This window comes from Nitrospirillum amazonense, assembly GCF_007828045.1.
In the GTDB taxonomy this organism is placed as follows: Bacteria; Pseudomonadota; Alphaproteobacteria; order Azospirillales; family Azospirillaceae; genus Nitrospirillum; species Nitrospirillum amazonense_C.
The window spans coordinates 1-57671 of the sequence record NZ_VITN01000020.1; the positions used below are offsets into that span (position 1 = coordinate 1).

Here is a 57671-nt window from a genome sequence, read left to right on the forward strand (position 1 = left end):
GCCTATGACGAGCACGACGCGGGCGTGGCCAACATGGCGGTGGGTGCGCTGAAGGTGGACAACCTGACGCAGGAGCTGGGCGCCAAGCTGTCGGGCACCATAGGGACGGCATGGGGCCGGCTGCTGCCGGACCTGCGCCTGGCCTGGGTGCACGACTATCTGAACGGCCCCATCGCCACCACCAGCGTCTTGGCGGGCACCAGCTTCGTCAGCAGCACCGGCCGCACCGCCGCCGATGGCCTGGGCATCGGCGTGGGGGCCACGCTGGACCAGGGCGACGGCTTCAAGTTGCGGCTGGAATACTCCGGTGAGCTACGCCGCGACTACCAGAGCCACGCCGGTGTGTTGCGTGCCACGTTTGACTTCTGAGGGGGCGATTTCCATTGATTCCCTGCCAAGTCCCGCCAGCCGCCAGCGGCGGGGCAGGGGGCCGCCGGCCGGATGTGTGGACGGGCTTATTCCCGCTAGCCCTCGCCACACGTCCGGCCGGGTCTGGCTCGGCCGGACCGCGACGGTTCTCTGCCGACGGTTCTCTGCCAGGGCATGTGCGGCTATAACCTCCCCGCGGGCCCGGGTGGCGCGCATGCAAGAGGGGAGCTTTTCGAATGATCGAACGCATCGGCAAGGCGCAACGTTGGAGCGACGCCGTCGCCGTGAACGGCCTGGTGTTCCTGGCCGGCCACGTCGCGGATAAGACGCGTGGCCAGCCCGTCGCGGCGCAGACCGAGGACGTGCTGGCCCAGATGGACGAGACCTTGGCCAAAGCCGGCATCACCAAGGCCAACCTGGTCAGCGTCACCATCTACCTCGCCGACATGGCCGGCTTCGATGAGATGAATTCGGTTTGGGACCGCTGGGTGGATTCCGACAATCCGCCGGCGCGTGCGACGGTTGAATCGCGACTGGCCTATCCCGATTTCGCCGTCGAGATGACCGCCATCGCGGCGCGGTAACCCCACGGGCACCGGCCGGGACGGCCAAGGATTAGCTGCGGCATTTCCCGGCCGCGCCCGCTACACTCCCGCCCGATTTGGCCCGCCCGACTTGGCTCGTCCGATTTGGGTTGGCGGCAGCGATAGAGGGTGCCTATGGTGTGGGATGAGCGGCGGGGCGATCGGCGGGGGCAGACCAGCGACACGCGCCAGCCGGCGGATATCGACTACGCCCGGGTCATTCATTCGGCCAGCTTCCGGCGGCTGCAGGGCAAGACCCAGATCCTGAATCTGGGCGACAGCGACTTCTACCGCACCCGCCTGACCCACTCGCTGGAGGTGGCGCAGATCGCCGGCGGCATCGTGCGCCAGTTCCAGCACCAGTTCGCTGATCACCCCGCCCACCCCCATCTGCCGGACATCGCCCGCATCCAGGCCATCGGCTGCACCCACGATCTGGGCCATCCGCCCTTCGGCCATGGCGGGGAGGGGGCGCTGAACTACTGCATGCGCGACCACGGCGGTTTCGAAGGCAATGGCCAGACGCTGCGCGTCCTGTCCCGGCTGGAAAAGTTTCCCGAGGGGGCCGGCGCCAACCTGACGCGCCGCACCCTTCTGGGTGTGCTGAAATACCCCGTGGCCTACCGTGAGGCCGCCAATCCCGTGGTGCGGCCCGGGCTGGACGCCAACGCCACCACCATCCGCATCATCGACCGCAAGGCGTCCAAGCCGCCCAAATGCTACATGGACAGCGAGGCGGACGTGGTCGACTGGATCCTGGCGCCCTTGAACACGACGGACCGGGATGCCTTCCGCGCCTATGTCCGCCAGGACGGCAGGCATCACAAGCCCCTGCACAAATCCTTCGACTGCAGCATCATGGACCTGGCAGATGACATCGGTTTCGGCGTGCATGATCTGGAGGACGCGCTGGCCCTGCGGCTGATAGGGCGGGATGACTTCACCACCCGCGTGCCTCGCGAACGGTGTGCCGCCTTCCTGGACACGCTACGCGGCCCCTATGCCGATGAATTCGGCGGCGATGCCTACGCGGCCTTCATCGACAGGCTGTTCGGGGAGGAGGATCAGCGCAAGCTGTTCATCGGCCGCATGGTCCACTACTTGATCGCCAGTTGCCATATCGACACGCGGGAGGCGTTCCAGGAGCCGCTGATCCGCTATCGCGCCGCCATGGATGACCGCGCGCGGGTCTTCCTGGACGCGCTGAAGCAGGCGGTGATGGACATCGTCATCCTCAGCCCGGCCGTGCAGCAACTGGAGTTCAAGGGCCAGAAGATGGTGGTGTCGGTGTTCGAGGCCATGGCGTCGGAGCCCGCGAACTTCCTGCCGCGCGAGGTCTATGCCCGCTATCGGCGGGAGGGGGATAGCCTGCGGGTCATCTGCGACCACATTTCCGGCATGACCGACAACTTCCTGATGAAGACCTACGATCGGCTTTTCAGTCCGCACATGGGTTCCGTCTTTGACCAGTTGTAGGGGACCCTGGGACGGGGGGGTTGCCCCAAGGGCGCGGTGACGGGTCTCGGCGCCGGCTTGGCGCTCAATCGCCGTTGCCGGGCGCTGTTTCCCGCATCCGCGTGAGGACGGGCAGCACCAGCAGGGCGACCAGGGCGATCATGACGCCGGGGGCCAAGGGCCAGCCTGTGCGGGTCACCAGCGCGTGGGCGATGAAAGGCGTCAATCCGCCGAACAAGGCCGTGGCCCCGGTGGCACCCAGCGCCAGGCCCGTCAGCCGCCCTTCGCCGGGAAACTGCTCGGCTGTCGCCACGGCGCCCACCGCGCTGACACCGCCCGCCAAGGCCGCCAGCAGGATGGCCCCGACCAGGGCCCGGCTGGCGGACCCGCTCGCCATCAGCCAGAACAGGGGTGCCGGCAACAGCGCGCTTCCCAAGGTGAGACCGATCAGCACGGGCCTGCGCCCGACGCGGTCCGACAGCGCGCCGACGGCCGGCGTCACGGCGATGACCGCCACGGCGGCGAGGGTGGACAGCCACAGCGACATGTCTTCGCTCAACGACCCTGTGGAGGTGAGGAAGGCCGGAACATAGGTGATGCCGACATAATAAGTGATCGACCCCAGCGCGGAAATGGCGAATGACCGGAAGATGCCCGCGCGATGATGGATGAGGGCGTAGGCCAGGGGCCGGGCCGGCGCCGCCCCGGCCGTGGCCTGCCGCTCGAAGTCCGGCGACTCCTCCATGGCCGACCGCGCGATCCAGATACCACCCGCCAGCCCGGCCCCCACCAGGAAGGGGACGCGCCAGCCCCAGGACGCCATGTCCGTCGAATGCAGCAGATGCACGGTCAACGCGGACACGCCGACGGCCAGCAGGCCGCCCACCTCGCTGGCTGCCGAGGCGCAGGAGGTGACCAGACCCCGCCGCCGCGGCTTGGCCCCCTCCAGCAGATAGGCGACGACACCGGTATATTCTCCGCCCACCGAGAAACTCATGACACAGCGCAGCAACAGCAGCAGCCACCCGGCGGCGGCACCGATGGCCGTATAGGTCGGCAGCAGGGCCGTGGCCAGCATCGCCAGACTCATCATGGCCATGGACAGCAGCATCATGCGCCGGCGCCCGAAGCGATCGCCAACGTGGCCGAACGTCACGGCCCCCAGCGGTCGCAGCAGGTAGGCGATGGCGAATCCCGCCAGCGCGGTGATCAACGACCCCTTGCCGTCCCCGAAAAAGATGCGGGCGATGACGGGCGCGAAATAGAGATACAGCGTGAAATCATACCATTCCACCACCGTGGAGAACGCCGCGATCGCCATCGAGCGCCGGGAAAGGGTTGGATTTGTCCTGGGAAGGGGCTTCAGGTCATCCACCGGGGTTCTCCCTTGTCGCCAATCCGCGCGCGCCAATCCTGTGCCAAGGTAACGGCCTTGGTGTGCGCACTCCAGGATGGAAAGCGCCCCCCGATAACCAAGGAATGTCGCACTTCGGGATTGAATCCGCCGCGCCTACATAGAATGGATGATGATGAAAAGCCGATAATATATATTATGGAAATATTTATACCATACACCCCTCGACGCTCATTCCAACCTCCAACCGTTACCGGATGCCGGCCCGATATCATCTGTATTCGGCCCCCGATGATGGTTAGCGGCCGCCGGACGCCGCTAACCATGCGTGCGGGCGGGAGTTGTTGGTGGGGAGCGAAAGGAACTTGGCGGGGGACGAAAAGATGCCACCGGCGCGTCTCGCGGCGACATTTTCGTCATCACAATTGTTGTGCCATATAATAATCATGGCTATGGTGAGGGCAAGCGGCGTTCCGGTGGGCAAGCGGCCCATTCCGGGGACGTCCGAAACAGGGAGGAAAGAGAGCCATGGGCCTCATGGAGCGCTTTTCCGTGGACACCATCGCGCCGGAACAGCGGCGGGAATGCTGGAACGACATCATCGCCCAGGCCTTTCCAAATGTGGCCGTCGATCCCCGGGACGAGGATTTCACCGCCCATCTCGTCCGTCAGCCCCCGCGCCTACCGCGCAGGCCGCTCGCCGCCTGAACCCACGCCAGACACCCGTATCGAATTAACCCACGAGGGGTCGCGAGGACCCCGTGACAGGAAACAGGACCATGACTGCCGATACCGTTGCTTACCATGTCGCCGATGGCATCGCCTGGGTGCGCTTCAACCGGCCGGACAAGCGCAACTGCATGAACCCCGCCCTGAACCGCCGCATGATGGAGGTGCTGGAGGAGCTGGAGTTCCGCGACGACGTCGGCGTGCTGGTGCTGACGGGTGAGGGCAGCGCCTGGTCGGCCGGCATGGATCTGAAGGAATATTTCCGCGAGACGGAGGCCAAGGGCCTGGGTGCCGTGCGCCAGTCGCAGCGGGAAAGCTATGGCTGGTGGCGGGCCCTGCGCTGGTACCAGAAGCCCACCATCGCCATGGTCAACGGCTGGTGCTTCGGCGGCGGTTATGGCCCCCTCTACGCCTGTGACCTGGCCATCGCCGCCGAGGAGGCCAAGTTCGCCCTGTCGGAGATCAACTGGGGCATCCTGCCCGGCGGCGGCGCGACCAAGGTGGTGGTCGACCTGATCCCCCTGCGCGACGCCATGTATCATGCCCTGACCGGTGAATTGATCGACGGCAAGAAGGCCGCCGAATGGCGCCTGGTGAACGAGGCTGTGCCGCTGGAGCAGTTGCAGGACCGGGTGACGCAGGTGGCCAGGATGCTGCTGGAAAAGAACCCGGCGGCGCTGAAGGCCACGAAGGACGCGGTGCGTCGGGTCAAGGAAATGACCTACGATAATGCCGAGGACTATCTGGTCCGCGCGCAGGAGGCGGCCAATTTCCACGACAACACCGGCCGCAAGGAAGGCATCCGCCAGTTCATCGACGAGAAAAGCTACAAGCCCGGCCTGGGCGCCTACCGGCGGGGATGAGGGCGCCGCCGCCCCTTCCCCATCCCTCCCCTCGGCAACCGTGAAGCCCGCCGCCATGACCGTGCCCCCCTCCTTCCTGCCCGCACCGGACCCGGTCGCCTTCCAGGCGGCGGCGCAGCCGGACACGCTGGCCCTGGCCGACCTTACCAGCGGCCGGCGGTACACTTATGCCGCGCTGGACCAGGCGGTGAACCGCTGCGCCGGCTGGCTGGCGGCGATGCTGGACGCGCCCGCCGGCCAGCGCGTCGCCGTCCTGGGCCGCAACGACGCGGCCATGATCGTGCTGCACCTGGCCGGCGCGCGGCTGGGGTCCATCTTCGCGCCGCTGAACTGGCGCCTCACCGTGCCGGAACTGGCCTTCCAGGTGCAGGACGCCGAACCCGCCCTATTGCTGGCCGATGCCGAGTTTCTGGAGACCGCCCGACGGGCGGCGGATGGCACGGAAACGCGGGTCATGACCCTGGCAGAGGCGGAAGCGGGCTGGGGCGCGACGACATCCCTCCGCCCGACCATCCCGCCCCCCGCCGAGACGCCCAGCACCTTGCTCTACACCTCAGGCACGTCCGGCCGGCCCAAGGGCGCGCTGCTGACGGAAAACAACCTGTTCTTCACCACCGTCAATTTCGGCCTGATGAACAAGATCGGCGCCGGGTCCGTCGTGCTGTGCGACATGCCGCTGTTCCATGTGGTGGGCCTGGTGTCGCTGGCGCGCACGCCGCTGACCCATGGCGGCACGCTGCTGGTGTCCCGGGGGTTCGAGCCGTCGACGACCCTGGCGCGCCTGGCCGACCCGGCGCTGGGCGTCACCCACTACATGTGCGTGCCGCAGATGGCCCAGACGCTGCGCCAGCACCCCGACTACGACGCGGCGCGGCTGCGGCGGCTGGTGGCCCTGTGCACCGGCGGCGCGCCCATGCCGGCCGCCCTGATCCAGCGCTTCTGCGACGATGGCATCACCATCGCCGATGGCTACGGCATGAGCGAGGCGGGGACCGTGCTGGGCATGCCCCTGGGCGACCGGGACCGCATCGCCGCCAAGGCGGGGTCGGCCGGCATCCCCGGCCCCACGGTGCGCCTGCGCCTGGTGGATGACGAAGGACGTGACGTGCCCGACGGCCAGGTGGGGGAGGTCTGGATCAGCGGCCCCAACCTGTCGGCCGGATACTGGCGCCGGCCGGAACTGCCCACGCTGGCCCAGCTGGGCGGGTGGCTGCGCACCGGCGACGCCGCCCGGCGGGACGCCGACGGCTACTACTACCTGGTGGACCGGAAGAAGGACATGTTCATCTCCGGCGGGGAAAACGTCTACCCGGCGGAGGTGGAGGCGGCGGTCATGGAACTGGACTGCGTGGCCGAGGTCGCGGTCATCGGCGTGCCGGACGAGCGCTGGGGGGAAACCGGCTGGGCCTATGTCGTGGTCCGGGCCGGGCAGACCGTGACGCCGGAGCAGGTGCTGGCCCACCTGGACGGCCGCATCGCCCGCTACAAGCGTCCCCAGCGAGTGCTGATCGTTGACAGCCTGCCCCGCACCGGATCCGGCAAGGTGCAGAAGCATGTATTGCGCCAGCAGGCGGCGGCGGATTGACGTCCAAGGAAAAGGCTGGCGGCCCTGTCACGGACTGCCAGCCTGCCCCTTACCTCAGAACTTGGTGTCCAACCGGATGTAGACCTGCCGGCCCAGGGCATCCTCCAGGCTGGGCAGATAGCCGGTGAACTTGGCCCAGGGCGGGTCGCGGTCCAGCAGGTTGACCGCACCCACGCTGACCCGGACGGCATCCGTGGCCTGGAAGGCGTACTGCGCGTCCCACACCACCCAGGCCCCTACCGTGGCGGAACTGGCGGCCCCCAGGTTCACGCCGTAATCGTCCACCACGCCGGAGGTGTAGCGCATGGTCACCGTGGCGGTATGGGGCCCGTGCTCCCAGGTCAGGTAGGTGTTGTCGCGCCAGCGCGGCGTCACGGGGGCGAAGCTGTTGGCGTTGCGATGGCCTACCACCTCATAGATGGGGCCGCCCGGGTTGTTCTGGATCTCATAGCTATGGATGTAGGCCAGCGTGCTGCGCAGGGTCAGTTCATGGTCGTCCAGGTCCCAGGTATAGGCGGCGGAGACGTCGATGCCATCGGTCGTGACCGCACCGGCGTTGAAATAGCCGACATTGACACCCACCAGCGTGCCGCTGGCGTCGCGGATGACGGCCGGCCCCGTCGGGTCGGCGTTGATCACGGCCTGGGCGTTCTGCAGCGCGATCTTCTTCTTGAAGTCATAGTTCCAGTAATCGACCGACACCTCGGCATGGCGGACGGGGTTCCAGGTGATGCCCAGGTCGTAGTTGGTTGAGGTTTCGGGCTGCAGCTTGTTGTTGGGCACCGTGTTGACGTTGCGGAAGGTGCCCTTGTCCCCGGCCACCAGCGGGTCATACAGGTTGGACGTGCCGCTGGTGGCGGCGCTGCCCACCGACTGCGCCAGGGCCGGCGCACGGAAGGCGGTGCTGGCCGCCGCACGCAGGGTCAGCTCAGGCGTCGCGTGCCAGTTGACGCCGATCTTGGGATCGACGCTGTCGAAGGGGCCGTAATCCTCATACCGGATGGCGGTATCGACGTAGAGGTCCTTCAGGATGGGCAGGCCCAGTTCGGCGAAGCCGCTGCCAATCTGGCGGGTGCCCGATCCCGACACGCCCGGCGGCAGGTAGGCGGTGCGGCCGCTGGTGCGGAAGGCGTCATAGAGGATGGAGCGGTATTCATTGCGGAACTGGCCACCCACGGCCAGCGCGCTGGTGCCGCCGGGCAGGTCGAACAGCTTCCCTGTCACCACCCCCTCCGCGATCATGTATTCCGACACGGTGCGTGAGGTGGTGTAGGTGAAGAACTGGTCGATGACCGCCTGGCTGTTGACCTTCTGGTCCTTGCCGAAGGGGCTGAAGTAGGAACAGCCGTTGGTGCCGGGGGCGAAGCTGGCGGTGCCGTTGAAGGACACCGGGCAGCCGGCGCCGCCATAGCCGTTGACGGCGTATTGCAGCGACACCAGATCGGTTTCCTTGACATCGTAGACCTGCTGCTCACGGGAATAGACGCCATCCAGCGAATATTCCCAATCACCCCACAGCTTGCCCTTGGCGCCCAGCACCAGGTGGGTGCCGGTCAAATCCGTCTTGTCGTCGTCATGGGGGCCGTTCACGCCCATGACACGGCCCAGGAAGGTGACCGGCACGCCGAAGGGATTGCCGGGGTTGCTGGCGGGCACGATGATGTTGCCGCGGGTGATGGGCGTGCTGGCCACGCCGTAGCGGTCGGAATCCTGGAAGTAATAACGGCCTTCGAAGAAGATCTGCTGGGTGTCCGTCAGGTCATAGGTACCGCGCACATGCGACAGCACCTGTTTGTAGGCCGGCTGGATGGGGTTCATGGCCTGGTAGCTGAATTGGCAGGCGCCCAGGGGGAAGCTGTTGCCCACGAACACGCCGCCGGTGCCGGGGACGTCACAGCTGGGGTCCGCCACCTGCACGTTCCTGGTGGCCGCCGCCGTCGGGTTGGCCCCGGCGGCGACGCGGGCCGCCACGGTGCTGTTGTACAGCTGGGTGTAATCGATGGCGCCGTTGACGCCGTTGTTGATGACGACATCGCCGCCGCTGGCCGTGTGCGGGGCCGAGGAGAGGATGAAGTTGCCCGGCTGCGACGTGCCCGAGGGGCTGTAGAAGTTCGTCACCCGGCGCTGGGAATTCTGCAGGTTCTTCTGGTGTTCGTAGCTGAACGACCCCACGACGTGGAAGCGGTCGCCGCCGCCGCCGAACATGCCTTCCGCCAAATACTTGGGCGCGCCGTCGATGAAGGTGTACTGCCCACCCGCGGCCACGCCGTTGAACTTGTCATCGGTGATGAAGTTCATGACACCGGCGATGGCATCGGAGCCGTACAGGGCCGACGCGCCGTCCAGCACCGTCTCCACCCGCTGGATTTCGATCAGCGGCACCAGGGTGTTCAGGTTGACGTAGGGGTTGAGGTTGCTGTCGGTGTCCGTGGCCGCCGTGCGGTGGCCGTTCAGCAGCACCAGGGTGGACGACGGCCCCAGGCCGCGCAGGTTGGCGGAGCGGGAGCCGTGGTTTTCCGGCCCGCCCTTGGACAGATCCTGCGCGCCGCCCATGCTGCCGATGTTGGCCGGGGTCAGGTTGGTCAGCTGGCTGAGGTTGCTGACGCCCGAGCGGTTGATGGCGTCGCGGTCCAGTGTCTGGGTGGGGTCGGGAATATCAGCCTGGCTTTTCACCTTAAGGTAGGTGCCGGTGACGACGATCTCCGCGATGCCGTCGTCGGCCGAATCCGCGTCCTTCTGCTGAGCCATGGCAGGAAAGGCCGCAGCGCACAAAGAAATGAGCGCCGCGACCGAAGCGGTCGCCCGCAGATTAGCTGCAAATCCAGACGCGGATACACTTCCAATGTTCATTATTTTCCCTCCCCGATTGGCGTTTTATGCCGACCCACGACGGCATCGCCTTCTCTATTCATGGGGAGTATTGTGGGGGTCGTTAGATTTGTAAAATTTGTTTTTTACATGCATTAATAAATTGCACTTATTAATGCAACCATCACAAAACCGCCACCCCGGGCATGGCGCCGCCGGACATCGCAGTGATTGTGATGAATGGGGTTACTGTGATAAGGGATTTATATGGATGTCAATCTACGGCAGATCCGCGCCTTCCTGGCGGTGGTCGGGCTCGGCGGCTTTACCCGGGCTGCCGGCGCGCTGAACATTTCCCAGCCGGCCCTGACCATCCGCATTCGCCAGCTGGAAGACCAGATCGGCCTGCGCCTGTTCGACCGCAACACGCGATCGGTGCAGCTGACCCGCGTGGGCCAGGAACTGCTGCCCGTGTTCCAGCGGCTGATGAAGGATTTCGACAGCGCCATGGCCGATATCCGGGAATTCTCGGAAGAGCCGCGCGGCACCATCCGGGTGGCCGTCCTGCCCAGCTTCGCCGCCGGCCCCCTGCCCGCCCTGATCGCGGACTTCCGCGCCCGCAACCCCCGCGTCTCCTTCGTGCTGAAGGACGCGGTGGGCAAGCGTGTACTGGCCATGGTGCGCAATGAGGAGGTGGACTTCGGCATCGGCGTCGGCGGCGTGGATGAGCCGGACCTGGACACCATCGACATCTTCGAGGACCGGCTGGTGCTGGTCTATCCCCGGGGCCATGCGGCGGGTGAGCTGCCCTTGGCCTCCGTGCCCGTCATTTCCCAATTCCCGCTGGTGCTGATGGACAAGGACACCAGCGTGCGCCGACTGGTGGATGAGGCCTTCGCCGCCGCCGGCTCCATCGCCACCCCGGCGTGCGAGGCGACGTACATGTCCACCGCGGTCAGCATGGTGCGCGCTGGCCTCGGCCTGGCCATCCTGCCCGCCTCCGCTATCGAGATCCGGGGCTTCGCCGACATCGCCACGCGGCCGATCGACGATGCCGGCTTCGTCCGCCGCATCGTCATCATCAAGCGCCGGGGGAGTTCGCTGCTGCCGGCGGTGGAGGAATTCACCAAGGTGCTGTTGGCGGCGGCCAACTCCTGCGCCGCGACGCCGGGGGCTTGCCTAAACGTCGAGGTCCAGGATGGCGGAGCTGAGGCACTTGCCGTGGGCGTCCAGGGCCAGTGACCGCGTGACGCCGCCGCCCAGCGTGCGCGTCAGGACGAAGTTCAGCGCCCCCAGCCCCGGCAGGGCATAGCGCACCACCTCCCCCTGGATCAGGGCGCCCAGGTGATGGCGCACCCGCTCCACCGTCACCGCCGCCTCCAGCCGGGCGTAATCCTCCGCCCGGTAGGCGATGACGGAGATGTTGGAGGTATTGCCCTTGTCCCCCGTGCGGGAATGGGCCAGCTCGCGCAGTTTCATGGCTGAACCTCCATCATGTGGACTTGCGGGGTGACCAGCTCGCGCGGGATCAGGGTCGACTGCACGGCGATGACCTCCTTGGCCATTTTGGTGGCGCCGCCGCCGCCGGCCGGGCCGTTGGTGTACAGCCCCTCCACCTCGTTGCCGATGCGCTCGGCTTCCTTCAGGGTATGGGTGCGGCCGGCGACGCGCAGGCGGACCTCGTAGGGTTCGGGGGCCGCCGCCGACAACTCGGGCCCATGGATGGCGTCCACGCCGATCAGGTCCAGCCGCAGCTCGCGCAGGGGCAGGCCGATGATGCGCAGGCGTTCCGCCACGATATCGCGGGCCAGGCGCGCCCGCGCCAGGGCGCCCGGCCCGGCGTAGGAGATCTGGCCCTCGCCGATGTAACCATCACCGTACCCCAGCGAGACCTTGAGACTGCCGGGCCGCGCGGCCCCGCCGCCGCCATCCACCCGCACTTGGTCAGGGCCCGCCTCGGTGATCGACACGCCGCTGAAATCGGCCGCCACGTCCGGCGTCAGATAGCGCGCGGGATCGTGCACCTCATACAGCAACTGCTCCCGGCAGGTGGCGCCGGTGATTAGGCCGCCGCTGCCCGCCACCTTGGTGATGGTGGCGGCGCCGTCGGCCGCCACCTCGGCGATGGGGAAGCCCAGGCGCGCCAGGTTGGGCACGTCCTTGTAGCCGGGATCGGCGAAATAGCCGCCGCTGACCTGGCCGGCGCATTCCATGAGGTGGCCGACCAGCGTGCCCTTGCCCATGAGCGTCCAATCATCCGCCGCCCAGCCGAATTCATGAACCAGCGGCGCCAGGAACAGCGACGGGTCGGCCACCCGGCCGGTGACGACCACGTCGGCCCCATCCTTCAACGCCCGCACGATGGGCTCCGCCCCCAGATAGGCGTTGGCCGATACCAGGCTGTCCGCCAGGCTGGACACCGGGGCGCCCGTTTCCTCGATCGTCAGGTCCTGGCGGGCGCGGATAATCTCCGTCACGTCATCGCCGGTGACGATGGCGATGCGCAACGGCCCCAGGCCCAAGGACCGGGCGACGGCCGCCACGGCGGCGCCCGCGGCATGGGGGTTGGCGGCCCCCATATTGGTGATGATGGTGATGCCATTGCGCCGGCAGGCGGGCAAAACGGCCGCCATGCGATCGGCCAGCAGGGGGTCGAAGCCGGCGGACGGATCCCGCCGCTTGGCCAATTGGGCCAGGGCGATGGTCCGTTCGGCCAGGCATTCGAAGACCAGATAGCGGATATTCCCCGCCTCGGCCAGTTCCACCGCCGGCTCGATACGGTCGCCGGAATAGCCGGCGCCGGTGCCTAGTCTGACGCGTTTCAACGCGGATGCCTCCTGGTCGCGGGTCCCTACAGGGGCAGCACGCCGATGACGACGGCGACCACCGTCATCAACAGCGTGGCGCCGAACAGGTAGGGGATGCTGAATTTCTGATGCTCCCCCAGCCCGATGCCGGTCAGCCCGATCACCAGGAAGGTGGCGGGCGTCAGGGGGCTAACGGGGAAGCCGGTGGTCATCTGGCCCAGCACGGCGGCCTGCGCCACATGCACGGGCTGGCCGCCCAGGCTGCCGTGTACCGAGGCGATGACCGGCAGGATGCCGAAGTAGAAGGAGTCGGGATCGAACAGCAGGCTCAGCGGCATGGACAACACGCCCAGGATGACGGGGATGTGCCCCGCCATGCCGGACGGCATTACGGATACCGCCGCACCGGCCATGGCCTTCAGCATGCCGCTGCCCTGCATGATGCCGGTGAAGGCGCCGGCGGCCAGCAGGATGCCAGCCATCATCAGCGCCGCCTTGGCGTGGGCGTCCACCCGCCGGCGCTGTTCCGCCACGTCGGGATAGTTCAGCATCAGGGCCGCCACCGTGCCCAGCATGAACATGACCACGGGATCCACCCAGCCGCCCACCATGACCGTCATGACGGCGACCGTCAGGGCCAGGTTCAGCCAGAACAACCGGGGGCGGCGCAAGGCCCGCTCCTCCGCCGTCAGTGGCCGTTCGGCGGCCGGGACGGGCCCGGATCCGGCCACCGTTCCGGCCAAGGCCAGGCGGCGTTCCTCCCGGTGGCCCAGCCACCAGGCGGCGGCGAAGACGAAGGCCAGGCCCGCCACCTGTACCGGCACCAGCGGCCGGAAGATATCGGACACCGGCAGGTGCAGGGCGGCGGCGGCGCGGATCATGGGGCCCGTCCAGGGCAGGAAGTTCACCCCCGCCGCCAGCGACGTGACGCAGGCCAGGATGCGTCGGTCCATGCCCAGCCGATCGAACAGCGGCAGCATGGCGGGAATGGTCACCAGGAAGGTCACCGCCCCCGACCCGTCCAGATGGATCAGCAATGCCAAAAAGGCGGCACCCACGGTGATGCGCCAGGGCCGATGTCCCACCAGGCGCAGGATGCGGCTGATGATGGGGTCCAGCATGCCGGCGTCGGTGACCACACCGAAATAGAGGATGGCGAAGACGAACATGCCGGCCACCGGGGCGATGGCCTTGATGCCGTCCAGGATGAAACGGCTGGTCTCCAGCCCGAAGCCGCCCAGCAGCGCCCCGGCGATGGGCACGGCGATCAGGGCCACCAGGGGCGACAGCCGGTTGCTGAGGATGGCCAGGAACAGGACGGTGACCGTGCCGAAACCCAGTACCGCGATCATACCTCTCCCCCTTCTCCCGCGTCCGGTTCAGCCCGGACGTCGTGGCCCTTGGCGCCTGATGGTTCGTTCCCTAGGGTTAAGGAGGAGGACCCGATAAGGGAAATAGATTTGTTCTATATTTGCGATAGTAAAGTTTAATGAATTGCGCACCAACCCCTGGGGGCGGGCGGCAGCGATAATCAAAATCTATCAATCGCATAAAGTTAATCTAATTCCTTCCGCCCTTCCGCCATGGCATTCCCGGGGACAGAACACGAAACAGGCTGGGGAGGTTGACCATGCGCGTGATGACCTGGATGGCGGCGGCGGCCGGTGCCTTGCTGGCGTGGGCCGCGACGGCACCTGCGGCCCAGGCGGCAGCCCCAGCCATAGACTGCGCCAGCCTGGCCGGGCGTACCTTGCCCGAGGCACGCATCCTGTCGGCCGGGCCCGTGGCCGCCGGCCCCTACAAGGCTCCCGACGGTACCGTCACCTTTCCCGACCTGCCCGCCTTCTGCCGCGTGGTGGCCATGGCCGAGACGGAGGTGAAGGTGGAGGTCTGGCTGCCCGAGGCCGGGTGGAACGGCCGTTTCCAGGGCGTGGGCAACGGCGGCTTCGCCGGCAACTTCAGCTATTACGCCATGGGTCCGGCCCTGCGCGCCGGTTATGCCGTGGCCGGTACCGACACGGGCCACGGCCCGGCGGAGGGCAAGCCCGGCACCCGCCTGGACTGGATGCACGACCCCGTCCAGCTGGCCAACTGGGGCCACAATTCCATCCATCGCATGACCGTGGCCGCCAAGGCCATCGTCGCCGCCCGCTATGGCAAGCCGGCGGCCAAGGCCTATTTCGAAGGCTGCTCCACCGGTGGCGCCCAGGCCATGGCGGAGGCGGAGTATTTTCCCGGCGACTATGACGGCATCCATGCCGGCGCGCCGGGCATGAACTACACCCGCCTGATGATGAGCTTCCTGTGGAGTTCACGGGCCACCCTGCTGGACCCGGCCAGCACCCTGCCGGCGGAGAAGCTGACCCTGCTGCATCAGGCGGTGCTGGACGCCTGCGACGCCGCCGATGGTGTCAAGGACGGGCTGATCGAGAACCCGCAGGCCTGCCGGTTCGACCCGGCCGTGTTGGAATGCGCGTCCGGCGCCGCAGACACCGCCGCCTGCCTGACGGCGCCGCAGGTGGCCGCCGTGCGCGCGCTCTATGCCGGCCCGCGCAACCCGCGCACGGGCGAGGCGATCTATCCTGGCCTGGTGCCGGGCAGCGAATGGGGCTGGGACCTGCAGCAGGGCAAGCTGCTGGAGGCCTATGTCATCCCCCTGTTCCAGAACATGGTCTACGACAACCTATCCTGGCGCTGGCAGGACTTCGACTTCGACCGCGACGTGACGCTGACGGACGACAAGGTCGGCGCCACCATCACCGCCGTGTCGCCGAACCTGTCCGCGTTCAAGGCGCGCGGTGGCAAGCTGATCATGAGCCAGGGCTGGGCCGACCAGCTGAACGCCCAGACCTATCCCATCCAGTATTACCAGGCCGTGGCGGGCACATCCGACCCGGCCCAGGCGCGGGCGCGGCTGGGGGGATATTTCCGTCTGTTCATGGCGCCGGGCATGGGACACTGCTACGGCGGCCCCGGGCCCAACCGTTTCGATGCCGTAACCGCCCTGCGCGCCTGGGTGGAACAGGGCAAGGCGCCCGACCGGCTGGTTGCGGCCAAGCACGAGAAGGATCTGGACCCCACCTCCGCCGTGCTGCGCACACGGCCCCTGTGCCCCTACCCCGCCGTCGCCCATTGGACCGGCAAGGGCTCCAGCGACCAGGCCGCGAACTTCACCTGCCAGTGAAGCCTCAGGCCAGCATCATGGGGTGACAACATAGAACGGGCAGAAAACCACGCTAAGCGGACAAATGGAGAACATCATGCCGCTATGGCTTCGACAGGCCCCTTGAGCAGACGGAACCCATCATTGTCGAGGTGTGGCGCCTCGGTCCAGATGTAGTCGCCGGTGAGATTGATGTGTTGCCAGCCGAGGGGCGCCAGGTAGGGCAACAAATCATCGGGTATGTCTTCACCGCCGGTGCGCAGGCGCTGGATGGCTCGCTCCATGTAGACGGTGTTCCACAGGATGATGGCGGCGACGACCAGGTTGAGGCCGCAGGCGCGATGCTGCTGGCTTTCGAGGGTCCGGTCACGCAACCGGCCGAGGCGATGGAAGCACACGGCGCGGGCCAGGGCATTTCGGGACTCTCCCTTGTTCAACTCCGCTGTCGCTTGTCGGCGTAGCGCCGGGTCATCCAGCCAGTCGAGGGTGAACAAAGTGCGCTCGATGCGGCCGACTTCACGTAGCGCCAGGGCGAGACCGTTCTGGCGGGGATAGGAGCCGAGCCGGCGCAGCATCGAGGACGCCGGCACCGTGCCCAGCCGAACGGAGGTAGCCAGGCGCAATAGGTCGTCCCAATACGTTGTGATCAGCGCTTCGTCGATCCTTCCGGCAATGAAGGGCTCCAGCGCCGGCCAAGTCGCCGCGGGACCAAAGGTGTGGAGCCGCCGGTCGGCCAGATTGGGGTTGCGCGGAGCGAACCGGAAACCCAGCAGGTGGCAGAGGGCGAACACATGGTCCGACTCGCCCCCGCCGTCGGTGTGGTGGACGGCGATGTCGACGGCGCCGCCATGATAGAGCAGCCCGTCGATGACATGGGCGGCCTCCCCCCTCCGACACTGAGATCACCTTGGTGTGGAAGGGCGCATAGCGGCCGGATACCCAGGTATAGAAGGAGATGGCCAGGCCGGAACCCTTGTGCGGGTTGACGGCGCCCACCACCTCGGCTTGGCCTCCCAAGAGGAAGTGCTGGCCGTCGGAACTGGACACGGCGGCGTCGCCGAAGCGCGCTGACAGGGGATGCGCCTGTTGCGCGACGACGATGCGGGCAAGCGCGCGACCGTAGCCCTCCTCATTCAGGTGCCAACCGGCGATCCAGGTGAGTTGGCGGTAGCTGGCCACGTCGCATGCTTCCGCCATGCGGGTAAGGCCCAGGTTAGTGGCATCCGCCAGCGCCGCCGTCAGGATGACCCGTTGGTCCGGCGCCGGCATGCCGGTTCGGATGTGCGTGAAGCAGTCCGCCAACCCGGTCCAGTGTGCGACTTCCGCCAGCAATTCGGTGATACGGACTCGCGGCATCAACGATTGGACACGGTCTGCCCAATGCTCGGCCGCCTCGGGCGTCATCGCCTGGAGCGGCGTGATTTTAAGGGATGACCCGCTGATCCGCACATCCGTGAGCGACTGGCGGCCGGCGCGTTCGTTCACGTCCCGCAGGCGTTCGTCCAACCGGATACGCCGCTCCTGCAAATAGGCCATGGCGTCGCCGGGAACAGCCACGGGAAGCGGGCCCGCCACCTTCATGGTGGCGAACAGGGTCTTGGGAACCAGTTGATCTTCCACGGCCCGGTACTGTCGGCTGCCCAGCACCCACACATCGCCCGCCCTCAGCCGGTCGCGCAGTTCGGCGAAGAGGCACAATTCATAAGCTGCGGCATCAATGACATCACCGCGCAGCACTGCCGCTCGCCAGCCGCGGCGAATGAAGCCGGTGGGCAGATCCTTGGGCAGGGTCCGGCGCGAACCGGCATAGAATACGCGCATGATGTCGAGTGCGCGTAGCAAGCCGCTCGCACCCGCGATCCCCTGGAATTCGAAACTGTCCAGGAACAGAGGGCCAACGCGGCGTAGCAGGGCATGGCTTGATGTTGCCAGGGGGGCGTAGTCGGGGCCATCGTCATGCGACAGCGCCTTCGCTTCCTCTGTGGCCGCGACGAACCGGTCCCAAGGGACCACGGCACCGGTGGCCTTGGCTTCAAGCAAGGCTTCGCCCAGCTTGGCCAGCAACCGCAGTTTCTCATTGATGACGCGCGCGTTGACCTGCAGCGCTTCGGCCGCCCGCCGCTCGGCTCGCCGGAAAAGCCCACCGATCAGACGGTCGAACATGCCTACGGTATCGTCGGTGAGTCGGGTGATCGCTTCCAGCACCGTCACCACGAGAATGGCCCGGCGCCGCGTGGGTGCCAATGCCTTGAGGTGTTGCGCCGAAAGGTACCTTCCCGAACCAAGGCTCGTAACCGGTCGGCGTGGACGCCATCGGCGAGCGCCGGATTGATCGAAAGGGACCGGAGATGCGCAAAGAGCTACGCCGCTGGTGGTGGCCAGGGCCACCGGCAGCAGCCACTTGGCCATCTCGCGCTGATCGGGCTGGGTGAAGGTCCGGAACCCATAAACGGCATAGAGGGCTTCAAGTTGATCGTAGCGGGTTTGGGACCGGATCGCATACTCGGACAGGACGTCAGGCGAAAGGTCGAGCTGGTCGGCGATGAAGACCAGAACTTCTCGCGGCACCATCTCACCGGGCCGAAGCAAGCGCCCTGGAAAGCGCAGGGCGCAAAGCTGGATGGCGAACCCGAGCTGGTTGTGAGGACGCCGGCGCCGGAAGATGATAGCCAGGTCGGCGGGGCTCAGGTGTAATGGCGGATCAGATCAGGCTCCGCCGTTGGTAGCGCCAGCAGCACTTCGATCTGGGCATCGGTGAGAGCACGGCGACGGAGCATGGCGGTGGTCCTGAAGGGATCGTCACACCCCGGGAGTGGTCCGCTATGAGCCGCCCGCCGTCAACGCCGTCTGGTATTCCGCGACGATGCGCGACACGGTCGGGGGGCTGACGTCATAGACCCTGGCCATCTCGGCACCGGTTTTACGGCCGGACAGCACGCTCTCGGCAATCTCACGCCGCTTGGCGGCATCGAGTTTTTTTCGCCGGCCGCCGATGCGTCCTTCCGCCCGGGCACTGGCCAGACCGGCGGTTGTGCGTTCCTGGATCATGGCGCGCTCGAACTCCGCGAAGGAGCCGATCATGTGCATCAGCATCCGGCCGGCGGGGCTGGTCGTCTCGATCGCCTCGGTCAAGCTGCGGAACCCCGCCTCGGCGCGGGTGATGCGGTCGATCAGGTGCAGAAGGTCTTTCAATGACCGGGACAGCCGATCAAGTTTCCACACCATCACCACATCGCCGGGACGCAACTGGTCGATGAGCCGGTGAAGCTCCGGGCGGTCCCAACGTCCACCAGACATCGCCTCGGTGAAGATCCGGTCGCAGCCAGCCTCCTTGAGCGCCCGCAGCTGGAGGGCGTCACTCTGGTCGTCGCCCTTGGAAACCCGGGCGTAGCCGATCAGCATGCCGCCTCCACGTCCGTCGCGGGGAAATCATTCCCCTTGAACAGCAAGGGCTCGCCGGTATCCATCGCCAAGGCGTAGGAGAACCCGTCGCCGTAGTTCAGGCTGGCGGGGTGGCCGGTTCCCTTGCCGAACCGGTCGAGGGCCTCCAGCGCGATCCGCGCCTGCCGTTCGCTGACGGGCTCAATACGGATCGCGTAGTCCAAGATCAACTGATCCAGCGCCCGCCGGCATGCGCCGGTCGGGTCGCGCCGCGTGATCAGGCCGGCTTCGATGAAGGTGGCGGCGGAGAGCCGGCAGACGCTCGCGGCCGCCATCTTGGCGACGAAGGTGCGCGCTTCGGGCTCAGCATTCAGGATGGCGATAATCGCCGAGGTGTCGATGACCATGGCTCTGCTGGGGGCTCAGCGAGGCAAGCCGTGTTCGTCATACAGGAACGCCGATGGGTCATCGCCGCCGCCCGTCAGACGCGGTAGACCGGCGACCATCGCCATGGTCTGTTCGACCTTGGCCCGTTGTACCGGCGTCAGCGTGTCGCCGCTCGTCCGTTCTGCACGGGCCAATTCGGCTCGCACCGCAGCGCCCACCGCCTGTTCCACCGAAACCCCGCGCAGCCTGGCCAGCCGGACGGCAGACCGCTCCGTGTCCGCATCCACCGCGAGGTTCATGGTCTTCTCCTCGATTACACAAACGAATGTTTTTGAAAGCCTGCCAAACAGCACCGGTCCGCTTGGCGAAAGCGCTTTCAAAATCCTATTGCAGAATCGGCATGAAAGGCAATTGGTTTATGCAACACCCTGCGCGACCCTGCGCGGGGAACTGCACGGGAGTGACCATATTGTCCGGCTCGGTAGAACAGACGGGAAACTGCGCAATAGGAACAGATCACAGCGTACCCGTTCCTGGTTTATCTCCCTAGCGTGGTTTTCTGCCCGTTCTATGTCGTCACCCCATCATGCCGCGCGCGGCGGCGATGCGGTCGGCGATGTGCTCGCGCACGGCGGCGATGCGCCGGGTGTGGTGGCTGTCCGGATGGCTGAGCAGCCAATAGGTGCGGGTGAAGCGGATGTCCGGCAGAACCCGCACCAGTTCCGGAAATCCCGCCGCCGCATAGTCGTGCAGCACGCCGATGCCATGGCCGGACCGCACCGCCTCGATCTGCGCGACGACGCTGCCGCATTCGTAATGGCGGTCGGTGTGGCGGCCGACCTCCCCGGCGTAATCAAGGGCCCGGCTGTAGGCGAAGTCCTCCACATGGGTGACGAACAGCCGCCCGGCCAGATCCGCCGTCGTGCCCAGGGGGCCATGGCGGTCCAGATGCCTCTGGCTGGCGTAAAGGCTCAAGGAATAGTCCGTCAGCTTGCGCACCATCAGCCGGCCGTGGTCCGGCTGTTCCAGGGTGATGACCAGGTCCGCCTCGCGCCGGGAGAGGGAGAAGGTGCGCGGCAGGGGCACCAGCTGAATGGTCAGGCCGGGATGCCGTTCCGCCAGGGCACCCAGTTCCCGCGCCAGGAAATAGGTGCCGATGCCGTCCGGCGCGCCCACCCGCACCGTGCCGGTCAGCCGGTCGGCGCTGCCGGACAGGATGGACCCCGCCTGCAGCAACTCGGATTCCATGCGCTCGGCCGCCGCCATCAGCGTCTCGCCCGCCGGCGTCAGGGTGCAGCCCTGGGGCCGCCGCTCCACCAGCAGCACGCCCAGGGATGTTTCCAGCGCCGTCAGGTGCCGGGCCACCGTGGCGTGGTTCAGGCCCAGGCGCTGACCAGCCCCCAGGATTTGTCCGGCACGGGCGACGGCCAGGAAGACGCGGACCTGATCCCATTCCATCGGCACATCCAGGCCATAAAATCCGCACAACAAAGCCGCGACATTGCGCGTTGATGCGCAGTTCTGCAAGCCGGATAAGCGAGGGGATAAAATCCGGCGGAGGAACCAGAGTCATGACCAAGTCCATCCCCCATCACATCGCGGGCCGCCCTCAGGCTGGCCGGTCCGGCCGCACCGCGCCCGTCTACAACCCGGCCACGGGTGAGGAGACGGCCCGCGTCGATCTCGCCTCCGTCGATGAGGTGGCTGCGGCCGTGGCGGCGGCATCGGCCGCCTTCCCCGCCTGGGCCGCCACCCCGCCCCTGCGCCGCGCCCGTATCCTGAACCGCTTCCTGCGCATCCTGGAGGAGCGGGCGGACGAACTGGCCGCCATCATCGTGTCGGAACACGGCAAAGTGCATTCCGACGCGCTGGGCGAAATCCAGCGGGGCATGGAGGTGGTGGAGTTCGCCACGGCCGCCCCCACCCTGCTGAAGGGCGAGGTGACGGAGAATGTGGGCACGCGGGTGGACAGCCATTCCCTGCGCCAGCCCCTGGGCGTGGTCGCCGGCATCACCCCGTTCAACTTCCCGGCCATGGTGCCCATGTGGATGTTCCCGGTGGCGCTGGCGGCCGGCAATACCTTCGTCCTGAAACCGTCGGAGCGGGACCCGTCGGCCGCCCTGGTCATCGCCCGCTGGCTGGAGGAGGCGGGCCTGCCCGCCGGCGTCTTCAACGTGGTGAACGGGGACAAGATCGCGGTCGATGCGCTGCTCACCGCCCCCCAAGTGCAGGCCATCAGCTTCGTCGGCTCCACCCCCATCGCCCAGTACATCTATGAGACGGCCGCGCGCCACGGCAAGCGCTGCCAGGCCCTGGGCGGGGCCAAGAACCACATGGTGATCCTGCCCGACGCCGACCTGGACCAGGCGGTGGACGCGTTGATGGGGGCCGCCTACGGTTCGGCGGGTGAGCGGTGCATGGCCATTTCCGTCGCCGTGCCCGTGGGCCAGGTCACGGCCGACGCCCTGGTGGGCCGCCTGGCCGACCGGCTGCGCACCCTGAAGGTGGGGCCAGGCACCGACCCGCAGTCGGAAATGGGCCCCCTCGTCACCCGCCAGCATCTGGACAAGGTGCTGGGATATATCGACGCCGGCGTGCGCGAGGGCGCCAAACTGGTGGTGGACGGCCGCGACATCCGCCTTCAGGGCTACGAGAACGGCCATTTCCTGGGCGGCACGTTGTTCGACCACGTGACCCCAGACATGAGTATCTACCGGGAGGAGATCTTCGGCCCTGTCCTGTCGGTGGTGCGGGCAGACAGCTACGACCAGGCGGCCCAACTGATCAACGACCACCCCTATGGCAACGGCACCGCCATCTTCACCCGCGATGGCGACGCCGCCCGCGAGTTCGCCCATCAGATCCAGGTGGGCATGGTGGGCATCAACGTGCCCATCCCCGTGCCCATGGCCTTCCATTCCTTTGGCGGCTGGAAGCAGTCGCTGTTCGGTGACCACCACATGCATGGGCCCGAGGGCATCCGCTTCTACACCCGGCTGAAGACCATCACCACCCGCTGGCCCACCGGCATTCGCGCGGGTGCCGAGTTCGTGATGCCGACGATGAAGTAAGGGTTGGGTGCTTACTGCTCGGCCAGGCTGAAGATACGCTCCGCCGGCACCCATTTCTCCCCCAGCTTGGCCCAGGGCAAGGGGCGCTGAAAGGTATCCATCAGCGCCTCCCAAGCCTGGACGTCAACGTCGGCGGCGTCTGCCTCGGCCTTGGCCTCGGGGTCGTAGTCATCCGCCACCTCCACGATCATCGCCAGCCGGTCGCCACAAAGATGGATTTCCATCTCCAGGATGCCGGCCTGGCGGATGGCGCGCACCACGGCTGGCGGCACCTTCCCCGGCCCGTGCCACTGGCGATAACGCTCGATCAGGGCGGGGTCGGACTTCAGGTCCAACATCAGGACATGACGGTTCATCATTGTCTTTCTTGTGATAGTCACACCTTCACCGGTGCGAAGGACGGCGGCCGATCGGCGGGATCCGCACCGAAGCGGGGGTTGGGCTTGGGCCCCATCTGGAAAGTTAGCCGCCCGCCCGCCGCCAGGCTGGCATGGCTGATCCAGCTCTTGGTATAGGCCGCGCCATTCCAGGAAACGGATTGGATGTAGGGGCTGTCGGGCCCATTGCCCGGCGCCTCCACCACCAGCCGGCGATCCTGGCCCACCGCCAGCTCCGCCCGCCGGAACAGGGGCGAGCCGAAGACGTAGATGGGGGTGACGGGATCGACGGCATAGAGACCCAGGGCGCTCATCAGGTACCAGGCGCTCATCTGGCCGCAATCCTCATTGCCCGCCAACCCGTCCGGCCGGTCCTGGTGCATGGTGCGCAACAGCATGCGCACCCGCGCCTGGGTCTTATGAGGGGCGCCGGCATAGGCGTAGAGATAGGCCACGTGATGGCTGGGCTCATTGCCGTGGGCGTATTGGCCGACCAGCCCCGCAATGTCCGGCGGCGCGTCCGCCGGCATCTCCGAACTGGTGGTGAACAACTCATCCAGCTTGCGCTCGAACGCGCCGGCCCCACCGAACATCTCCATATAGCCGTAGAGGTCATGCTGGTTCAGGAAGGTGGCCTGCCAAGCGTTGCTCTCCGTGAAATCCCGCCACTTCTTCATGTGGCCCATGGCGCGGGGATCGAACGGCTCGATCCACTTGCCGGTGCTGTCGCGGGCGCGCACGAAGGTCAGCGCCGGGTCGAAGACATGGCGGCAGTTGCGGGAGCGTTCGGCCAGGGCGCGGGCGTCGTCGCGGGCGCCGGCCCCCGCCGCCAGATGGGCCATGGCCCAATCGTCGTAGGCGTATTCCAGCGTGCGGCTGACCGCCTCGTCCACCGTGTCGCTGGGGATGTAGCCCAGGCGGCGGTACTCCCCCATGCCCAGGGTCGTGTCCTCGAACGCCCGCTTGCGGAACACCGGCCAGGCGGCCTTGTAGTCGATGCCCTTGAAGCCTTTGGCCTGCGCCTCCGCCAACACGACGGCGGAATGCCAGCCGATCATGCAGCCCGTCTCCCGCCCCTGCAGCGGCCAGACGGGCGGGCCGGCCGGGCTTTCCACCGCCATGCGCACCAGCCCGTCCACCAGGTCGGGCACGCGATCCGGCTGTACCAGGGTGAACAGGGGGTGCAGGGCGCGATAGGTGTCCCACAGCGAATAGGTGGAATAGGTGTGGCGCCCCGCCGGCATCTGGTGGACGGCGTCGTCCATGCCGCGATAACGCCCGTCGCCGTCACTGAACAGCGTGGGCGCCAGCAGGGCGTGATACAGGGCGGTATAGAAGATGCGGCGGTCGGTGTCGCTGTCCGCGTCGATACGGATGCGGGACAGCTCCGCCTGCCAGGCGTCGCGCGCTGCCCCGCGAACCCGCTCGAAATCCCAGCCGGGAATGTCGGCCTGCAGGTTGCGCAGCGCGCCCGCCTCGTCCACGGCGGACAGGCCGACCTTGACCAGCAGGGGCGCCTGGGCGGCGTCGGGATAGTGCAGCGCGCATTTGAGGTTGGTGCCGGCCGCCTGGCCGCCCGCCACCGGCTGGTCGTCGGAATAGAGCTGGGCCGTGGTGAAGGGCCGCGACAGCTTCAGGGCGAAGTAGATGTGGCGCCCATCCGCCCACTGATGCACCCGCCGGCCGCCCACCAGAGTGTCGTTGCCCACCAGCCTCAGGCTGGCGTCGGTCACCCGCGTGGGCACGCCGTGCTTGTCCTGCATGCCATGGTGGAAGTCGATCAGCAGATGAGCCCCGTCCTTTCCTTGCGGAAAGGTATAGCGGTGCAGGCCGGCGCGCGCCGTAGCCGTCAGTTCTGCCGTGATGCCGCTATCCTTCAGCCGCACGCGGTAATAGCCGGGGGTGGCCTGTTCATCGGTATGGTCGAAGGGGGCGCGATAGCCGCCCTCGGGCTTCTCCAGGCTGCCGGGCTGCAGCACTACGGGGCCGACCCTGGGCACCACCAGCACGTCCAGCATGTCGCCCACGCCCGTGCCGCTGAGATGGGTATGGGAAAAGCCCATCAGGGTGCGGTCGTCCTGGTGATAGCCGGAGCAAGAGTCCCAGCGGCCGTTGTCCGTGTCCGGGCTCAGCTGCACCATGCCGAAGGGTACGGTGGCGCCGGGATAGGTGTGGCCATGACCACCGGTGCCGATGAAGGGATCGACCCAACGGGTAAGGTCTTCCCCTTCCCCCGCCCGGGCCGCTGCCAGCGGCAGCCCACTTCCACCCAGCAAGGCCAGGCCGGCGGTGCCCCCCAGCAACGTCCGACGTGTCAGCATGATCTTCTCCTTCCCCATCGCGTCCTCTCGCCTCTTGGCTCGCCTTTTGGCGGGACGCCCACGGCGCCGCCGGCCTTCACTGAGGACCGCGGGCCGATTGTGTGGATACCTATTCCTTGACCTGCCCCGGCAGATCCCAAATCTGCGCGTGGCCGCCAGCCAGGCTGGCGGCCTGGACCGGATGAAGGTCGAAAACGACGACCTCGTTCATCCCGACCTTGAGAAAGCTTTCCGGCACGAACAGGGTGCGTTGCGGCCCGACCGACCAATGGCGGCCGAGGTTGTGGCCATTGACCCAGGCATAGCCTTTGCCCCAGCCACGCATGTCGAGGAAGGTGTAGCCGGCCTCCTTGACCTCGAACATGCCGCGGTGGAAGGCAGGGCCGTCGCCCATGCCGGCCTGGAACGCCAGGCCGCCAAGGTCGTCCAGTGGCAGCCCCTCATGGGTCCAGCCCTGCAAGGGCTGGCCGTCCAACGTCACCCCGCCGATAAGGCCCTTCTGGTCCCGACCGATGCGCTCGCCATAATTGACGTGCCCCATGGTGTCGATCAGGATCTCAAGGCTGTCCCCCGCCCGGGCGGACAGGGCGATTTCGCGTTCGTTCAGGCGCCGGTCCAGCACCCCCACGCGGCGCCCGTTGACCGACACCACGGCGTAATCGCGGACCTCGCCAATGCGCAGAGTGCCTTTGGCGGCCTTGGCGAACCGGTGGCGATAGCGCATGAGGCCATGGCTCTGGCCCAGCGATTCCAGTGTCCGGGGGGCCGGCGCCACCACCGGCTTGCCCAACAGGGGCGTGACGGCCGCCGTCTCGGTCAGCCGGAAGCGGGGGATCTCCAGGGCCTTTTGCGGCGCCGGCAGGGGGGCGAACCGCTCCGCCGGCAGATAGCGCTTCATCACCTCCAGCACGGCGCTGAACTTCGGCGTGGGGCGCCCGGCCTCATCGAACAGGGCGTCATAATCGTAGCTGGAGATGTCGGGCTGATAGGTTTCGGTCTTGCGGTCGAAGTTGGCGCCGGCGTCGAACCCGAACGACGTGCCGCCATGCGCCATGTAGAAGCTGACCGAGATCTGGTGGTCCAGCATCCATTTAAGGCTGTCCAGCAAGGGCGGCGCCGGCATCGCGGAATGCACCTCGCCGAAATGATCGAACCATCCGCCCCAGAGTTCGGTGCAGATGCGCGGACCGGACGGCTTGAACGCGGCGTAGCGCTTGAACTCTTCCTCCGCCTTGTCCGTGGTGCCGAAATTGATGCCGTTGATCAGCGACGGCAGGGCGCCCTTCTCAATGACCGACGCGCCGTCGACCGTGTACAGCGCGCCGTCGAAGCCCGCCGATCGGATCTGGTCGCGCACGGCCTCCATATAGGCCCGGTCCCCCCCGTAGGAGCCGTATTCATTCTCCACCTGGGTCACCAGGACCGGCCCGCCCTTGTCGATCTCCAGATGGGCGACCTCCTGGCCCAGGCGCTTCAGCCAGCGGCCGGACAGGTCCATATAGGTGGTGTCCAGCGACCGGGCCTTGACGCTCTCGTCCGCGAAAACCCAGGCCGGCAGCGCGCCGCCGTCCCATTCCGCGCAGGCGTAGGGCCCGACGCGCAGCAGGACATGCAGGCCCTCTTCCTGCGCCAGGGTAAGCCAGGCGGACAGATCCAGGTTGCCGGTGAAGTCGTACCGCCCCGGCGCCTTTTCATGGGCGTTCCAGAAGACATAGGCGCTGAGCGTGTTCAGCCCCAGGCTCTTCAGCTTGCGCAGGCGGTCACGCCAGTCCGCGCGGGCGATGCGGGGGTAGTGCAGCTCGCCGGCCAGGATCTGCAAGGGCTGGCCATCCAACAGGAAGTGGTCGCCCGCGGTGGTGAAGCGGCTGGTGCCGGCCCGCGCGGCGGTGAAGGGGGCCATGGCGCCGGCGGTGAGACCGGCGGCGCCGGCCAGGAAGGTTCTGCGGGGGATCATGGCGGTCCGGTTCATATGGGCGTGCGCAACAGCGCCGGCTTGCGGGCCAGCAGGTCGATCATCAATTCGCCGAACAGGGTGTTGGCCCAGGCGAACCAGGATCGGGTGAAATGGGTGGGATCGTCCTGGTCGAACGCCTCGTGCATGAAGCCGGTGCCGGCATGCGTCGTCTTCAGCCAGCCCAGGCACTGGCGGATTTCGGCGTCGTCGTCGCTGGTCAGGGCACGCACGATGATGGCCATGGGCCAGATCATGCGCAGGCCTTCATGCGGGCCGCCGATGCCCTCGGCCGCCTTGCCCCGGAAGAAATAGGGGTTGTCGTCGCTCCACACCCGTGCCCGGGTGCGGCGGTACAGGGGGTCGTCGGTGGCACAGCAGCCCAGGTAGGGCAGGCCCAGCAGGCTGGGCACGTTGGCATCGTCCATGAACAGGCGGTTGCCGAAGCCATCGGCCTCATAGGCCCAGATGTCCTGGCCGGCCGCGTCTGTCATGCGACCATGGGCCCGCACCGCCGTCTCCACCTCCGCCGCCAGGGCCAGCGCGTCCTGGGCCAACGCCTCCTCCCCGCCCGCCGCCCGCCACAGCGGCGCCAGCTGGCGCACGGCGGTGACCGCGAACAGGTTGCCGGGGATGTTGAAGGCGTAGAGGCAGGCGTCATCCGACGGGCGGAACATGGCGTGGATCAGGCCTACCTTGCGGGTGGGGAAGCCGTAGCCGTCCAGCGCCAATGTCTCCGTCGGCGTTTCCGCCTTGCGCTGGAAGCGATAGGGGCCGGGACCATCCTTGCGCTGTTGCTGGCGCAAGGTGGCCACCACCAGGCGCATCGCCGCCCGCCATTCCTCATCGAACGGCGCCAGATCGCCGGTGGCCCGCCAATAGCCGTGGGCCAGGCGGATGGGATAGCACAGGCTGTCGATCTCCCACTTCCGCTCCGCCACGCCGGGCTTCATGTCCGTCAGGTCGCCCACCGCCCACTTGTTGGGCGTGGTGCCCTTGGGATCCCGCAGGAAGGCGTTGGCGTAGGGGTCGATCAGGATGCAGCGCGCCTGACGATGGATCAGACCCTGGAACACCTGGCGCAGCACGGCATCGTTCCTGGCCAACGGCAGGTAGGGCCAGACCTGGGCGGAACTGTCGCGCAGCCACAGGCATTCGATGTCGCCGGTGATGACGAAGCTGTCGGCCTTGCCGTCCAACCGCCCCAGTTCCACCGTCGTGTCCAGGGTGTTGGGGAAGCAGTTCTCGAACAGCCAAGCCAGCTCTGGGTCCGCGATGGCGGCTTTCACCCGCGCCAGCTCACGCTCCACCGCCGGGCTGGACACCTTGCGGCGCGCCGGGGGCGGACGCCGGCTGGCAAGGCTGACGGCACGGGCACGCCCTGCCGGGAAGGCCCCGGCCAGGGCGCCGCCCACCAGGCCCCGTAGCGTGTCACGGCGGCTGATCATCGCGTCTTCCTCATTTCGGCCCTTTTCATTTGGGCAGGGCTTGGCGGCCCTGGATATCGACCGTCTTCTCCACCCCCGGGGTGAAATCCGGTTGACCGCCCCCCACGAAGACCTGATAGCGCCCCGCCTCCACCGCGCGGTTGCCGGCGGCGTCCACGCCGCTGATGTCACGGGGCTGCACCTGGAAGGTCACGCGCTTGCTCTCCCCTGGCTCCAGATGCACCCGCTGGAACCCGGCCAGCAGGCGGCGTGGCGCCAGGGGGCCGGACGGCGGCGTGACGTACAGCTGCGCCACCTCCTCACCCGGGTGGTCGCCCACGTTCCTGACGGTGGCGCTGGCGGTCAGCACCTGGCCGGCCGGCAGCTCGGTCGCGGACATCGCCAGGTCGTCATAGGCATAGCGGGTATAGCTGAGGCCGAAGCCGAAGGGGTACAGCGGCGTGCCCTCGAAATAACGATAGGTGCGCCCGGCCATGGCGTAGTCGATGAACGGCGGCAGGTCGCGGACGGAGCGGTAGAAGGTCACCGGCAGGCGGCCGGACGGGTTGTTGCTGCCCGTCAGCGTCTCGGCGAGCGCCCGGCCGCCGCGCTCCCCCGGGTACCAGGCGGCCAGCACCGCGTCGGCATGGTCCTGCGCCCAGGTCAGGGCCACGGCGCTGCCGGACATCAGCACCACCACCAGGGGCTTGCCGGTCGCGGCCAGGGCCTCCAGCAATTGGCGCTGCGGCGGGGGCAGGCCGATGTCGGTGCGGTCGCCGCCGTCGAAGCCCGGCACGGCAATACTCAGTTCCTCCCCCTCCACGTCCGGCGACAGGCCAATGAAGGCGATGATGGCGTCCGCGCCCTTGGCAGCGGCCACGGCTTCCGCCCGCTGCACCTCCGCCGGGGCCAGCCACATCAGGCGCACCCCCTGGTCCTGACCGCTGTGCACCAGTTCCAGGCGCAGCCGGTGGGGGCTGGTGCCATCGACATGCAGGGGCACCACAAGGTCGCCATCCTTGCCCGTGCCGGGGTCGTTCAGCACCAGCCGGCCGTCCAGGTACAGGCGCACGGGGTCATGCCCATGGCAATCAAAGCAACGGTCCACCCGCACCGCCAGGGTGTAGTCGCCCGGGCCCGGCGGCACCAGCAGGCCGGTCCAGCGCACGGCGTAGCGGCGCGCATCCATGCCGGGGACCGGCGGTACCTTGTCCCAGTCGAAATCGATGGTGCGGTCGGTACGGGTCAGGCGCGGTTCGCCACTGAAATCCAGGCTGTCGAAATAGTCGCCGGTCAGGCCGGCCTCCGCCCCGCTGCCCGCCCCGGTCTTCATCGCCGTTTCGGGCACCAGCACGGGCACGCCCTCCGCCAGGGTCGACCCCTGGGCGTAGCGGACGGTGCCCACACCCGGGGCCATGCGCAGCGCCGCCAGGGGCGTGTAGGCCTGCACCGCGGTGCCGTGATAATTGGCCTCCAGCACGCCCAGCGCGTCGGCGTTGGGGCCGACCACAGCCAAGTTGGATCCGGGGGCCAGCGGTAGCGCGTTATTGCGGTTCTTCAGCAGTACGATGGACTTGCGCGCGGCCTCCAGCGCCAGGGCGCGGGCGTTCACGTCGTCGATACGCTCCGCCCCGATGTCGGCGTAAGGGTCGGCGGCGGTGAAGGCGCCCAGCCGCGCACGGGCGGCCATGACGCGCCGCGCCGCCTGGTCCACCGCACCCTCCGTCACCAGGTGCTGGCTGACGACAGCGCCCAGGTCGGCATACGCGTAGCGGCCGCCGCCGCCACAGTTCAGGTCGGTGCCCGCCAGCAGGGCGGCGGCGGCCGAGCCGGCGTTGTCGGCGCGGTAGTGGTGGAAGCGGGTCATGTCGTCCACCGCGTCGCAGTCGGACACGACATAGCCCTTGAACCCCCAATCCCGCCGCAGCCGGCCGTTCAGCAATTCCGGATCCGCGCACACCGGTGTGCCGTGCAGGGCGTTGTAGGCGCACATGATGGACCCCACCTGCCCTTCCGTGACGGTGGCACGGAAGGCCGGCAGGTAGGTCGCTTCCAAATCATGCGGCGAGACATCGACGTCGAAGGCGTGGCGCCCGGCCTCCGGCCCGCTGTGCACGACGAAATGCTTGGCGGTGGCGATGGCCTTGGGATGGGCCGGATCCGGCCCCTGAATGCCCTGGATGAAGGCCACGGCCAGACGGCCGGTCAGATAAGGATCCTCGCCATAAGTTTCCTGCCCCCGGCCCCAGCGCGGATCGCGGAAAATGTTGATGTTGGGCGACCAGATGGTCAGGCCCTGGTAGCGGTCATGGTCGGCCTTGGGCCCGGCGGCGTTGTATTTGGCCCGCGCCTCGGTGGAAACGGTGTCGCCCACGCGGCGCAGCAGGTCCGTATCCCAGGTGGCGGCCAGGCCGATGGCCTGGGGGAAAACGGTGGCGTAACCGGCACGGGCGGTGCCGTGCAGCCCTTCATTCCACCATTCGTAGGCCGGCAGATCCAGGCGCGGGATGGCCGGGGCCGCGCTCTGGATCTGGCCGATCTTCTCCGCCAGGGTCATGCGGTTGACCAGCGCATCGCTGTCCGTCTGCGACCAAGCCCCGGTGGGCAGGACCAGGGACAGCAGCGCCGCCCCCAGCGCAAGAACCCGCCTCACGACCGTGTCCCCTTGGTGGCGCCGGCCAGTGAGCGCACGGACAGGGCTTGGCGCAGGGCGGCGATGTCGGCGGCACTGCGCACGGCCAGCGTCACCGTCTGGCCCGGCAACAGGTCGAAGGCGTTGTCCGACAGGCTGACGTCCCTGTCACCGAACTCCACCCAGACGCCACGGGCCAGGCGCTGAGCCTTGATCGTCAGGGTATAGCCGTCGGCGGCGGGCTGCAGGTCGGCGGTCAGCCCCGGATCCGTCAGGGCCAGGTCGATGGCGTCGGCGAAATAAACGATCTCGCGCGACACCGGCTGACCACCCTGCAGCAGTTCCACCACCGCGACGGTACGGGCCGGATCAGCCCCCTTCAACAGGGCGGCATCCTCGAAGGATCCCGCGTCGGTGCTGGACAGCGGCGCCAGGGTGACCGGCGTCGTGCGTTCCTGCCGGACGGTGCCGTCCATGTCCATCACCCGCAGGCGCCACTGCGCCGCCCTCGGGGCGGTCAGGTCCGACACCAGGTGAATATTGGTCTTGCCGTTATGCCGCTGGGCCGCCGCCAGCAATGGGGCGTAGAAGCGGCGGGCATGGAACTGCAGCGCCTTCCAACGGCCGAAATAGTCGATGCTGGACCAGGAGGCGCCGGGCCAAACGTCGTTCAGCTGCCAATACAGCGACCCCATGCTGTGGGGGCGGGAGGCGCGCAGATGTTCCGCCGCCATCTGTATGCCCTCCGCCTGCATCACCTGGCTGAGATAGACGAAGGCGGCGAAGTCCTTGGGCTCGCCATAATATTTACGGATATAGAACAGCAGGCGGTCGTTACCGTTGCCATTGGCGAATTTCTGGTGCGCCCGCATGACCGGCGAATTCGGGCTGGTCAGGTCCTCGGCATTGGCGAACGCGCGCACGGTGCGCATCACCGGGAAGGATTGCAGGCCGTATTCGGACTGGAAACGCGGCGTGGTGTCCAGGTAATCCTCTAGCGGGGCGGAGCCGGACCACACCTTCCAGTAATGCTTGTCGCCGTCGTCCATGACATCGGCGGGGCCGTCGAAATCGGTGCTGGGGGTGCTGGCCCAATAGGGGACGCCGCCGGCGTACTTGGCCACCACGCCGCGCAGCACGTCGCCGAACAGCACGGTCATGCCGGTGACGATGCGCTCCCGCTCCGCAGGCGGAATGCTGTCCTTGAACGTCTGGCGGTCGGGCCAGGATTCCCAGCCGGTCTGCACCTCGTTGTTGCCGCACCACAGGACGATGCTGGGGTGGTCGCGCAGGCGCTTCACCTGGTCCACCGCCTCGGCCCGGCTGCTCTCGCGGAAGGCCACGTCATAGGGGGTGATGGCGCCGCCGAACATGAAGTCCTGCCACACCATGACGCCCATCTCGTCCGCCAGGTCGTAGAAGGCGTCGTCCTGGTAGTGGCCGCCGCCCCACATACGCAGCATGTTCATGTTGGCGTCGCGGGCGGATTGCAGCAGGGCGCGCGCGGTATCCGCCGGCACCCGGCTGGGGAAGCTGTCCATGGGGATGAGGTTGGCGCCCTTGGCGAAAACGGGGATGCCGTTCACCACGAACTCAAAGCTCTTGCCCCACTGGTCGGGCGCGCGGCGCAGTTCCACCTGGCGCAGGCCGGTACGCCGCGCCGCGGTGGCCACGACGGCGGCACCGTCATTGATGGTCGCCTTGAAGGTGTAAAGGTCGGGCGCGCCGTAGCCCACGGGATACCACAGGCGGGGATGGTCGATGCGCACCGGCAGGCTGACCTGGTTGGTCCCGGCGTCCAGTGCCACGTCCTGGGTGACGGCGGGCAGCGCCGTGCCGTCCGGGGCGGTGGGGGTGACCGTCACGCGCACGGTGCCCGGCCGGTCGGCGGTGATCTCGAACTCCGCCCGCACCGCCGCCGCCTCGGTTCCCACCTTCTGCTGCTCGATGTGGAAATCGGCCAGGCGGGGGCCGTCCCAGGCCTCCAGCCGCACGGGCCGCCAGATGCCCAGGGTGACGTAGCGGGGACCCCAGTCCCAGCCGTACTGGTAGTTGGCCTTGCGCACGTAGTTGGAGGTCTGCTTGCCTGCGGGTTCATCCCCAAAGGCGCTGTCGAACTCACCCGGCAAGGCATAAGGCTGCTTCAGCAGCCAGGGTTGCAGCTTGGCGATGGGGGAGTGCAGCGCCACCGACAGGGTGTTGGCGCCGGGGCTCAGCGCCTGCTTCACCGGCACACGCCAGCGGCGGAACATGTTGTCGGCCGACAGCAGCGGTTTGCCGTTCACGCTGACGTCGGCGAAGGTGTCCAGCCCCTCGAACACCAGATCGACATGGTCATGGCGCAGCGTCGCCTCGTCCACCGCCAGGGTGGTGCGGTAGTCCCAGTCGGCCAGGCCGATCCATTGCAGGCCCGCCTCGGCGTTGCGGTAGAACGGGTCGGCGATGCGGCCCAGGGCCAGCAGGTCGGTTTGCACCGCGCCGGGCACCGTGGCCGCCCGCCAGTGCGTATCTTCACCATGGGCCTTGGCGGCGGGATCCTGCGGCGCCAGGCGGAAGGTCCAGCCCTGGTCCAGGTCCCGCACCACGGGTGCCGCGTCAGCCAGGCCAGGCGCCATCAGCGCCAAGGCGAACGCCAGGGGCAAGGAACGGTTCAGGGCGCGCGGCATGGGAAATTTCCTCTGGTGCGGCATCAGCTTAGTCATGGTTCGGCCTGCAGGCTGACACTTCCGATGGCATATAGCGGACCATGGATAGACGCCGTGTACGTCAGGCATAGATCATGCTCCCCCGTCGCCACCGGCAAAGGGGCGGTCAGGGGGAACTGCACGGGCGCCTTGGCCGGCGACGGCAGAGGCACGGTGGCTGCCACCGGCCCGTCGCAACCGTCCACCCGCACCACCAACTCGCCATTGGGCTTGGTCGCGGGGTGGCTGCGGACCTTGACGGCGTCGTGGGCCAGGCCGTAGTTGCGCGGCAGGCGCGCGGCCTGCACCGTCAGCGCGGTGACGCCGTTCAGCCGGGCCTTGGGATAGACCCAGCAGGCGTCAAACAGATTGACGTTGAACACCGGGCTGCGGGTGGCCGCATCCGGCGTCAGGGGAATGCGCAGGCCCATTTCGCCCTGGGGGCAGGCCGCCAGCTCCCCGCTCTGCCGCGTGCGCAGCGCTTCGGCGGCCAGATCGTACCGGCGGGGGGCGGCCAGCATCTGGCCGGCGTCGCTGAACACGGCCGCGTTCAGGATGGCCGGCAGGGTCAGGCGCAGCGGCGCCTCGTACCGGGGGGACGCCGGGGTCGGCGCGCTGCCATCGGTGGTGTAGCGGATGGTGCCGAAGCCGGCCTGGTTGGACAAGGCCACCGTGGCGGCGCCGGCGGCGAGGGCCGCGTTGGGCCCACCCTCCACCGTGAAATCGACGGCGAAGGCGCTGTCGGCCGCGTCCACGCCCAGGTGACGGTAGCGGGCCAGCTGCGCCGGCAGGCGCCCCAGGAAACCACGCCAGTCACGCCGGTCCTTGGGCGACCACAGCCCCTCCGCCAGGGCGTCGATGCGGGGATAGATGGCATGGGTCACATGCCACGGTGTCATCATGTATTCCGTCCAGAGATTGCCCTGGCCGCCCAGCACATGGCGCGCCTGCTCCGCATCCAATTCTGCCGGCAGGGCGTCGTAGGCGTAGATGTCCGCTAGGGTGACGATGGCCAGGCGGCCGGACGGCTCATCATTCCGGCGGCTTTGCAGGCTGTCAAGGTACAGCGTCGGTGCCGGGGACAGGATCACGTCGTGGTTCATGCGCGCGGCGTCCACGGCACCCTTGGTGCCGCGCCAGGACATGATGGTGGCCGTGGGCGGGATGCCGCCTTCCAGAATCTCATCCCAGCCGATCATGCGCCGCCCGTGGGCCGCCAGGTATTGTCCCACGCGTTCGATGAACCAGGTCTGCAGCGCGTTCTCATCCTTCAGGCCCAGGGCCCGCATGCGCGCCTGCACCTGGGGGGACGCCTTCCATTCGTCCTTCAGCGCCTCATCCCCGCCGACGTGGATGTAGGTGGAGGGGAACAGGGCCATCACCTCATCCAGCACGGTCTGGATGAAGGTGAAGCTGGCCTCATCGACATTGAAAAGATAGGGGTTCACGCCCCAATCCACCGCCACCGGCGGCCGGGTGCCGGTGACGCCGATCTTGGGATAGGCCGCCATGACCGCCTGGCCGTGGCCGGGCATGTCGATCTCCGGCACGATGGTGACATGCCGGGCGGCGGCATAGGCCACCAGGTCGCGGATCTGGTCCTGGGTGTAAAAGCCGCCGTAGCGCTGGCTCGGTGCGTCCTTCCCGCCCGCGCCGGGCGGCGTGCGCCAGGCGCCCACCTTGGTCAGGCCGGGATAGTGCTCGATCTCCAACCGCCAGCCCTGGTCGTCCGTCAGGTGCAGGTGCAGACGGTTCAGCTTGTGCGCCGCCATCTGGTCGACCAGGGCCTTGACGCTGTCCATGGGCTGGAAGTGGCGGGCCACGTCCAGCATCAGGCCGCGCCAGGAAAAGCGCGGCCAGTCCCGTATCTCTTGCACCGGCACCGTAACCGGGCCCCGCCCCTCCCCCTCCGGTGTCAACAGCTGGACAAGGCTCATCGCGCCATAGAACAGGCCGGCCTCATCCCGTGCCACGACCCGGATGCCCTGCGGCGTCACCGCCAGGGTATAGCCTTCGGCCTGGGCCACCGGGGCGGCGGCATCCAGGGCCAGGGTGATGGCGGCGGCACCGCCGTCCCGCACCTCCAAGCCCAGGCCCCGTACCCGCCCCACCATATCGGCCAGCAGCGTGGCCGCCTGGCGTGCCTGGGCGTCACCGGCCGGCACGGCGATGCCGGCGCCGGCGTTCAGGGTAAAGGTTCCTTGTCCTGTCCGGAACTCGGCCGGCACGGGAATGAGGGCTGGCGCCACCCCAGGAGTTGGGGGCACCGGATCCGACCCGGCGGCGGCACTGCCCGCCACCACGATCGCCATGGCCAAAGCCGCCAAAACGGTCCTCATTCCCATTGGCCCCATCCCCTCAACCTCGTTCCCGTTCTCAGCGCTGCGCCTTGGGCAACTCATCCCAAACCTTGGGATCTTCCGAGCCCAGGACCCAGGAGCAGAAGCCCTCCAGGCCGTATTCCTTCACCAGGGCGTAACGGTCATGGAAGCTGCGGGCCTCGGGCATGAACACCCACTCGCGCATCTGGTCGCGGTAGAAGAAGTAAAAGGCCTCATGCTCCACCGGATCCCACTGAATCTGCGCGCCATACTGCTTGGCCTGCGGGATGGACTCGTCGGCATCGAAATAGGCGCCGGCGATGTTGGACGCCTCGGTCCCGTCCGGCTTTACCGGATTATCGGTGTACCAGCGGTAGCCATAGAGCGGGATGCCCAGGGACAGCTTTTCCTTGGGGATGAACTGCAGGGCGTACTTCAGATGCTCCATCACCCACGGCATGCCGGCCACGGGGCCGGGCACGGTCCAGCGCGTGTGCTCGTCATAGGTCATCAGACAGAACAGATCGACCGCGTCGGCGATGGCCTTATAGTCGAAGGCGCCGCGCCAGAATTCCCACATCCACTTGGAGAAGGGGCCGCGGCCGGCGTGGCCCGGCGCGTTGGGCACGACGGCGATGGACAGCTTCAGGCCGGCGCCATGCAGGGCGGTCGCCGTCTGCTTGATCAGCAAGGAGAAGGCGTCGCGGTCGGTCCAGGCAATATTCTCGAAGTCGAACTGATAGCCGATCAGGCCATGCTCCTTGGCCTGCTGCACCAGCGAGGCGATCATGGCCTTCTTGGCCGTCTCGTTCGTGATCAGCTCATGGAACTTCTGCTTGTCCACCGGCGAGACGATGGGCATGACCGGCACCTTGTTCTCGTGCGCCAGCTTCAGCACATAGGGGTTGGGCTGCCCATACACCAGGCCGTTCTGGTCGACGCCATACCAGGTGGGCACCAGCAGGTCGATCTTGTCGATGTGCTGCTCGAACGAGTTAATCGATTTCTGGGTTTCCATCATATAGAACAAGGCGGTAGGCGCCTTAGCCCCAGGGGCGGCCCCGGCGGTGGACGCGGATCCGGCGGCCACCAGCATCGACAGGCCGGCGGCCAGCGTTCCCAACAGTCGTTTCATGACATCTCCTTCAAGGCGGCTTTGGCGCCGCTCACTGCATCTCTATGCGGTAGACGTAGGCGGCGATGGCGCCCGCCGGCCGCTGGGGCAGGGTCAGGTGCAGGCCATCGGCGTCCTGGCGGAAGGTCAGCGTGCCGCCCCCGGTGCCCAGCAGGGTCACGGCCTTCACCTTGTCCTCCGCCTTCAGGCTGTGGATCACGGCCTCCCCCTCCGCCGGCCAGCCCAGTTCGATGGCGTAGAGGGCCGCGCGCTTGGTCGTGAAGCGAAAATCCTGGGCCGTGTAGGGCTTGGTCTTGGTTTCCTGGAAGGAGCCGCTGGCCACCTCGGTCGGGCCTTCACCGAACTGGCGCCAGGGCCGGGTGCCGTAGATGGCCTCGCCATTCACCGTCAGCCAGCCGCCCATGGCCATCAGCGTGTCCTGCGCCCCTTGGGGAATGCTGCCATCGGCGCGCGGGCCGATGTTCAGCAGCAGATTGCCGTTCTTGGACACCACGTCGGCCAACAGATGGATCAGCGCCTGCGGCGATTTGTAGGTGTCGTTCTCGACATAGCCCCAGCTGTCGTTGCTGATGGAGGTGCAGGTCTGCCACACGCGCGGCTGGATGCCCGGCAACTGGCCACGCTCGATGTCCAGCACGCCGGCGCCCTCGGGGAAGGCGCCGATCTTGTAGTTGACGATGGCGGATCCACCCAGCTTGGCTTGGCTGTTGTAATAGTAGGCCAGGAACTTGGGCAACGTGCTTCGGAACGTCGGGTGGCCGATCCACCAGTCAAAGTAGATCAGGTCGGGGTGGTAGAGATCCACCAGCTCCGCCGACCGGGCCAGCCAGTCGCTCAGCCAGGCCTGCGACACCGGCGTGAAGTCGCCGAACACGTCGGCGTCGTCCGACCTCTTCTCCTTCACCCGCAGCTGGGCGGGGCCGTAGAAGTCCGCGTAGCGTGGATCATTGACGTCTGAGGGGATCTTGCGTCCCTCATCGAAGAACCAGTCATGCTCCGCCCGGTGGGACGACAGGCCAAGATGCAGGCCTTGCGCCCGCACCGCCCGCGCCAGATCGCCGATCAGGTCGCGCTTGGGCCCCATGCGCACCGCCGACCACTCCGACAGCTTGGTGTCGTACAGGGCGAAGCCGTCGTGATGTTCCGCCACCGGCACCACATACTGGGCACCGGCCGCTCGGAACAGGGCGGCCCAGGCGCGGGGGTCGTACTTCTCCGCCTTGAACAGGGGGATGAAGTCCTTGTAGCCGAACTTGTCCTGGGGGCCGAAGGTCCTGATGTGGTGGTCGTATTCCTTGGTGCCCTTGGTGTACATGAGGCGCGAGTACCACTCGCTGCCAAAGGCGGGGACGGAATACAGGCCCCAGTGGATGAAGATACCGAACTTGGCGTCCGCATACCATTGCGGCACCTGGTAGTTCTTCAGCGAGGCCCAGTCCGGCCGGAACGGGCCCTGCCCATCCCCCTGCTCCACTTGCTTCAGCTCGGCGGCGACGTCGGACACATGCTTGGCGCCGCGCTTTTCCCACTGCAGGTCGATTTGCGCCGGCGACAGGGTGTCGGCGGTGGGGTCTGCGGCGGGCGCGGGCGCCTGCTTGGCGGCAACAGCCGCCCCTGCCGGAACGGACAGCGCCGTCGCCAGCAGGCAGGCCCGGATCAGGCGCCCCCCGGTCAAGCGTGAAGAGCGGCGGATCATGGCTTGGCCTCCGGTTCGGACAAGTTGAGTCGGATCGGCGGGCGGTGGCGCTGCCCAGCCGTAGGGGGCGGATCTGTCAACCGCCCCATTCTGCCAAATCTTTTCTTTAATTTAAAAAAGAATGGGCCGCCGCCAAAGCGCGAGGCGACGGCCCAGGGGAGGGAGGCTTACATCTTGTAGGACATGCTGACGGAGTAGACGCTGCCGTTGCGGTAGTAACCGATCGGCGCCGCCTTCGTGCCGCTGTAGGAATAGTACAGCTCATCCAGCAGGTTCGTGGCGTTCACCGTCGCCTGCAGGTTCTCCGTGATGCTGTAGGTGGCGGAGAAGTCCAACTGCATGTACGAGTCGGTCATATTGTTCGAATTCAAACGACCGATGCTGGTGAAGTAAGACGACCGCCAGCCAAGGCTCACGCGCGCCTGCAGCGGCCCCTGCTCATAATAGGGGATGAAGTTCACCGTATGCCGCGACAGGTACGGCATGTTCAGGCCCGCAGCGGTATCGGCAATCGCGTAGGTGTAGTTGGTCTGAATACCGAAACCGTAAGCGATATTCGTCTGATAAAGAGCGGAGAAGCCCTTCACATTCGCGTCAGAGAAGTTCTCAGGCGTTGTGATGGAGTAATCATGGACCAAGCCGTCGCGCTGGCTGACAAGCGGCACGTTATCCTTCGTGACACTCACGATGTACGACGAAATCTGGCGAAAGAAGAATTCGCCAGAAACCAGCGAGTCCTTATTGAAGTACCACTCGGCGGAAACGTCGTAGTTGTTCGACTCGTACGGCTTCAGGTTGGGGTTGCCGCCACTGCCGTTGAAGCTGGTGTCGTCCTTCGAGAAGGCGCCGGCGTAGTCGGCATAACGCGGACGGGCGATAACCTTGGCGGCGCCGAAACGAACCACCACATCGTCCGTGGCATCATAAGCGATATTGAAGGACGGCAGGAAGCGGCCATACCGGTTATTTGTGGTCACCGACTGATAGCTGTTGCCGTTATCGCTGGTGTCCCAGAACTTTATATCGTCGTCACTGTGGACGTAGCGCACACCCAAATTACCGCGGTAATTGGTGCCGGCAAAGTTGGCCTGGACGTACGCGTTCCCGTTCTTCTCGGTCACCTTATATTCGGAACCGTAGTCCCGATAATAAGTAGTGTTCAGCCCATCCAGATAGTTGACCACCGCCTCTTTGCTGATGGTGGAGAAGTGGATGAGGTCGCCGCTCGCATTCAGGTCGTCGAACACGCTGCTCGGCACCGGCGAGGCGCCCAGACTGGTCAGGGAAACCGCGCCATTGGACATGGTCCGGCTGCCGTAGGCGCGAACCGTGTTCATATGGTCGGTATATTTCACACCGGCCTGGACGCTGGTGATCGGACCCAGATTGAAATCATGGGTCACGTCCATCTGGCCGTAGGCCTCGGAGTCGGCATTCAGCTGAGCCGCAATACCGCCCGCTTGCCCACCCGCGGCCCGGGTCGACAGCGCATTGCCGGACGCGGAGCCATTGGTATAGGTGACGTTCGTGTTGGTACCGTCATAAGCGAAGCTGTACGGCGCCGACGAATAGAACGAGAGCAGGTATTCGGGGTCCTTGCCACCGAAAGCGCGGGTGTAGCCGACGTCGGTGTAGACCTTCCAATCCTTGGTCGGCGTCCAGGTGCCGGCCAAATTCAGGCGCGCGGTCTGCACCGTGGTCTCGCGATAATTCGTGTCCAATTCGGTGTAGGCGCCATTCCCCAACGTCGCGTTGGTGATCAGCCCATCCTTCACCGTGGCCGTCTGAAACGCGCTCGTGCTGCCAGCCGGATAAATAAAGCGGGACTGGCTGAAGTTGTTATAGTCGCCGTGAATGTAGATGCCCGACAGATTGAAATCGAGCGTATCGGTCGGCTGGTACTGAATGGCGGCCTGCACACCCTCACGTTCGCGGGTCTGCTGGAAGTAGGCGGCATTGATGCCGGCCGGGTACTTGGCGGAATTGATATCGCCGCCCGTTACGGCCACATTCGGATTGGCGGCCGTGAGGTCCTTGCCGCTGCCGTAGCCGAAGAATTCAATACCCGCACGCGACAGGTCTTCCTTGTCGTAGGTGCCGGCGACCATCACACCGAAGTTGCTGGCGGCGTTCTTCCAGCTGTAGAGCAGAGACCCGCGCGGATTTCCTTGCTCAGACCGCGTGTTGTACGAATAGCCGACCGAGCCGCGTAGCGTGTTGGCGTCCAGGTCCAGCGGCTTGCGCGTGTGGATGATGACGGTGCCGCCCAGGCTGCCTTCGTCGATGCGGGCTTCCGTCGACTTGTACACCTCGGCCTGGTCAATGATTTCCGGCGACAGCAGGCTGTAGTTGAACGTGCGGCTGTTCGGGTCGTTGGGGTTGCCGCCCCAGTCGGCCGAGGCGATGCTCTGGCCGTCGACCAGGATACGGTTCAGCGCCGGATCCGTGCCCAGGATGCTGATCTTCTCGCCTTCACCGAATTGGTGGTCGACGCTGATGCCGGGCAGGTGCGACAGCGATTCCGCGACGTTGGTGTCGGGGAACTTGCCCACGCCTTCGGCCGAAATGACATCGACGATAGCATTCGCCTCGCGCTTCACCTCGATGGAGCGCTCCAAACTCTTGCGGATACTTGTAACAACGATCTCTTGCAGCTCGTCGTCAGCATTGGCATCCGCCGCGTACGCCTGGACGGATATGAACGATGTCGCCTCCATGCCCATCAGCATGGTGGTAACCAAGGCATACTTCTTAATTCCCATGATATGGTTTCCCCTGCTGCGCTTTATTTTTCTGCGTTCTGCCGATGTCTTTGATTTCGATCCGAACCGTATCGGCATTACTGAGTCGGTGTTAGCGGTAACCAAAGTGCCGCAGAGCCCCGCGCTCGTCAATTTTTTTTTAATTTGCTTTCATAATTCCCCTTTTACCCTGATGATGGGTGCAACGGGCGATGGCGGAAGTGAGGAATACCAGCAGGATGCGGGCCGGCCGGCCCACCCCGTCAGGGAGTGGCGACAACGCCCCCGACGCTGCCCCGCCCACCCGTTCCATTCACGATCACGGACAAGGATGGCGCCCATGGCCCCTGTGAAACCGTCCCCCTCCCCCCATCAGAACCGCGCGTCCATGGTCGTCATCGGGGTTCTGTTCTTCATCTTCGGCTTCGTCACCTGGCTGAACGGGCCGCTGATCACGTTCGTGAAACTGGCGTTCACGCTGGACGACGTGAACGCCTTCCTGATCCCCATGGTCTTCTACTTGTCCTACCTGTTCCTTTCCCTGCCCTCCTCCTGGGTGCTGCGGCGGACGGGCATGAAGAAGGGGATGGGGGCTGGGCTGTTCGTCATGGCCGTCGGTGCCGCGCTTTTCGGCGAATGCGCCACGATTCGGGTCTATCCCGGCGCGTTGGCCGGCCTGTTCGTCATCGGCGCCGGCCTGTCGCTGCTGCAGACGGCGGCCAATCCCTACATCAGCATCCTGGGGCCCATCGACAGCGCCGCCCAGCGCATCGCCGTCATGGGCATCTGCAACAAGGTGGCGGGCATGCTGGCGCCGGTGGCCATCGGCGCGCTGGTGCTGAGCGGCATCGACACCCTGGACCAGCAGGTCAAGGCCGCCCCCACGCCCGAGGCGCGGGAGGCGCTGCTGTCCGCCTTCGCCGCCAAGATTCATCTGCCCTACCTGGCCATGGCGGCGCTGCTGGCCCTGCTGGCCGTTTGGGTGGTCCGCTCCCCCCTGCCGGAAATCTCGGCCGACTCCAATGCCGGGGGCGAATCGCGGGACGGGGACGCCCCGCCCCTGAGCCGCATTCCCCACCTATGGCTGGGCGTGTTGTGCCTGTTCCTTTATGTGGGGGTGGAGGTCATGGCCGGCGACGCCATCGGCACCTACGGCCATGGGTTCGACCTGCCGCTGGACGAAACCAAGTTCTTCACCTCCTTCACCCTGGCCGCCATGCTTGCGGGCTATCTGGGCGGCCTGGTGCTGATTCCCCGCGTGCTGTCGCAGGAACGGTATCTGGCCCTGTCCGCGGCCCTGGGCGTAGTGCTGACCATCGCGGCCTATGCCACCCATGGCTACGCCTCCGTCGCCTGCGTGGCGGCGCTGGGCTTCGCCAACGCCATGATGTGGCCCGCCATCTTCCCGCTGGGCATACGCGGCCTGGGCCGGCACACGGAGATCGGCTCCGCCTTCATGGTCATGGGTATCGCCGGCGGCGCCGTCCTGCCCCAGCTGTTCGTGCAGTTGAAGCAGCACTTCCCTTTCCAGACCGTGTTCCTGGCCCTGATGGCGCCGGCCTATCTCTACATTCTGTTCTTCGCCCTCTACGGCCATCGCGTCGGCCGCAAGGCCGCCATCGCGGCTCCCTCCCTCGCCTGATCCTTATCGCTTCTTTTCGAAAAAGCTCATGACATCCGATTGCTACTATCTGGGCGTCGATGGCGGCGGCACCAAATGCCGTGCCCGCCTGCGCGCCGCCGACGGCACGCTGCTGGGTGAAGGCCTGGGCGGTCCCGCCAACATCCGTCTCGGCCTTGACCGGGCCTGGGCCAGCATCATGGAGGCCATCCAGGCGGCCCTGGCACAGGCTGGCCTGGACGCCGCCGCCTTTCCCCGGTTGCACGTCGGCCTGGGCTTGGCCGGCATCGTCACGGCAGCGGACGGCGTCCGCACCCGCGCCGCGGCCCCCAGATTCGCCAGCGTTTCCGCCGAGACGGATGCCCACGCCGCCTGCCTGGGCGCCTTTTCCGGCCGGGACGGCGCCATCCTGATCGCCGGCACCGGCAGCGCCGGCTATGCCTTGATCAACGGCCAGGGCCACGCCGTCGGCGGCTGGGGGTTCGAGGTCTCCGATGAAGGCAGCGGCGCCAGCATCGGCCGCGAAGCCATCCGCGTCACCCTCCGTGCCCATGACAGCCTGGCCCCGGAAACCGGCCTGACCCGGCAAATCCGGCAGCGGCTGGGCGGCTCACCCGCCGCCATCGTCGCCTGGGTCAACGATGCCGGCCCCGCCGACTATGGCCGCCTGGCCCCGGATGTCCTGGCGCACGCCGCCAAGGGCGACGTGGTCGCCTGCACCATCATCGCCAAGGCCGCCAAGGAGCTGGAGACCTACATCCGCCACCTGCACGCCCTGGGGGCCCCGCACCTGTGCCTGATGGGCGGGCTGTCCGCCCCGCTGACCCCATGGCTCAGTCCCTGGGCACGGTCCCTGCTGGCCGCACCCGAGGGCGACGCCCTGGAAGGGGCCTTGCTGATGGCCCGCCTGAACATCCCCTCCCCCATTGCCAAGAGCGCCCTGCCATGACCCTTGACACCCTGATGGCCCCCCTTATGGCAAGCGAGGCCGCTGAAACCCCGGACGCCCTGCGCCGGCAAATCGATCGTTGCGGACCCCTGTTCCAGGATTTGGGTGAGCGCCTGCGCCGCCTGGCGCCACGCTTCGTCGTGACCGGCGCCCGGGGCAGCAGCGACCACGCCGCGACCTACGGCAAGTACCTGATCGAAACGCAACTGGGACTGCCCGTCGCCTCCATCGGCCCGTCCGTGGTGTCGCTGTACCAGACGCCCCTACACCTGAAAGACGGACTTTACGTCGCGGTGTCGCAATCGGGACGCAGCCCCGACCTGTTGCGCCTGACGGAGACGGCCAAGGCCGGCGGCGCCTTGACCGTAGCCTTCGTGAATGACGAGACCTCACCCTTGTTCCAGATGGTGGACGTGGCCATCCCGCTGTGCGCCGGCCCGGAAAAGAGTGTCGCGGCGACCAAATCCTATCTGACCTCGCTGTTCGCCTTCCTGCAGATGGTGGCGCACTGGAAGGCGGACCCGGCCCTGCTTGCCACGGTGGCCGACGCCCCCCGTTGGCTGGAAAAGGCCGTGGCGCTGGATTGGTACCCCGGCTTATCGCACCTGGCGGCCGTCCGGGGGCTCTACATCATCGGCCGGGGGCTGGGCGCCGCCGCCGCCCAGGAAATGGCCCTGAAGTGCAAGGAAACCAGCCGCCTGCATGCCGACGCCTTCAGCGCGGCCGAGGTCATTCACGGCCCCCTGGCCCTGGTGGGTCCGGACTTCCCCGTCCTGGCGCTGACGCAGGATGACGCGACCCTGGCCCCCACCAGCGACGCCATCCGCCGCATGGTCGGCCTGGGCGCCACCGTGCTGTCCACGGCAGGCGACATTCCGGGCGTGGTGGCGCTGCCCGCGGTGGCCGGCGTGCCGGCGGAACTGGCCCCGCTGACGGCGGTGCAAAGCTTTTACATGGGCATCCACCGCATCGCCACCGACCGGGGCCTGAACCCCGACGTTCCCCCCAACCTGGCCAAGGTGACGGAGACGGTCTGACATGCGCCATCTTCTGACGGGGGCCCGGCTGTTCACCGGCGACGTGCTGCTGGATGACCACGCGCTGCTGCTGGCGGGGGCCGAAATCCTGGACATCGTGCCAGCCGTCGCCAGTGTGGCGGGCGCGGCGCGGGTGCCCCTGCCCGAGGGCAGCCTGCTGGCCCCGGGCTTCATCGACACCCAGGTCAACGGTGGTGGCGGCGTGCTGTTCAACGACGCGCCCACCGCCGCCGGCGCGCTGGCCATTGCCGCCGCCCACCGCCGGTTCGGCACCACGGCGCTGCTGCCCACCGTCATCACCGACGACTTGAACACCATGATGGCCGCGGCGGAAGCCGCCGCCGAAGCGGCCGCCGTACCCGGCGGCGGCGTTATCGGCGTCCACCTGGAAGGTCCGTTCCTGAACCCGGAACGTCGGGGCGTGCACAAGGCGGCCCACATCCGCCGGCCCAACGGCATCGACCTGGACCGGCTGTCCGCCCTGCCCCGCCACTTCGGCGACCTGGGCCGCGTGTTGCTGACCCTGGCGCCGGAACAGGTGGACGATGGCGACATCGCGCGGCTGGTGCGCGCCGGGATGGTGCTGGCCGGGGGGCATTCCGCCGCCAGCCATGAACGCACGCAAGCGGCCTTGCGCGCCGGCCTGCGCGGTTTCACCCACCTGTTCAACGCCATGCCGCCCATCAGCAACCGGACGCCGGGCATAGCCCTGGCGGCCATGACCGCCAAGGACGCCTGGTGCGGCCTGATCGTTGACGGCGTGCATGTGCATCCCGATCTGCTGGCGCTGGCCCTGGCCGCCAAGCCCCGGGGCAAGATGATGCTGGTCACGGACGCCATGCCGCCCACCGGCACCGACGCGACCACCTTCACGCTGTATGGCGAGCGCATCCACCGCCGTGACGGCCGGCTGGTGACCGATGACGGGGTGCTGGCCGGCGCCGACATCGACATGGCGCAGGCGGTGCGCAACGCCATGCGCCTGCTGGGCGTGGAACTGGAGGAGGCGTTGCGCATGGCGTCGCTTTACCCCGCGCGCTTCCTGGGCATGGACGGGCGTCTGGGACAACTGGCCGCCGGGTTCCAAGCCGACCTGGTGCTGCTGGACGCGCAGCAGCGGGTGCTGGGCACCTGGGTCGCCGGCCAGCGGGACGGAGCGGCCTCGCCCGCCTGAGTGATCGGGAACCCGGACAGGCGGTGGATTATATTTTATATGCTATCCCACTGTACAAATGTGCAGCGAACTTTCTTCGCCCGTCCGCAATTGCGTCATTGTGTCTCTGACAGCGGTGTCTCATCATGAGGTGGAATAAAGAAATTAAATTGCATAAGGGAACCCGGCCGCATGCAGCCGCCCCTCGCCCACCAACAGCCTGAGCTCCACCCCACCCTGGGGGCCAGCCTTTCCGGCACGAATCTGGAACGCGCCGGCGACCATAACCAGCGGGTCATGCTGCAGGCCATTCGCGTCAGCGGTCCCTTGACCCGGGCCGACCTGGGACGCATCACCGGCCTCACGCCACCGGCCATTGCCAACATCACGCGGCGCCTGCTGAACGAGAGTCTCATCCTCGAGGTCGGCCGGTTGCAGGGCACACGCGGGCAGCCCGCCATGCGCTTGGCCATCAACCCGGACGGCTGTTTCGCCATCGGCGTCAATGTCGACCGTGACCATGTGACCCTGGTGGTCCTGGACCTGCTGGGCCAGGTGCGGCACCGCGCCGTGCTGGAGGTGGACTTCCCCCTGCCCGACGCGGTCGCTGCCTTCTTCAAGGCGCAGGTGGGGGAATTGGTGGAAAGCCAGACCTTCCCGCGCAACCGCCTCATCGGCATCGGGGTGGCGCTGCCCGATGATCTGGGCCGGGTGAACCAGCCCAACCGGCCAAAGAGCTTTGAGGCGTGGAGCACGACGGACATCCCCGACCTGTTCACGGCCACCCTGCCCCTGCCGGTGTTCATGGAAAACGACGCGGCGGCGGCGGCGCTGGGGGAACTGCAGTTCGGCCATGGCTTGCGCGACCCCAGCTTCTTCTACGTGCTGATCAACCAGGGCCTGGGCGGCGGAATCGTCATCGACGGCCAGTACTTCAGGGGGGCCCAGGGCCGTAGCGGCGAATTGGGATTCCTGCCCATCACCTCCCCCCGCACGCCGGCGCGGACGTTGGAAGAGGCGGTGTCGCTCTCGGCCCTGTGCGCCTATCTGGCCGCCCGGGGCCGCGCCGTCACGCAACCGGAACAACTGCTGGATCTCGACACCGTGGGCCAGCAGCTGCTGAACGATTGGCTGGACCTGGCCGCCGAATTGCTGACCACGCCCATTGTGGCGGTCAGTTGCCTGGTGAACCCGGAGGCGGTGTTCTTCGGCGGCCGTTTGCCGGCCCCGCTGATCGACCGACTGGCCCAGATGATCAACGACCGGCTGTGGGCGCACCCAGGTGCCATCCCCGTCATCGTTCCCGTCCGCCGTGCAGCCATGGCCATCGACGCGCCGGCGGTGGGGGCGGCCTTGTTGCCCTTCAATGACCGTCTGCTGCCCTCCCGGACCACGCTCATGAAAACGGCGGCCGACTGACCGTATTAATTATTTCATTTTTCCTTTTTAATGAGTATGGTTTTTTAGGGAGATATCCGAAGGCCTCAAAGCAAGGGAGGGGGCCCGGACAACGCCATCACAGCACCATTCCCATCCGTTACCAGACGGCCTGCGAGAGGGCTTACGTATGATTCAAATCGGGGTCGATTTCGGCGGCACGAAGATCGAGGCCGCTGCCCTGGATCTCAACGGCCGCTTCCTGTCGCGGCTGCGCGAACCCAATCCGGGCAGCTATGACGCCGCCATCGCCACCATCTGCCGCCTGATCCATAGGGTGGAGGCGGAAGCGGGCACGCAGGGCACCGTGGGGATCGGCGTGCCAGGCTCGATTTCCCCACAGACCGGCCTCATGCGCAACGCCAATTCGGTTTGGTTGAACGGCCGCGTCTTTCACAGCGATGTCGCCTCCGCCCTGGGCCGTGAGGTCAGGGTCGCCAATGACGCCAACTGCCTGGCCTTGTCCGAGGCCGTGGACGGCGCCGCCGCCGGCGCGCGCATCGCCTTCGCCGTCATCCTCGGCACCGGGTGCGGCAGCGGCCTCGTGATCGATGGCCGCCTGATCGAGGGCGCCAACGGACTGGCCGGGGAATTGGGCCACATCTCTTTGCCTTGGCCCAAGGCGGATGAGGTGCCGGCGCCCGACTGCTGGTGCGGCAACAAGGGCTGCCTGGAAACCTGGGTGTCCGGCACCGGTTTGAGCCGGGAGTTCCGGGCCGTAACCGGCCGCAAGATGGATGCCGAGGCCATCATCCAGAGCATGCGCCGCAACGAGCCGGACGCCGTCGCCGCCTTTGGCCGCTTCATCGACCGGCTAGGCCGCGGCTTGGCCCTGGTCAGCAATATCGTCGATCCGGACGTCTTCGTCTTCGGCGGCGGGCTGTCCAACGTCACCGAAATCTACGACCGGCTGGCCGGCGCCATTCGGCCCTATCTCTTCACCGATGTCTGGGAAGCGAAGCTGGTCCCGGCCCGCTGGGGTGATTCCTCCGGCGTGCGCGGCGCCGCCCGCCTGTGGGAACGCACGCTGTAATGCTGCCCCCTCGGCTCTGGGCCGCGGTGGTCATGGCCACCGCGACCGCCGCCGTGTCACTCAGCGCGCGGGCCGCCTCCCCCCTGGACCTGTCGGCGGCCGTGGTTGTGACCCCTGGGGTCGAAGGGCCAGAAGCCGCCGCCGTGGGCATGCTGGTGGACGAGGTACGCAAGCGCACTGGTATTGCCTGGCCCCAGGTGTCGGTGGCGCCGGACGCGCCGGCCCGCATCGTCATCACCCATGCGGTTGGCAAACCGGAAGGTTATCGCCTCACAACCGAACGACGCGGCCAGGAAACCGTTTTGGTGGTCGCCGGCAACGACGGCCGGGGCGTGCTGTTCGGCATCGGGCACCTGCTGCGCACGCTGACCATGACGCCTGGGCACATCGTCCTGGATCATCCCTTGAACCTGGCCACCAGCCCGGCCCAGCCGGTGCGCGGCCACCAGATCGGCTACCGCTACAAGAACAACACTTACGACGCCTGGACACTGGCGCAGTTCGAGCAGCAAATCCGCGACCTGGCGGTGTTCGGTGCCAACGCCGTCCAGTTGATCGCCCCGGCATCGGACGATGCGCCCAACAGCCCCCTATTCCCGGCCCCGGCCCTGGAAACCACCCTGGGCATCGCCCGTCTGCTGGACAAATACGGACTGGATTGCGACCTGTTTTACCCGGAGATGCGCCAGGACTATGCCGATCCGGCCACGGCGGCGGCGGAGCTGGCGGCGTTCGAGGATCTGGTGCGGCGCTTCCCCCACCTCCACGCCGTCTACGTCCCGGGCGGCGACCCGGGCCACACACCGCCGGACCTGCTGTTCCCCCTGCTGGAGCGGCAGGCGCGCATCCTGCGGCGGTATCACCCCGGGGCCCAACTATGGGTATCGGGCCAAGGATTCGACCAGGCGCACTATGAAGCCTTCTACCACCTGCTGGCCCGACGCCCGGCCTGGCTGACCGGGGTGTTCTTCGGCCCACAGTCGCGCGACCCGCTGTCCGTGCAGCGCGCCCGCATTCCCCGGCGCTATCCTATTCAGTTTTATCCCGACATCGGCCACACCCTGCACGCCCAATTCCCCGTGCCGCACTGGGATCCGGCCTTCGCCCTGCTGGAGGGGCGGGAGCCCATCAACCCCCGCCCCCGGGACGAAACAGTCATCTTCCGCCACTTCGCCAGCCTGACGGCCGGGTTCGTGACCTATTCGGAAGGGGTGAACGACGATGTCAACAAGGTGCTGTGGACGCGCCTGGGCTGGAACGCCGCCACCCCACCCGAAGAGACGCTGCGCGACTACGCCCGCTATTTCCTGGGCGGGGCGGAGGGGGAGCAACTGGCCGCCCTGATCCCGGCACTGGAGCGCAACTGGACAGGCCTCATCAAGGACAACAGGGGTATCGCCGCCACGCTGCAGGGCTTCCAGGGACTGAAGGACCGTCCCGGCCTGCAGGACAACTGGCGCTTTGAATCCCTGCTCTACCGTGCCACCTACGATGCCTACGCCCAGGCGCGGGCCGGGGCGGAGGCACGGCGCGAGGCCCAGGCCCTGGACGCCCTGGCCCAGGCCCCGGCCCGGGGCAGCCGCGACGCCATGGCGGCGGCGGCCGCCGCCCTCGCCCAGCCCGACGATGCCGAAACCGGCCGCCTGCGCGACCAGTTGTTCGACCTGGCCGGCCGCCTTTACGCGCATGTGGGATTGCAGTTGAGCGTCCCACGCTACGGCGCCTCGGGCGTCGAGCGGGGCGCCAATCTGGACCGGGTGGACACCAGCCTGAACGACCGCGTCTGGCTGACGCGGCGCTTCGCCGACATCGCCCAGCTGCCGGACGAGGCGGCGCGCCAGGCGCGCCTGGCCGAGATCGTCACCTGGCGGCAACCGGTGCCGGGCAGCCTGTACGACGATCTGGGGGACCCGGGGCATGAGCCGCACCTGGTGGCGGGCAAGGCCTATGGCCGGGATCCGGAACTGTACGACAGTGCCATCGATGGCATCGCCGACCGGACACCGGATGACGGCTGGCGCCTGTCCTGGATCACCTATGCCGAGACGCTGTATGAGCGGCCCATCCACCTGCGGTACCGGCATCTGGACCCCGAGCGCCATTACACCCTGCGCGTTACCTATGCGGGCGAGGATTACGCCCTGCCCATGCGCCTGACGGCCAACGGCGGCATCGAGATCCATACGGCCCTGCCCCGGCCGGCGAACCCGGCGACCCTGGATTTCGACATCCCCCAACGGGCCATCCGCGACGGCCGGCTGGATCTGGAATGGACGCGACCACCAGGCCTGGGTGGCAGCGGGCGGGGGCATCAGGTGGCCGAGGCCTGGCTGATCCCCCGGCCCTGAGCCCATCAGCGGGTCACGATACCCAGTTCGGCGAAGGCCACCTGGCCCTCGCCCCCCGCGGCGCGGGTAATTTCCAACCGCAGGAAGCGACCGGTGCGCACCTCGGGCAACATCACGCGCTGCTCACCCGTGTTGGCGGCGATGTTGGCGAACTCCCCAACCGCCGCCGGCCCCCAGGTCTTGCCGTCGGCGCTGACCTGGAAGCGGTAGTCGCCCGGCGCGCCCACCCCCGGGGGACGTTGGCCCGCCGGCAGCAGGGTGAGGCCCTTCAGCGGGCGCATGGCCCCCAAATCCACCACGACCTCATGGGGCAAGGCCCGCCCGGCGGTGACCCACAGGCTGCCGGGGTCCTCATCGATGAGCGCCTCTGCCCCCGGCGCCGTGGCCGACACCACCCGCCAGTCCGCCTTGGATACGTCGAACCGGCGCATGGCCACGCCACTGCTGGCACCGGTGCGTGGCAGGTGGCAGATGGCCTGGACGACACCCCCGTCCGGCAAGGGGAAGGGGTCCTGGTAGAGGGGGGAGCGCAGGGTCGGAACCTCGCCATCGGTGGTGTAGTGCAGGGTGGCGCCCGGAATGTCGCTGGATAGCACGACCAGGCCGCGGCGGTCGCGGCGGATGCCCGGCTCCTCCACCAGGTCGGGCAGGCGGAACAACGCCACCTCGCGAAGGGCCGGGCAAGCGTCCGCGTCCAGGATGCGCAGGCGCAGGCGGGTGGTGGCGACCGGGGCGGTCAGACGCACCAGGCGCTGGCTGCCGATGGCGGTGTGGCGGGCGAGTTCCACCCAGCTGCCCGGACCGTCGTCCCAAACCTCCAGCGTGAAGGCCCCAATCCGCTGGCCCAACGGCAAATATTCGCGCAGGCGCACGACGTTGAAGCTACGCGCCTGGGGCCATTCCAGTGTCAGGTCGGCAACGTGGGCCGCATCCGGCGGCGCCCAATAGCTGTCCGGCCGCCCGTCCAGGACGTTGCCGGGGTCGAAGCCGGGCCCGCGCACGGCGTTGGCCTGGACCGTGGCTCCCTGGGCCAGATCGGTGCCAAAGGTCTCGCGCAGCACGTCGCCCCAGCCCTTCAGCACAGCCGCGTCATGGTCCGGGATGCGGCCGCGCCGGTCCGGGGGCAGGTTCAGGATCAGGTTGGCGCCCCGGCCGACGGACTCAAAATAGATCCGCGTCAGGCGCCCCACCGACTTCACGTCGGCATCCTCGCGCGCATGCCAGAACCAGCCGGGCCGCAGGGAAACGTCCACTTCCGCCGGGCGCCAGTGCGTCCCCCCGCGCACGCCACGCTCCCCAATCTCCTGGGTGTAGGGGGCGTCGCCCACCGTGGCGCGGCAGGGGTCGCCAGCGTACCCTTCCTCATTGCCAACCCAGCGCGCATCGGCGCCCCAAGGCCCATGGGCGTCGCGGCCCCAATTGCCCCAGATGACGGCGTCCGGTTGGTATTGCCGTACCAGGGCCCAGGTGTTGGTCCAGTCGTAATAGCTTTCGGCGTCGATGGAGCGCTTCTCCCGCGCCCCGCCGTAAAAGCCGTCGCCCCCGTTGGCGCCGTCGAACCACATCTCGAACAGGGGACCGTAGCCCGTCAGCAGCTCCCGCAGCTGGTTGCGGTAATAGGTGATGTAGGCGGGCCGGCCATAGTCCGCGTGGTTGCGATCCCAGGGGGAAAGGTAGAGGCCGAACCGCAGGCCGGCCCGGCGGCAGGCGGCCGCCATCTCCCCCACGATGTCGCCCTGCCCGTTCTTGTAGGGGCTGTTGCGGATGCAGTGCTCGGTATACCGCGTGCGCCAGAGGCAGAAGCCGTCATGGTGCTTGGCGGTCAGGATCAGGCCCGTCAAGCCCGCCGCCTTGGCGGCCCCGGCGATCTGATCGGCGCTGAAGTCCGTGGGGTTGAACAGGGCCGGCGATTCATCGCCATAGCCCCATTCCCGGTCGGTGAAGGTGTTGATGCTGAAATGGACGAAGGCGTAGGCCGCCATTTCATGCCAGGCCAACTGCCGTGCCGTCGGCACCGCCCCCCAGGGTTGAGGCGCCGGCACCTGCCCCGCCGAGGCGCCCAGCAGGGAAAGCGCGCTGGAGGCGGCACCGGTCGCCAGGACAGCACGGCGCGACGGCAGGAACGGGCGGGACATCGGCAGGCTCCCCGGCATGGCTTATCATTAATGAAACTGAATTAAATTAATGATGCCATGCCTGCGGAAGCGTTTAAAGACCTAAACCCGCGTGGCGGTGAAGGACGGCGGCCGGTCCTCCGCCGCGGCACCGAAGCCGGGGTTGGGCTTGGGTCCCATGGTGAAGATCAGGCGGCCGCCCTGCACCAGATCGGCATGGCGGATCCAGGTGCGGCTGTAAGGCTTGCCCTGCCAGGTGACCGACTGGATGTAGGGACTGTCCGGGGCGTTGCCGGCGGCCTCGATGGTCAGGGTCCGCCCCTCGCCCACCGTCACCTCCACCCGGTCGAACAGGGGGGAGCCGAAGACGTAGAGGGGGGTAACGGGATCGACGGCGTACAGGCCCAGCGCGCTCATCAGGTACCAGGCGCTCATCTGACCGCAATCCTCATTGCCGGCCAGGCCGTCGGGATCCGCCCGGTACATGGTCTTCAGCAGGCTACGCACACGCGCCTGGGTCTTATGGTGGGCACCGGCGTAGGCGTAGAGATAGGCGATGTGGTGGCTGGGCTCATTGCCATGGGCGTACTGGCCCACCAGGCCCGCGATGTCCGGCGGCGCGTCGTCCGGCAGCTCGGAGCTGGTGGTGAACAGCTCATCCAGCTTGCGCTCGAACGCCGCCGGTCCGCCGAACATCTCCATATAGCCATAGATGTCATGCTGGTTCAGGAAGGTGGCCTGCCAGGCGTTGCTTTCCGTGAAGTCGCGCCACTTGCGGCTATGGCCCATGCCGCGCGGGTCGAAGGGCTGGGCCCAGCTGCCGTCGGTGAAGCGCGGGCGCATGAAGGTCATGTCGCGGTCGAACAGGTTGCGATAGTTCAGCGAGCGCTGGCGCAGGGCCTTGGCGTCGTCCGCCGCGCCCACCGCATCGCCCAGGCGGGCGATGGCCCAGTCGTCATAGGCGTATTCCAGCGTCTTGCTGACCGCCTCTTCCACCGTGTCGCTGGGGATATAGCCCAGGCGCCGGTATTCCGGCAGGCCGCTGGTCTGGCCCTGGAACGCCTGCTTGCGGAAAATGGGCCAGGCCGCCTTGTAATCAACGCCGGGTATGTTCTTGGCTGCCGCCTCGGCCACCACCACCGCCGAGTGCCAGCCGATCATGCAGCCCGTCTCGGTGCCCTGCAGGGGCCAGACGGGCGGGCCGGCGGGGCTTTCCTCCGCCATGCGCACCAGCCCACCGACGATGTCGCCCACGCGGCCGGGCGGTTGGGCCAGGGTGAACAGCGGATGCAGGGCGCGATAGGTGTCCCACAGCGAATATGTGGAGTAGTTGTTGGCCCCCGCCGGCAACTGGCGCACCGTGCTGTCCATGGCGCGGTAGCGGCCATCCACGTCGCTGAACAGCGTGGGCGCCAGCAGGGCATGGTAGAGGGCGGTGTAGAAAATGGTGAGGTCGGCGGCATCACCCCCCTTGGTGACCGCCAGGCGGCCCAGCTCCGCCTCCCACGCCGCGGTCGCCGCCGCCCGCACGCCGTCGAAGTCCCAGCCCGGAATTTCGGTGTCCAGGTTGCGCAGGGCGCCGTCGATGTCCACGGCCGACAGGCCCACCTTGACCAGCAGCGGGCCGCCGTGGGCGTCCGGCAGGTCCAGCACGCACTTCAGCGCCGCCCCCTCCACCGCCTGCGCGCCCTCCGGCATGGCATGGTCGTTGCTGTAGAACCGCGCGCCGGCGAAGGGGCGCGACAGCTTCATCGCGAAGTAGATGACCCGCCCCTGCCCCCATTGATGGACATGACGGCCGCCCACCAGCGTGTCCTTGCCCATTAGGCGCAGCGAGGCGCCGGTGATGCGGGTGACGGAGCCGGCGGGGTCCTGGAAACCGTGGGCGAAGTCGATCAGCAGGTGCGCCCCGGCCGCGTCGGGGAAGCGGTAACGGTGCAGGCCCGCCCGCGCCGTGGCCGTCAACTCCGCGTCGATGCCGCTGTCCTTCAGCCGCACCCGGTAATAGCCCGGCGTCGCCTGCTCATCGGCATGGTCGAAGCGGGCGCGGTACCCTTCATCCGGGCCCTCCAGCGTGCCGGGGTCCAGGCGCACAGGCCCCACCCGGGGCACCACCAGCACGTCCAGCATGTCACCCACGCCGGTGCCGCTGAGATGGGTGTGGGAGAAGCCCAGAAGGCTGCGATCCTGGATGTGATAGCCGGAGCACGCGTCCCAGCCGGCGGTGTTGGTGTCGGGGCTCAGCTGCACCATGCCGAAGGGCACGGTGGCGCCGGGATAGGTGTGGCCATGGCCGCCGGTGCCGATGAAGGGATCGACATGGCGGCAGAAGCCCGCGCCGGCTTTCGGCCCTGTGCCGGCGAACGCAACGCCGACACCACCCGCCAGCGGCACCAGGGCCGTGGCGGCCACACCGCCCAGCAGGTCACGCCGTGTCATCATGGAAAAAGCCCTCCGTCAACGCCGGCTCAGGTCAAAGGTTGGCGCAGCAGCGCCGGCTTGCGCGCCATCAGGTTCAGGATCAGTTCGCCGAACAGGCTGTTGGCCCAGGCGAACCAGGGTCGGGTGAAATGGCCGGGATCGTCCTGGCCGAAGGCTTCGTGCATGAAGCCGGTGCCGGCGTGCGTACCCTTCAGCCACAGCAGGCACTGGTGGATTTCCGCGTCGTCGTCGCTGGTCAGGGCACGCACGATCAGGGACATGGGCCAGATCATGCCCAACCCCACATGCGGCCCGCCCACACCCTCCGCCGCGCGGCCCCGGAAGAAATAGGGGTTGCGGCCGCTGAGCACCCGTTGCCGGGTGCGGCGGTACAACGGGTCCCCAGCGTCGCAGCAGCCAAGGTAGGGCAGGCCCAGCAGGCTGGGCACGTTGGCGTCGTCCAGGAACAGGGCGTTGCCGTAGCCGTCGACCTCATAGGCCCATACGTCTTGGCCTTCCCCGTCCGTCATGCGGCCATGCCGCGCCAAGGCCGTCGCCACGGTGTCGGCAAGGCTATGGCAGGCGTTGGCCAGGGCGGCGTCGCCATGGATGGCCTGCGCCATGTCGGCCAGCTGGCGCAGGCTGGCCACGGCGAACAGGTTGGCGGGGACGAGGAAAGGCAGCACGCAGGCGTCGTCCGAGGGCCGGAACATGGAATGGATCAGCCCGACCTTGGCCGTGGGCGCGCCGTAGCCGTCCAGCGGCAGCGTGTCGCTGGGCGTCTCGCTGGCGCGCTGGAAGCGGTAGGGCCCGGGGCCGTCCAGCCGCTGCTGCTCACGGAAGGTGCGCACCACCTGGGCCATGGCTTGGCGCCAGGCGGCGTCGAAGGGGACGATGTCACCCGTCGCCCGCCAATAGCCGTGGGACAGGCGGATGACGTGGCACAGGCTGTCCACCTCCCACTTCCGCTCGGCCACCCCAGGCTTCATCTCCGTCATGTCCTCCTTGGCCCAGCTCAAGGGCGTGGCGGCGTCGGTGTCGCGGCTGAAGGCGTTGGCGTAGGGATCGATCAGGATGCAGCGCGCCTGGCGGCGGATCAGCCCCTGGTAGAGGTGGCGCAGGGCCGCGTCCCGCCGCGCCAGTGGCAGGTAGGGCCACACCTGGGCGGAACTGTCGCGCAGCCACAGGCAGGGGATGTCGCCGGTAATGACGAAGGCGTCGGGTCCGCCATCCAGGGTGCCCAGGGACACCGTGGTGTCCAGCGTATTGGGATAGCAGTTCTGGAACAGCCAGTAGAGTTCCGGGTCGGCGATGGCGGCGCGGGCATCCCGTATCACCGCCTCCACCGCCGGGCTCGCGCAGCCCCGGGCGGCGGGTGCGGGGCGCCGGCCGGCCAGGGAGGGCGCGCCGGCGGCGCGAAGCGGGCCCGACAGGCCCATGCCCACGCCGGCCACGGCCATAGTCAACACATCTCGGCGGTTAGGCATCCACGTCCCATGTCTGGGGCCCGTAAAAGGACGGGCCGGTTCCGCCGGCCTCACCTCGGCAGAATAGGGAAAGGTCCTGGTGATCGCCACCGGGACCTTCCGTCCTGGATTTGGATCAGTAACTGTACTTCATGCTGAGCAGGATGGTGCGCCCGGTATCCACGATATCGGAAATCGCCAGGCTCTCCTTGCCGATATGCGACCAGTAGGAAATATCGTCGAACAGGTTC

The 57671-nt window shown here is 67.4% G+C and carries 39 protein-coding genes and 1 pseudogene (1 of these 40 running past the window's edge); 16 read left to right on the forward strand and 24 right to left on the reverse strand.

The window, feature by feature from the left end:
- The 3 genes from FBZ89_RS23785 to FBZ89_RS23795 all read left to right on the forward strand — a co-directional run.
- A partial coding sequence (locus FBZ89_RS23785) for an autotransporter domain-containing protein (RefSeq protein WP_145752800.1) occupies positions 1 to 369 on the forward strand: 369 nt, incomplete at its 5' end.
- A 236-nt stretch (positions 370 to 605) separates the two neighbouring features.
- Positions 606 to 953, forward strand: coding sequence for a RidA family protein (locus FBZ89_RS23790; protein ID WP_145752802.1), 348 nt, complete (start codon positions 606 to 608; stop codon positions 951 to 953).
- A gap of 135 nt (positions 954 to 1088) precedes the next feature.
- On the forward strand, positions 1089 to 2429 hold the full coding sequence (locus FBZ89_RS23795) for an anti-phage deoxyguanosine triphosphatase (protein WP_145752804.1): 1341 nt from the start codon (positions 1089 to 1091) through the stop codon (positions 2427 to 2429).
- A gap of 64 nt (positions 2430 to 2493) precedes the next feature.
- On the opposite strand, the gene FBZ89_RS23800 is transcribed toward FBZ89_RS23795, so the two are convergent.
- Complete coding sequence (locus tag FBZ89_RS23800) at positions 2494 to 3729, reverse strand: MFS transporter (protein ID WP_145752805.1); 1236 nt, start codon at positions 3727 to 3729, stop codon at positions 2494 to 2496.
- A 561-nt stretch (positions 3730 to 4290) separates the two neighbouring features.
- Here FBZ89_RS23800 and FBZ89_RS23805 point away from each other — a divergent pair.
- From FBZ89_RS23805 to FBZ89_RS23815, 3 genes are all read left to right on the forward strand, one after another.
- Positions 4291 to 4470: a hypothetical protein gene (locus FBZ89_RS23805; protein WP_145752807.1), complete on the forward strand. Its 180-nt coding sequence runs from the start codon at positions 4291 to 4293 to the stop codon at positions 4468 to 4470.
- A 71-nt stretch (positions 4471 to 4541) separates the two neighbouring features.
- Positions 4542 to 5354 carry a p-hydroxycinnamoyl CoA hydratase/lyase gene (locus FBZ89_RS23810; RefSeq protein ID WP_145752809.1) on the forward strand — a complete coding sequence of 271 codons (813 nt, stop codon included), beginning with the start codon at positions 4542 to 4544 and terminating at the stop codon, positions 5352 to 5354.
- A gap of 55 nt (positions 5355 to 5409) precedes the next feature.
- Positions 5410 to 6939 (forward strand): AMP-binding protein, encoded by a 1530-nt coding sequence (locus tag FBZ89_RS23815; RefSeq protein ID WP_145752810.1) that lies wholly within the window; start codon positions 5410 to 5412, stop codon positions 6937 to 6939.
- Positions 6940 to 6993: 54 nt separating this feature from the next.
- Here FBZ89_RS23815 and FBZ89_RS23820 read toward each other — a convergent pair whose 3' ends face one another.
- Positions 6994 to 9687, reverse strand: coding sequence for a TonB-dependent receptor plug domain-containing protein (locus tag FBZ89_RS23820; RefSeq protein WP_186457538.1), 2694 nt, complete (start codon positions 9685 to 9687; stop codon positions 6994 to 6996).
- 327 nt (positions 9688 to 10014) lie between these two features.
- On the opposite strand from FBZ89_RS23820, the gene FBZ89_RS23825 reads away from it, so the two are divergent.
- On the forward strand, positions 10015 to 10989 hold the full coding sequence (locus FBZ89_RS23825; protein ID WP_145752813.1) for a LysR family transcriptional regulator: 975 nt from the start codon (positions 10015 to 10017) through the stop codon (positions 10987 to 10989).
- Here FBZ89_RS23825 and FBZ89_RS23830 read toward each other — a convergent pair.
- Genes FBZ89_RS23830 through FBZ89_RS23840 form a run of 3 tightly spaced genes read right to left on the reverse strand, consistent with a single transcriptional unit; the run spans position 10927 to position 13906 of the window.
- Positions 10927 to 11226 (reverse strand): AtuA-related protein, encoded by a 300-nt coding sequence (locus FBZ89_RS23830; protein WP_145752816.1) that lies wholly within the window; start codon positions 11224 to 11226, stop codon positions 10927 to 10929. The two genes, FBZ89_RS23825 and FBZ89_RS23830, sit on opposite strands and share 63 nt — an antisense overlap.
- A complete protein-coding gene (locus FBZ89_RS23835) occupies positions 11223 to 12572 on the reverse strand; it encodes an acyclic terpene utilization AtuA family protein (RefSeq protein ID WP_145752818.1) in 1350 nt (449 codons plus the stop codon). The genes FBZ89_RS23830 and FBZ89_RS23835 overlap by 4 nt, the downstream gene beginning before the upstream one ends.
- Before the next feature lie 26 nt (positions 12573 to 12598).
- A complete protein-coding gene (locus tag FBZ89_RS23840) occupies positions 12599 to 13906 on the reverse strand; it encodes a CitMHS family transporter (protein WP_145752820.1) in 1308 nt (435 codons plus the stop codon).
- 278 nt (positions 13907 to 14184) lie between these two features.
- Here FBZ89_RS23840 and FBZ89_RS23845 point away from each other — a divergent pair, with 278 nt between their 5' ends.
- Complete coding sequence (locus FBZ89_RS23845) at positions 14185 to 15738, forward strand: tannase/feruloyl esterase family alpha/beta hydrolase (RefSeq protein WP_145752822.1); 1554 nt, start codon at positions 14185 to 14187, stop codon at positions 15736 to 15738.
- Between the two features lie 74 nt (positions 15739 to 15812).
- Here the strand turns inward: FBZ89_RS23845 and FBZ89_RS23850 are convergent.
- The 5 genes and pseudogenes from FBZ89_RS23850 to FBZ89_RS23870 all read right to left on the reverse strand — a co-directional run bounded on the left by FBZ89_RS23850 (position 15813) and on the right by FBZ89_RS23870 (position 20943).
- A pseudogene (locus FBZ89_RS23850) lies at positions 15813 to 18494 on the reverse strand (Tn3 family transposase).
- Positions 18495 to 18537: 43 nt separating this feature from the next.
- On the reverse strand, positions 18538 to 19119 hold the full coding sequence (locus FBZ89_RS23855; RefSeq protein ID WP_145752823.1) for a recombinase family protein: 582 nt from the start codon (positions 19117 to 19119) through the stop codon (positions 18538 to 18540).
- The gene (locus tag FBZ89_RS23860; RefSeq protein WP_145752825.1) at positions 19113 to 19505 is read right to left on the reverse strand and encodes a type II toxin-antitoxin system VapC family toxin; all 393 of its coding nucleotides are present in this window, start codon (positions 19503 to 19505) and stop codon (positions 19113 to 19115) included. Before FBZ89_RS23860 ends, FBZ89_RS23855 begins: the two co-directional genes overlap by 7 nt.
- A 15-nt stretch (positions 19506 to 19520) precedes the next feature.
- Entirely contained in the window at positions 19521 to 19784 is a 264-nt protein-coding gene (locus FBZ89_RS23865) for a type II toxin-antitoxin system VapB family antitoxin (RefSeq protein ID WP_145752827.1), read from the reverse strand.
- A gap of 277 nt (positions 19785 to 20061) precedes the next feature.
- Complete coding sequence (locus FBZ89_RS23870) at positions 20062 to 20943, reverse strand: LysR family transcriptional regulator (protein WP_145752829.1); 882 nt, start codon at positions 20941 to 20943, stop codon at positions 20062 to 20064.
- A 113-nt stretch (positions 20944 to 21056) separates the two neighbouring features.
- On the opposite strand from FBZ89_RS23870, the gene FBZ89_RS23875 reads away from it, so the two are divergent.
- Positions 21057 to 22556 (forward strand): CoA-acylating methylmalonate-semialdehyde dehydrogenase, encoded by a 1500-nt coding sequence (locus FBZ89_RS23875; RefSeq protein ID WP_145752830.1) that lies wholly within the window; start codon positions 21057 to 21059, stop codon positions 22554 to 22556.
- An 11-nt stretch (positions 22557 to 22567) separates the two neighbouring features.
- On the opposite strand, the gene FBZ89_RS23880 is transcribed toward FBZ89_RS23875, so the two are convergent.
- The 10 genes from FBZ89_RS23880 to FBZ89_RS23925 form a co-directional block, all read right to left on the reverse strand.
- A complete protein-coding gene (locus tag FBZ89_RS23880) occupies positions 22568 to 22915 on the reverse strand; it encodes an L-rhamnose mutarotase (protein ID WP_211115339.1) in 348 nt (115 codons plus the stop codon).
- 17 nt (positions 22916 to 22932) lie between these two features.
- Positions 22933 to 25254 (reverse strand): GH92 family glycosyl hydrolase, encoded by a 2322-nt coding sequence (locus FBZ89_RS23885; RefSeq protein ID WP_145752832.1) that lies wholly within the window; start codon positions 25252 to 25254, stop codon positions 22933 to 22935.
- Between the two features lie 109 nt (positions 25255 to 25363).
- Positions 25364 to 27208, reverse strand: a complete 1845-nt coding sequence (locus tag FBZ89_RS23890; protein ID WP_186457539.1) for a glycoside hydrolase family 35 protein — start codon at positions 27206 to 27208, stop codon at positions 25364 to 25366.
- 11 nt (positions 27209 to 27219) lie between these two features.
- Entirely contained in the window at positions 27220 to 28653 is a 1434-nt protein-coding gene (locus FBZ89_RS23895) for a glycoside hydrolase family 125 protein (protein WP_186457540.1), read from the reverse strand.
- A 25-nt stretch (positions 28654 to 28678) separates the two neighbouring features.
- Positions 28679 to 31285: a glycoside hydrolase family 3 C-terminal domain-containing protein gene (locus tag FBZ89_RS23900; RefSeq protein ID WP_211115340.1), complete on the reverse strand. Its 2607-nt coding sequence runs from the start codon at positions 31283 to 31285 to the stop codon at positions 28679 to 28681.
- Positions 31282 to 33930: a beta-mannosidase gene (locus FBZ89_RS23905; protein WP_246172509.1), complete on the reverse strand. Its 2649-nt coding sequence runs from the start codon at positions 33928 to 33930 to the stop codon at positions 31282 to 31284. Before FBZ89_RS23905 ends, FBZ89_RS23900 begins: the two co-directional genes overlap by 4 nt.
- A 32-nt stretch (positions 33931 to 33962) precedes the next feature.
- A complete protein-coding gene (locus FBZ89_RS23910) occupies positions 33963 to 36287 on the reverse strand; it encodes a family 20 glycosylhydrolase (RefSeq protein ID WP_246172511.1) in 2325 nt (774 codons plus the stop codon).
- Positions 36288 to 36324: 37 nt separating this feature from the next.
- A complete protein-coding gene (locus FBZ89_RS23915; protein WP_145752835.1) occupies positions 36325 to 37404 on the reverse strand; it encodes a glycosyl hydrolase family 18 protein in 1080 nt (359 codons plus the stop codon).
- 31 nt (positions 37405 to 37435) lie between these two features.
- Positions 37436 to 39100, reverse strand: a complete 1665-nt coding sequence (locus FBZ89_RS23920; protein WP_145752837.1) for an alpha-L-fucosidase — start codon at positions 39098 to 39100, stop codon at positions 37436 to 37438.
- 167 nt (positions 39101 to 39267) lie between these two features.
- The gene (locus FBZ89_RS23925; RefSeq protein WP_246172514.1) at positions 39268 to 41862 is read right to left on the reverse strand and encodes a TonB-dependent receptor; all 2595 of its coding nucleotides are present in this window, start codon (positions 41860 to 41862) and stop codon (positions 39268 to 39270) included.
- A 319-nt stretch (positions 41863 to 42181) separates the two neighbouring features.
- Here FBZ89_RS23925 and FBZ89_RS23930 point away from each other — a divergent pair, with 319 nt between their 5' ends.
- From FBZ89_RS23930 to FBZ89_RS23960, 7 genes are all read left to right on the forward strand, one after another.
- Positions 42182 to 43483, forward strand: coding sequence for a sugar MFS transporter (locus tag FBZ89_RS23930; protein WP_145752839.1), 1302 nt, complete (start codon positions 42182 to 42184; stop codon positions 43481 to 43483).
- A 28-nt stretch (positions 43484 to 43511) separates the two neighbouring features.
- Positions 43512 to 44411, forward strand: a complete 900-nt coding sequence (locus FBZ89_RS23935; RefSeq protein WP_145752840.1) for a glucosamine kinase nucleotide-binding domain-containing protein — start codon at positions 43512 to 43514, stop codon at positions 44409 to 44411.
- Positions 44408 to 45448 (forward strand): SIS domain-containing protein, encoded by a 1041-nt coding sequence (locus FBZ89_RS23940; protein ID WP_145752842.1) that lies wholly within the window; start codon positions 44408 to 44410, stop codon positions 45446 to 45448. The genes FBZ89_RS23935 and FBZ89_RS23940 overlap by 4 nt, the downstream gene beginning before the upstream one ends.
- Before the next feature lies 1 nt (position 45449).
- Positions 45450 to 46622: an N-acetylglucosamine-6-phosphate deacetylase gene (nagA, locus tag FBZ89_RS23945; RefSeq protein ID WP_145752844.1), complete on the forward strand. Its 1173-nt coding sequence runs from the start codon at positions 45450 to 45452 to the stop codon at positions 46620 to 46622.
- 171 nt (positions 46623 to 46793) lie between these two features.
- A complete protein-coding gene (locus tag FBZ89_RS23950; RefSeq protein ID WP_145752846.1) occupies positions 46794 to 48020 on the forward strand; it encodes an ROK family transcriptional regulator in 1227 nt (408 codons plus the stop codon).
- 148 nt (positions 48021 to 48168) lie between these two features.
- Positions 48169 to 49071, forward strand: coding sequence for an ROK family protein (locus tag FBZ89_RS23955; RefSeq protein WP_145752848.1), 903 nt, complete (start codon positions 48169 to 48171; stop codon positions 49069 to 49071).
- Positions 49072 to 49103: 32 nt separating this feature from the next.
- Positions 49104 to 51419: a beta-N-acetylhexosaminidase family protein gene (locus FBZ89_RS23960; RefSeq protein ID WP_145752850.1), complete on the forward strand. Its 2316-nt coding sequence runs from the start codon at positions 49104 to 49106 to the stop codon at positions 51417 to 51419.
- Positions 51420 to 51424: 5 nt separating this feature from the next.
- On the opposite strand, the gene FBZ89_RS23965 is transcribed toward FBZ89_RS23960, so the two are convergent.
- The 4 genes from FBZ89_RS23965 to FBZ89_RS23980 all read right to left on the reverse strand — a co-directional run.
- A complete protein-coding gene (locus FBZ89_RS23965) occupies positions 51425 to 53554 on the reverse strand; it encodes an alpha-L-fucosidase (RefSeq protein ID WP_246172515.1) in 2130 nt (709 codons plus the stop codon).
- Positions 53555 to 53635: 81 nt separating this feature from the next.
- Complete coding sequence (locus FBZ89_RS23970) at positions 53636 to 55975, reverse strand: GH92 family glycosyl hydrolase (protein ID WP_145752853.1); 2340 nt, start codon at positions 55973 to 55975, stop codon at positions 53636 to 53638.
- 26 nt (positions 55976 to 56001) lie between these two features.
- Positions 56002 to 57441, reverse strand: coding sequence for a glycoside hydrolase family 125 protein (locus FBZ89_RS23975; protein WP_186457541.1), 1440 nt, complete (start codon positions 57439 to 57441; stop codon positions 56002 to 56004).
- A gap of 115 nt (positions 57442 to 57556) precedes the next feature.
- A protein-coding gene (locus tag FBZ89_RS23980) for a TonB-dependent receptor (protein ID WP_145752855.1) crosses the window boundary here: on the reverse strand, positions 57557 to 57671 show its 3' end. 2792 nt of this gene lie beyond the right edge of the window; 115 of the gene's 2907 nt are visible here — the last part of the coding sequence; its start codon lies off the right edge, out of view — the gene reads right to left on this strand; its stop codon occupies positions 57557 to 57559.

Excerpts from the sequence above, each read along its gene's own strand:
- FBZ89_RS23790 (WP_145752802.1), top strand. The coding sequence starts at position 606 with ATGATCGAACGCATCGGCAAGGCGCAACGTTGGAGCGACGCCGTCGCC.
- FBZ89_RS23795 (WP_145752804.1), top strand. The coding sequence starts at position 1,089 with ATGGTGTGGGATGAGCGGCGGGGCGATCGGCGGGGGCAGACCAGCGAC.
- FBZ89_RS23800 (WP_145752805.1), bottom strand. The coding sequence starts at position 3,729 with ATGGCGATCGCGGCGTTCTCCACGGTGGTGGAATGGTATGATTTCACG.
- FBZ89_RS23805 (WP_145752807.1), top strand. The coding sequence starts at position 4,291 with ATGGGCCTCATGGAGCGCTTTTCCGTGGACACCATCGCGCCGGAACAG.
- FBZ89_RS23810 (WP_145752809.1), top strand. The coding sequence starts at position 4,542 with ATGACTGCCGATACCGTTGCTTACCATGTCGCCGATGGCATCGCCTGG.
- FBZ89_RS23815 (WP_145752810.1), top strand. The coding sequence starts at position 5,410 with ATGACCGTGCCCCCCTCCTTCCTGCCCGCACCGGACCCGGTCGCCTTC.
- FBZ89_RS23820 (WP_186457538.1), bottom strand. The coding sequence starts at position 9,687 with ATGGCTCAGCAGAAGGACGCGGATTCGGCCGACGACGGCATCGCGGAG.
- FBZ89_RS23825 (WP_145752813.1), top strand. The coding sequence starts at position 10,015 with ATGGATGTCAATCTACGGCAGATCCGCGCCTTCCTGGCGGTGGTCGGG.
- FBZ89_RS23830 (WP_145752816.1), bottom strand. The coding sequence starts at position 11,226 with ATGAAACTGCGCGAGCTGGCCCATTCCCGCACGGGGGACAAGGGCAAT.
- FBZ89_RS23840 (WP_145752820.1), bottom strand. The coding sequence starts at position 13,906 with ATGATCGCGGTACTGGGTTTCGGCACGGTCACCGTCCTGTTCCTGGCC.
- FBZ89_RS23845 (WP_145752822.1), top strand. The coding sequence starts at position 14,185 with ATGCGCGTGATGACCTGGATGGCGGCGGCGGCCGGTGCCTTGCTGGCG.
- FBZ89_RS23855 (WP_145752823.1), bottom strand. The coding sequence starts at position 19,119 with ATGCTGATCGGCTACGCCCGGGTTTCCAAGGGCGACGACCAGAGTGAC.
- FBZ89_RS23860 (WP_145752825.1), bottom strand. The coding sequence starts at position 19,505 with ATGGTCATCGACACCTCGGCGATTATCGCCATCCTGAATGCTGAGCCC.
- FBZ89_RS23865 (WP_145752827.1), bottom strand. The coding sequence starts at position 19,784 with ATGAACCTCGCGGTGGATGCGGACACGGAGCGGTCTGCCGTCCGGCTG.
- FBZ89_RS23870 (WP_145752829.1), bottom strand. The coding sequence starts at position 20,943 with ATGGAATGGGATCAGGTCCGCGTCTTCCTGGCCGTCGCCCGTGCCGGA.
- FBZ89_RS23875 (WP_145752830.1), top strand. The coding sequence starts at position 21,057 with ATGACCAAGTCCATCCCCCATCACATCGCGGGCCGCCCTCAGGCTGGC.
- FBZ89_RS23880 (WP_211115339.1), bottom strand. The coding sequence starts at position 22,915 with ATGATGAACCGTCATGTCCTGATGTTGGACCTGAAGTCCGACCCCGCC.
- FBZ89_RS23885 (WP_145752832.1), bottom strand. The coding sequence starts at position 25,254 with ATGCTGACACGTCGGACGTTGCTGGGGGGCACCGCCGGCCTGGCCTTG.
- FBZ89_RS23890 (WP_186457539.1), bottom strand. The coding sequence starts at position 27,208 with ATGATCCCCCGCAGAACCTTCCTGGCCGGCGCCGCCGGTCTCACCGCC.
- FBZ89_RS23895 (WP_186457540.1), bottom strand. The coding sequence starts at position 28,653 with ATGATCAGCCGCCGTGACACGCTACGGGGCCTGGTGGGCGGCGCCCTG.
- FBZ89_RS23905 (WP_246172509.1), bottom strand. The coding sequence starts at position 33,930 with ATGCCGCGCGCCCTGAACCGTTCCTTGCCCCTGGCGTTCGCCTTGGCG.
- FBZ89_RS23910 (WP_246172511.1), bottom strand. The coding sequence starts at position 36,287 with ATGAGGACCGTTTTGGCGGCTTTGGCCATGGCGATCGTGGTGGCGGGC.
- FBZ89_RS23915 (WP_145752835.1), bottom strand. The coding sequence starts at position 37,404 with ATGAAACGACTGTTGGGAACGCTGGCCGCCGGCCTGTCGATGCTGGTG.
- FBZ89_RS23920 (WP_145752837.1), bottom strand. The coding sequence starts at position 39,100 with ATGATCCGCCGCTCTTCACGCTTGACCGGGGGGCGCCTGATCCGGGCC.
- FBZ89_RS23925 (WP_246172514.1), bottom strand. The coding sequence starts at position 41,862 with ATGGGAATTAAGAAGTATGCCTTGGTTACCACCATGCTGATGGGCATG.
- FBZ89_RS23930 (WP_145752839.1), top strand. The coding sequence starts at position 42,182 with ATGGCCCCTGTGAAACCGTCCCCCTCCCCCCATCAGAACCGCGCGTCC.
- FBZ89_RS23935 (WP_145752840.1), top strand. The coding sequence starts at position 43,512 with ATGACATCCGATTGCTACTATCTGGGCGTCGATGGCGGCGGCACCAAA.
- FBZ89_RS23940 (WP_145752842.1), top strand. The coding sequence starts at position 44,408 with ATGACCCTTGACACCCTGATGGCCCCCCTTATGGCAAGCGAGGCCGCT.
- nagA (WP_145752844.1), top strand. The coding sequence starts at position 45,450 with ATGCGCCATCTTCTGACGGGGGCCCGGCTGTTCACCGGCGACGTGCTG.
- FBZ89_RS23950 (WP_145752846.1), top strand. The coding sequence starts at position 46,794 with ATGCAGCCGCCCCTCGCCCACCAACAGCCTGAGCTCCACCCCACCCTG.
- FBZ89_RS23955 (WP_145752848.1), top strand. The coding sequence starts at position 48,169 with ATGATTCAAATCGGGGTCGATTTCGGCGGCACGAAGATCGAGGCCGCT.
- FBZ89_RS23960 (WP_145752850.1), top strand. The coding sequence starts at position 49,104 with ATGGCCACCGCGACCGCCGCCGTGTCACTCAGCGCGCGGGCCGCCTCC.
- FBZ89_RS23965 (WP_246172515.1), bottom strand. The coding sequence starts at position 53,554 with ATGTCCCGCCCGTTCCTGCCGTCGCGCCGTGCTGTCCTGGCGACCGGT.
- FBZ89_RS23970 (WP_145752853.1), bottom strand. The coding sequence starts at position 55,975 with ATGATGACACGGCGTGACCTGCTGGGCGGTGTGGCCGCCACGGCCCTG.
- FBZ89_RS23975 (WP_186457541.1), bottom strand. The coding sequence starts at position 57,441 with ATGCCTAACCGCCGAGATGTGTTGACTATGGCCGTGGCCGGCGTGGGC.